This is a genomic window from Acidobacteriota bacterium (genome assembly GCA_016715115.1).
In the GTDB taxonomy this organism is placed as follows: Bacteria; Acidobacteriota; Blastocatellia; order Pyrinomonadales; family Pyrinomonadaceae; genus JAFDVJ01.
Genome location: JADKBM010000004.1, coordinates 1,153,432 through 1,211,102 on the forward strand (window position 1 = coordinate 1,153,432; position 57,671 = coordinate 1,211,102).

At 55.1% G+C, this 57,671-nt stretch carries 49 protein-coding genes, 1 tRNA gene and 1 pseudogene (2 of these 51 only partly in view); 16 read left to right on the forward strand and 35 right to left on the reverse strand.

Features of this window, described 5'->3' with window-relative positions; genetic code table 11:
- The 3 genes from asnB to IPN69_07325 all read right to left on the reverse strand — a co-directional run.
- Nucleotides 1-1,565, reverse strand: the 5' portion of a protein-coding gene (gene asnB, locus IPN69_07315) for an asparagine synthase (glutamine-hydrolyzing) (protein ID MBK8810529.1). It extends 334 nt beyond the left edge of the window; 1,565 of the gene's 1,899 nt are visible here — the first part of the coding sequence; its start codon is at nt 1,563-1,565; its stop codon lies beyond the left edge, outside the window.
- 6 nt (nt 1,566-1,571) lie between these two features.
- Nucleotides 1,572-2,411, reverse strand: a complete 840-nt coding sequence (locus IPN69_07320) for a hypothetical protein (GenBank protein MBK8810530.1) — start codon at nt 2,409-2,411, stop codon at nt 1,572-1,574.
- A 94-nt stretch (nt 2,412-2,505) separates the two neighbouring features.
- The gene (locus IPN69_07325) at nt 2,506-3,528 is read right to left on the reverse strand and encodes a glycosyltransferase (GenBank protein ID MBK8810531.1); all 1,023 of its coding nucleotides are present in this window, start codon (nt 3,526-3,528) and stop codon (nt 2,506-2,508) included.
- 170 nt (nt 3,529-3,698) lie between these two features.
- Here IPN69_07325 and IPN69_07330 point away from each other — a divergent pair, with 170 nt between their 5' ends.
- Complete coding sequence (locus IPN69_07330; GenBank protein ID MBK8810532.1) at nt 3,699-4,736, forward strand: N(4)-(beta-N-acetylglucosaminyl)-L-asparaginase; 1,038 nt, start codon at nt 3,699-3,701, stop codon at nt 4,734-4,736.
- A 2-nt stretch (nt 4,737-4,738) separates the two neighbouring features.
- Here the strand turns inward: IPN69_07330 and IPN69_07335 are convergent, their stop codons facing one another.
- The 5 genes from IPN69_07335 to IPN69_07355 all read right to left on the reverse strand — a co-directional run bounded on the left by IPN69_07335 (nt 4,739) and on the right by IPN69_07355 (nt 8,397).
- The gene (locus tag IPN69_07335; GenBank protein ID MBK8810533.1) at nt 4,739-5,065 is read right to left on the reverse strand and encodes an HIT domain-containing protein; all 327 of its coding nucleotides are present in this window, start codon (nt 5,063-5,065) and stop codon (nt 4,739-4,741) included.
- A 346-nt stretch (nt 5,066-5,411) separates the two neighbouring features.
- Entirely contained in the window at nt 5,412-6,173 is a 762-nt protein-coding gene (locus IPN69_07340) for a class I SAM-dependent methyltransferase (protein ID MBK8810534.1), read from the reverse strand.
- Nucleotides 6,174-6,198: 25 nt separating this feature from the next.
- A complete protein-coding gene (locus tag IPN69_07345) occupies nt 6,199-6,840 on the reverse strand; it encodes a hypothetical protein (protein MBK8810535.1) in 642 nt (213 codons plus the stop codon).
- Entirely contained in the window at nt 6,837-7,865 is a 1,029-nt protein-coding gene (locus tag IPN69_07350; protein MBK8810536.1) for a methyltransferase domain-containing protein, read from the reverse strand. The genes IPN69_07345 and IPN69_07350 overlap by 4 nt, the downstream gene beginning before the upstream one ends.
- 76 nt (nt 7,866-7,941) lie before the next feature.
- A complete protein-coding gene (locus tag IPN69_07355) occupies nt 7,942-8,397 on the reverse strand; it encodes a hypothetical protein (protein ID MBK8810537.1) in 456 nt (151 codons plus the stop codon).
- Between the two features lie 148 nt (nt 8,398-8,545).
- On the opposite strand from IPN69_07355, the gene IPN69_07360 reads away from it, so the two are divergent.
- Nucleotides 8,546-9,391, forward strand: coding sequence for a thymidylate synthase (locus IPN69_07360; protein MBK8810538.1), 846 nt, complete (start codon nt 8,546-8,548; stop codon nt 9,389-9,391).
- A 109-nt stretch (nt 9,392-9,500) separates the two neighbouring features.
- A pseudogene (locus IPN69_07365) lies at nt 9,501-11,024 on the forward strand (IS1182 family transposase).
- Nucleotides 11,025-11,157: 133 nt separating this feature from the next.
- On the opposite strand, the gene IPN69_07370 reads toward IPN69_07365, so the two are convergent.
- Complete coding sequence (locus IPN69_07370) at nt 11,158-12,420, reverse strand: OmpA family protein (GenBank protein ID MBK8810539.1); 1,263 nt, start codon at nt 12,418-12,420, stop codon at nt 11,158-11,160.
- A 490-nt stretch (nt 12,421-12,910) separates the two neighbouring features.
- On the opposite strand from IPN69_07370, the gene IPN69_07375 reads away from it, so the two are divergent.
- Complete coding sequence (locus IPN69_07375; GenBank protein MBK8810540.1) at nt 12,911-13,066, forward strand: hypothetical protein; 156 nt, start codon at nt 12,911-12,913, stop codon at nt 13,064-13,066.
- Nucleotides 13,067-13,082: 16 nt separating this feature from the next.
- On the opposite strand, the gene IPN69_07380 is transcribed toward IPN69_07375, so the two are convergent.
- Both IPN69_07380 and IPN69_07385 read right to left on the reverse strand, forming a co-directional pair.
- Nucleotides 13,083-13,979: a VWA domain-containing protein gene (locus tag IPN69_07380; protein MBK8810541.1), complete on the reverse strand. Its 897-nt coding sequence runs from the start codon at nt 13,977-13,979 to the stop codon at nt 13,083-13,085.
- A 3-nt stretch (nt 13,980-13,982) separates the two neighbouring features.
- Nucleotides 13,983-14,294, reverse strand: a complete 312-nt coding sequence (locus IPN69_07385; protein MBK8810542.1) for a zinc ribbon domain-containing protein — start codon at nt 14,292-14,294, stop codon at nt 13,983-13,985.
- A 123-nt stretch (nt 14,295-14,417) separates the two neighbouring features.
- Between IPN69_07385 and IPN69_07390 the strand changes: the two genes are divergently transcribed.
- Entirely contained in the window at nt 14,418-14,960 is a 543-nt protein-coding gene (locus IPN69_07390) for a lipocalin family protein (GenBank protein MBK8810543.1), read from the forward strand.
- Here IPN69_07390 and IPN69_07395 read toward each other — a convergent pair.
- Both IPN69_07395 and trxB read right to left on the reverse strand, forming a co-directional pair.
- Entirely contained in the window at nt 14,941-15,393 is a 453-nt protein-coding gene (locus IPN69_07395) for a hypothetical protein (GenBank protein MBK8810544.1), read from the reverse strand. The genes IPN69_07390 and IPN69_07395 overlap by 20 nt on opposite strands.
- 32 nt (nt 15,394-15,425) lie before the next feature.
- Nucleotides 15,426-16,403, reverse strand: coding sequence for a thioredoxin-disulfide reductase (gene trxB, locus IPN69_07400; protein ID MBK8810545.1), 978 nt, complete (start codon nt 16,401-16,403; stop codon nt 15,426-15,428).
- Between the two features lie 428 nt (nt 16,404-16,831).
- On the opposite strand from trxB, the gene IPN69_07405 reads away from it, so the two are divergent.
- From IPN69_07405 to IPN69_07420, 4 genes are all read left to right on the forward strand, one after another.
- Complete coding sequence (locus IPN69_07405) at nt 16,832-17,194, forward strand: PilZ domain-containing protein (GenBank protein MBK8810546.1); 363 nt, start codon at nt 16,832-16,834, stop codon at nt 17,192-17,194.
- 89 nt (nt 17,195-17,283) lie between these two features.
- Complete coding sequence (locus tag IPN69_07410) at nt 17,284-18,063, forward strand: enoyl-CoA hydratase/isomerase family protein (protein ID MBK8810547.1); 780 nt, start codon at nt 17,284-17,286, stop codon at nt 18,061-18,063.
- 335 nt (nt 18,064-18,398) lie between these two features.
- A tRNA-Ala gene (locus tag IPN69_07415) sits at nt 18,399-18,474 on the forward strand.
- 495 nt (nt 18,475-18,969) lie between these two features.
- Nucleotides 18,970-19,281 (forward strand): hypothetical protein, encoded by a 312-nt coding sequence (locus tag IPN69_07420; GenBank protein MBK8810548.1) that lies wholly within the window; start codon nt 18,970-18,972, stop codon nt 19,279-19,281.
- 459 nt (nt 19,282-19,740) lie between these two features.
- On the opposite strand, the gene arsM is transcribed toward IPN69_07420, so the two are convergent.
- Nucleotides 19,741-20,616, reverse strand: coding sequence for an arsenite methyltransferase (gene arsM / locus IPN69_07425; GenBank protein MBK8810549.1), 876 nt, complete (start codon nt 20,614-20,616; stop codon nt 19,741-19,743).
- A 425-nt stretch (nt 20,617-21,041) separates the two neighbouring features.
- Nucleotides 21,042-21,473, reverse strand: coding sequence for a tRNA (N6-threonylcarbamoyladenosine(37)-N6)-methyltransferase TrmO (gene tsaA, locus IPN69_07430; GenBank protein ID MBK8810550.1), 432 nt, complete (start codon nt 21,471-21,473; stop codon nt 21,042-21,044).
- Between the two features lie 350 nt (nt 21,474-21,823).
- Here tsaA and IPN69_07435 point away from each other — a divergent pair, with 350 nt between their 5' ends.
- Together IPN69_07435 and IPN69_07440 are read left to right on the forward strand one after the other, a co-directional pair.
- Nucleotides 21,824-22,366, forward strand: coding sequence for a VCBS repeat-containing protein (locus tag IPN69_07435; GenBank protein ID MBK8810551.1), 543 nt, complete (start codon nt 21,824-21,826; stop codon nt 22,364-22,366).
- A gap of 484 nt (nt 22,367-22,850) precedes the next feature.
- Nucleotides 22,851-24,839, forward strand: coding sequence for a DUF2075 domain-containing protein (locus tag IPN69_07440; protein MBK8810552.1), 1,989 nt, complete (start codon nt 22,851-22,853; stop codon nt 24,837-24,839).
- 141 nt (nt 24,840-24,980) lie between these two features.
- On the opposite strand, the gene IPN69_07445 is transcribed toward IPN69_07440, so the two are convergent.
- Nucleotides 24,981-25,643, reverse strand: a complete 663-nt coding sequence (locus tag IPN69_07445; GenBank protein MBK8810553.1) for an HNH endonuclease — start codon at nt 25,641-25,643, stop codon at nt 24,981-24,983.
- Between the two features lie 350 nt (nt 25,644-25,993).
- Here IPN69_07445 and IPN69_07450 point away from each other — a divergent pair, with 350 nt between their 5' ends.
- From IPN69_07450 to IPN69_07460, 3 genes are all read left to right on the forward strand, one after another.
- On the forward strand, nt 25,994-26,509 hold the full coding sequence (locus IPN69_07450; GenBank protein MBK8810554.1) for a transposase: 516 nt from the start codon (nt 25,994-25,996) through the stop codon (nt 26,507-26,509).
- Between the two features lie 781 nt (nt 26,510-27,290).
- Nucleotides 27,291-28,100 carry a DUF4344 domain-containing metallopeptidase gene (locus IPN69_07455; protein ID MBK8810555.1) on the forward strand — a complete coding sequence of 270 codons (810 nt, stop codon included), beginning with the start codon at nt 27,291-27,293 and terminating at the stop codon, nt 28,098-28,100.
- 202 nt (nt 28,101-28,302) lie between these two features.
- A complete protein-coding gene (locus tag IPN69_07460) occupies nt 28,303-29,682 on the forward strand; it encodes a hypothetical protein (GenBank protein MBK8810556.1) in 1,380 nt (459 codons plus the stop codon).
- Between the two features lie 446 nt (nt 29,683-30,128).
- Here IPN69_07460 and IPN69_07465 read toward each other — a convergent pair whose 3' ends face one another.
- Nucleotides 30,129-31,100, reverse strand: a complete 972-nt coding sequence (locus IPN69_07465) for an aldo/keto reductase (protein ID MBK8810557.1) — start codon at nt 31,098-31,100, stop codon at nt 30,129-30,131.
- Between the two features lie 280 nt (nt 31,101-31,380).
- Between IPN69_07465 and IPN69_07470 the strand changes: the two genes are divergently transcribed.
- On the forward strand, nt 31,381-32,196 hold the full coding sequence (locus tag IPN69_07470) for a creatininase family protein (protein ID MBK8810558.1): 816 nt from the start codon (nt 31,381-31,383) through the stop codon (nt 32,194-32,196).
- 374 nt (nt 32,197-32,570) lie between these two features.
- Here IPN69_07470 and IPN69_07475 read toward each other — a convergent pair whose 3' ends face one another.
- The 5 genes from IPN69_07475 to IPN69_07495 all read right to left on the reverse strand — a co-directional run bounded on the left by IPN69_07475 (nt 32,571) and on the right by IPN69_07495 (nt 38,624).
- Entirely contained in the window at nt 32,571-33,218 is a 648-nt protein-coding gene (locus IPN69_07475) for a hypothetical protein (protein ID MBK8810559.1), read from the reverse strand.
- Between the two features lie 8 nt (nt 33,219-33,226).
- A complete protein-coding gene (locus IPN69_07480) occupies nt 33,227-33,511 on the reverse strand; it encodes a hypothetical protein (protein ID MBK8810560.1) in 285 nt (94 codons plus the stop codon).
- Between the two features lie 423 nt (nt 33,512-33,934).
- Nucleotides 33,935-37,276, reverse strand: a complete 3,342-nt coding sequence (locus tag IPN69_07485) for a UvrD-helicase domain-containing protein (protein MBK8810561.1) — start codon at nt 37,274-37,276, stop codon at nt 33,935-33,937.
- 14 nt (nt 37,277-37,290) lie between these two features.
- Nucleotides 37,291-37,887, reverse strand: coding sequence for a hypothetical protein (locus IPN69_07490; protein MBK8810562.1), 597 nt, complete (start codon nt 37,885-37,887; stop codon nt 37,291-37,293).
- Nucleotides 37,884-38,624: a sigma-70 family RNA polymerase sigma factor gene (locus IPN69_07495; protein MBK8810563.1), complete on the reverse strand. Its 741-nt coding sequence runs from the start codon at nt 38,622-38,624 to the stop codon at nt 37,884-37,886. The genes IPN69_07490 and IPN69_07495 overlap by 4 nt, the downstream gene beginning before the upstream one ends.
- A 210-nt stretch (nt 38,625-38,834) precedes the next feature.
- Here IPN69_07495 and IPN69_07500 point away from each other — a divergent pair, with 210 nt between their 5' ends.
- Nucleotides 38,835-39,269 (forward strand): DUF3293 domain-containing protein, encoded by a 435-nt coding sequence (locus IPN69_07500; GenBank protein MBK8810564.1) that lies wholly within the window; start codon nt 38,835-38,837, stop codon nt 39,267-39,269.
- Between the two features lie 70 nt (nt 39,270-39,339).
- On the opposite strand, the gene IPN69_07505 is transcribed toward IPN69_07500, so the two are convergent.
- From IPN69_07505 to IPN69_07565, 13 genes are all read right to left on the reverse strand, one after another.
- On the reverse strand, nt 39,340-39,690 hold the full coding sequence (locus tag IPN69_07505) for a YtxH domain-containing protein (protein ID MBK8810565.1): 351 nt from the start codon (nt 39,688-39,690) through the stop codon (nt 39,340-39,342).
- A gap of 335 nt (nt 39,691-40,025) precedes the next feature.
- Nucleotides 40,026-40,130 (reverse strand): hypothetical protein, encoded by a 105-nt coding sequence (locus IPN69_07510; protein ID MBK8810566.1) that lies wholly within the window; start codon nt 40,128-40,130, stop codon nt 40,026-40,028.
- Nucleotides 40,131-40,317: 187 nt separating this feature from the next.
- Nucleotides 40,318-40,530: a hypothetical protein gene (locus IPN69_07515; protein MBK8810567.1), complete on the reverse strand. Its 213-nt coding sequence runs from the start codon at nt 40,528-40,530 to the stop codon at nt 40,318-40,320.
- 14 nt (nt 40,531-40,544) lie between these two features.
- Nucleotides 40,545-40,814, reverse strand: a complete 270-nt coding sequence (locus IPN69_07520; GenBank protein ID MBK8810568.1) for a hypothetical protein — start codon at nt 40,812-40,814, stop codon at nt 40,545-40,547.
- Nucleotides 40,815-41,042: 228 nt separating this feature from the next.
- Nucleotides 41,043-41,231: a hypothetical protein gene (locus IPN69_07525; protein ID MBK8810569.1), complete on the reverse strand. Its 189-nt coding sequence runs from the start codon at nt 41,229-41,231 to the stop codon at nt 41,043-41,045.
- Nucleotides 41,232-41,455: 224 nt separating this feature from the next.
- Nucleotides 41,456-50,272: a hypothetical protein gene (locus IPN69_07530; protein MBK8810570.1), complete on the reverse strand. Its 8,817-nt coding sequence runs from the start codon at nt 50,270-50,272 to the stop codon at nt 41,456-41,458.
- A 37-nt stretch (nt 50,273-50,309) separates the two neighbouring features.
- Nucleotides 50,310-51,794: a DUF4070 domain-containing protein gene (locus IPN69_07535; protein ID MBK8810571.1), complete on the reverse strand. Its 1,485-nt coding sequence runs from the start codon at nt 51,792-51,794 to the stop codon at nt 50,310-50,312.
- 173 nt (nt 51,795-51,967) lie between these two features.
- The gene (locus tag IPN69_07540; protein MBK8810572.1) at nt 51,968-52,120 is read right to left on the reverse strand and encodes a lmo0937 family membrane protein; all 153 of its coding nucleotides are present in this window, start codon (nt 52,118-52,120) and stop codon (nt 51,968-51,970) included.
- A 178-nt stretch (nt 52,121-52,298) separates the two neighbouring features.
- Nucleotides 52,299-52,703: a cupin domain-containing protein gene (locus tag IPN69_07545; GenBank protein ID MBK8810573.1), complete on the reverse strand. Its 405-nt coding sequence runs from the start codon at nt 52,701-52,703 to the stop codon at nt 52,299-52,301.
- Between the two features lie 205 nt (nt 52,704-52,908).
- Entirely contained in the window at nt 52,909-53,451 is a 543-nt protein-coding gene (locus tag IPN69_07550) for a hypothetical protein (GenBank protein ID MBK8810574.1), read from the reverse strand.
- A 180-nt stretch (nt 53,452-53,631) separates the two neighbouring features.
- Complete coding sequence (locus tag IPN69_07555; protein ID MBK8810575.1) at nt 53,632-55,161, reverse strand: hypothetical protein; 1,530 nt, start codon at nt 55,159-55,161, stop codon at nt 53,632-53,634.
- Between the two features lie 928 nt (nt 55,162-56,089).
- Nucleotides 56,090-56,848, reverse strand: a complete 759-nt coding sequence (locus IPN69_07560; GenBank protein MBK8810576.1) for a Crp/Fnr family transcriptional regulator — start codon at nt 56,846-56,848, stop codon at nt 56,090-56,092.
- Between the two features lie 110 nt (nt 56,849-56,958).
- A protein-coding gene (locus IPN69_07565; GenBank protein ID MBK8810577.1) for a Crp/Fnr family transcriptional regulator crosses the window boundary here: on the reverse strand, nt 56,959-57,671 show its 3' portion. It continues 22 nt past the right edge of the window; 713 of the gene's 735 nt are visible here — the last part of the coding sequence; the start codon falls outside the window, past its right edge; it ends in the stop codon at nt 56,959-56,961.

Consider the following 57,671-nt stretch of genomic DNA (forward strand, 5'->3'; position numbering starts at 1 on the left):
AACTGCGCGACCCGCGGATCGAGAAACGGCGCGCGAACTTCGAGCGAAACGGCCATCGATGCACGATCGACCTTCGTCAGAATGTCTTCCGCCATATAGTAATTGATGTCGAGAAACTGCATTTTCTCGATTTCGTTAGTTGCGTCGCAAATCTCGAGCAGTTCCTTCGCGCCTTTGTAGATATCGCTTTCGGTGCTCGCGAGGATCTCTTTGCTCAATACCCGGCGCTGTTCGCTGATCGAAAAGGATCCAAAATACGAATGATGCCGCGCCACCAGATCGAATTTCGATGCTGCAACGAAGCGTTTTGCCTTGTAATCGAACGATATGTTTTTGTTTGAAACCGGCAGTCTGTTGACCAAAGGCTCGATCAAACCACTCCTCAAGATCGGCGGGACACGACCGTAAATGTTCGCCACCTTATGCGCGAAATACATCGGATAACCCGCGAATATCTCGTCGCCGCCGTCGCCGCCGAGCGCGACCGTAACGTGTTTGCGAACGAATCGCGACAGCAAAAACGTCGGGATAAGCGATCCGTCCGACATCGGCTCATCGAGCCAGGAACCGATCTCGCTGATCAGATCGGCAGCCTTTTCAACGCTGAGTTTGTCTTCGTAATGCTCGGTATCGAGATGTTTTGCCACTTGCCGCGCGAACTTCGATTCGTCAAACGAATCCTCATCGAAACCGATTGAGAATGTTTTGACCTTTTCAGTCGAAAAACGGGTCGCAAAAGCCGCAACGGTCGAAGAATCAACGCCGCCGCTGAGCAAGATTCCGAGCGGAACGTCGGAGACAAGCCGCATTCGAACGGCATCGGCCAGAAGGTCGCGCAACTCTGCCGTCTTCGACTCAAAAGTCGCTGATTTGGGATCGTCTTTCTTCCAGGTGAGATTCCAGTATCGCCGCGTTTTTATCTCGCCGTTTTCGACGGTCAGGAAATGCGCGGCCGGGAGCTTGTAAATACTCTTGTAGATCGAGGCCGGTGCGGGAACGTAGTCGAACGAGAGAAACTGCCGCAGTGCATCCGTATTCAGTTCGGTTTTCACCGATGGGTTCGCGAGCAGGACCTTGAGTTCCGAACCAAAGATCAGCTTGTCGTCAAAAACGCCGTAGTACAAAGGCTTCTCACCGAATCGGTCACGGGCGATGAGAAGTTTCTCGCGCCGTTTGTCCCATAGCGCGAAGGCGAACATTCCGTTGATCTCGTCGAGCATAGCCTCGCCGTATTCTTCGTAAAGATGCGGCAGGATCTCGGTGTCGGTATGAGTCTCGAATTCGTGCCCTCGTTTTTCGAGATCGGCGCGGACCTCACGGAAGTTGTAGAGTTCGCCGTTCATCACAACGACGACCGATCTGTCTTCGTTGTAAACCGGCTGCTCGCCGGTGTGAAGGTCAATGATCGAAAGCCTGCGCATCCCGAGCGCGACATCCTTTTCGAGCCACAATCCTTCCGAATCCGGCCCGCGATGCTTCATCCGCTCGCACATCGCGTGAAGGACCGCCCGATCCTGCGGTGCAACCCGGCTCTTCAAGTTTATCCAGCCCGTAATTCCGCACATTGAACTCTAATCCAACCCGATCTCGTATTTCCCTCGGCTTTTCGAATAGAAATGATCGAGAAATTCAATTCCCGCTTCAGGAGTCAAAGAATGCAAGACTTCCATTCCTTCGTTCAAGCGAAACTTTTCCTTCCGGTCAGCTCGTTCCAGGTAACCTTCCCGGTATGCTTGCTCGATTCCGATGCCGATGTCTCCCGCCAGTTCCGCGGGAGCAAGAAAAACATTATTGTATTCGAGTTCGAGAATAAGATAATTATGTCTCGTGAGAACACTCTCCAAACTTGCCAGACTGTAGCCGTAGAAATGATGCAATACTTTGAAATCGGGATCAAAATTGACGCTGAACCGGATCGGCGGCGGTATCTTTTCGTTGATCTCGGTGACGACCAACCGCGGTCGGAATTTCGCCAACAGTGCATCCAGGACCGCGAGGTCATAGCTGTCAATATCGAGGCTCAAAATACCGAAGTTCGGTTCTATCGAATAGCCTTCCAGCAATGAAACGACATTCATCGGCGTGACCATACAGCGACAAGCGGAAACATTCGGATAGAACTTGTAGATGTTGGCCAACTTAGCGGCCAGACGGCAGTCGTATTCGATCCCAACGCCGTTCCAACCCTTGGCAAACAAAGCGAAAGTGTTCGACATACGGGTTCCGTTGCCGGCGCCGATATCAACGATTGTTTTGCTTTGTTCTGCAATTGACAGCCGGTCGATGTACTTCTCAATGATCTCCTGTTCGCCGAAATTGGAAAAATGCCCCTTCTTCCTACCGAGTTTCCAACGGTGAAACCAAAACTCAAGGTCGAGGTATTTTTGTTTTGCCGATTTTTCGATGCTCAACGCCACAGTTCTATTCTCCAACCCCGCGAAATCATCCTGTCGAGTTGACGGTCAGATTCCTGAAAAGCCGCGCAGATTCACTCACCCTTTCGATTCAATCATTCTCAAATCCGACTTTTTCGCGCACCGCGTAGATCGCCTTGTCCTGCGATTCGTGATAAGTCCGGACGAGCATTTCGGCCAATAGCCCCATCAGGATGAACTGGACCGAGATCGCGAACATCACGATCGACAAGATCGGCAACGGCGTTTCGACGAAGTCGGCGTGAAACTGCGGAAAACCCAAATGCTGCGAGAACTTCAGAAAAACGGCGTAAACACCCGAGATGATCGAGATGAACAACGCGATGAAGCCGAATGTGCCGAAGACATAAATCGGTTTGGTGTGATACTCGGCCATAAACTTGATCGTCATCAGGTCAAAGATCACCTTGACGGTCCTCGAAATTCCGTATTTCGACTTGCCCATCGTCCGCGCGTGGTGATCGACCGGGATCTCCGTCACGCGCGCACCGGCCCAGCTTGCATAGATCGGGATAAAGCGGTGCATTTCGCCATAGAGTTTGACGTCTTGCAGAACGTCGCGCCGATAGGCCTTGAGCGAGCAGCCGTAATCGTGGAGCTGCACTCCGCCGATCCACGAAATGACTCGGTTCGCGATCTGTGACGGCAATTTTCGCGAGATGAGCTTGTCCTGGCGATTCTTGCGCCAACCCGAGACGACGTCGTAGCCTTCGTCGAGCTTCTCAAGCAGGCGGGCGATATCTTTCGGATCGTTTTGCAGGTCGGCGTCCATCGGGATCAGTATATCGCCCCGCGAAGCGTCGATACCGGCGCTCATCGCCGCGGTCTGTCCGTAGTTCCGGCGAAGTGAAATGACGCGCACACTGCTGTCTTCAGCCGCGATCTCGCGCAGGATCTTCAAACTCGAATCGGTCGAACCGTCGTCAACGTAAATGACTTCCGCCGACTTCCCAAGTTCGGCGAGCGCGCCCCGGATCTTGGCGTGCATCGGGCGAAGATTGTCTTCTTCGTCGAGCACCGGCAAAAACAACGACAGTTCCGGCGTCGCTTTCGGTTCGTTCCGTTCGTCGGACTTTGCTTGCTTCGTCTTCATCCGTTTTGCAAATGTAATAATTTACTTCTTTCGAACCCAAAAATACAGCGGGCGCGCCAATGTCGACGATTTCCGGTGCTTTGGATCTTCGCCTGGACAGACAGACGGACTTTGGGCGAATCCGTTGTGATTGTTGACGTTGTTTCTGATAAAGTGTCACTCACTTTCTTATGATCGACCGACGAAAATTCATACAAACATCGATTCTTTCGCTGCTCGCCGCCGAAACGGCTTTCAGTCAGGACCAGAATTTTGAACTCAGATCTTCGCTCAAAGCGAAACTGCCGGTCGTGGTTTCGACCTGGGACAGCGGAATTCGCGCTAACGCCGCCGCGTGGAGGGTCTTGGGCAAGAAAGGGAGAGCGCTCGACGCGGTCGAGCAGGCGGCTCGCTCGGCTGAAGACGAGATCAGTTGCTGCGTCGGCCTCGGAGCTTTGCCCGATCGGGACGGAATCGTCACGCTCGACGCTTCGATTATGGACGAGTTCTCAAACTGCGGGTCAGTGGCGTATCTTCGGCGCATCAAAAACCCGATCTCGGTGGCTCGCAAACTGATGGAAACGACGCCCCACGTATTCCTTGCGGGCGAGGGCGCGGAGCAATTTGCCGTTGCCAACGGCTTCGAGCGGCACCCGGAAAAACTCTCGCCCGAATCAGAGGAGACCTACAAGAAGTGGCTGCGCGACTCGAAATACAAACCGGTCATCAACATCGAGAATATGAAGCAGTCGGCTCAGTTTGCGCCGTATCGATTCGAAGACGGGACGCCGAATCACGACACGATGGGCACGATCGCGATCGACGCGAACCGCAACCTCTCGGGAGCCTGCACCACCAGCGGAATGGCGTTCAAGATGCACGGCCGCGTCGGCGATTCGCCGATCATCGGGGCCGGCTTGTTCGTCGATAATGAGATCGGCGCGGCCACCAGTTCGGGGGTCGGCGAAGAAGTCATACGAATCTGCGGAACGCACCTCATCATCGAACTGATGCGCAACGGAAAGTCACCTGAAAATGCCTGCAAGGAAGCCGTCGACCGCATCGTCAAACGCGATCCGGAGAAGGCGAAGACGTTTCAGGTCGGCTTCATAGCGCTCAGCAAAAGAGGCGAGATCGGGGCGTATTCGATCCAGCCCAAATTCAGTTTTTCGGTCACGAACGATCAGTTTCCGGACGGAAAGATCTTCGAGGCGAAGAGTAGATTTTGATCCTATCGCAATTGTTCGCCCGAGTTAACGTGAAAGTGCAGGTGTTTTGAATCCTGGTAACTGCCGAGATTCGTGAGAACGCGCGCCGCGCCCCGTTCGGCGACCACTTGGTCGGCGACACGCTTGATGACGTCGAACAACTCCAGAAACAGGGCCGAATCCGATTCTTCGAGCGTCAGAAGCGATGATATATGCCGCTTCGGAATGACAACGATATGAGTCTCCCAGAACGGACGTGTGTGATGATATGCAAGCACGTTCTCCGTTTCGAAGACTTTCCTGACGGCGGTCTTTCCGCTCAAAACCTCATCGCAATAGAAATCTTCCATAACTTCAGACGGGAATAGTTGAGAACTGAAAACTGAGAAGTGAGAGCTGAGAGCTTAGAACTGAGAGCTTAGAACTGAGAGCTGAGAGCTGAGAACTGAGAACTGAGAACTGATAGTTGATAGTTTGCGACAGCTCTCAGTTCTAAGCTCTCACTTCTCAGCTCTCACTTCTCAGCTCTCACTTCTCAGTTCCCAGCTCTCAGCTCTCACTTCTCAACTATCAGTTCTCAGTTCTAAGCTCTCACTTCTCAACTACCAGTTCTCAGTTCTCAGCTCTCACTTCTCACTTCTCACTTCTCAGCTCTCACTTCTCAGCTCTCACTTCTCAGTTCTCAGCTCTCACTTCTCAGCTATTCCGTTTCGAAGCCGTGATGACGATCGAGACGCCGAACGGAAAATCGAAATGACGGAGCCAGAAGCGTTCGGCGCCGAAGAGTTTCCCGAAGACGCCGTTCAGAGCCGAGATCGTAATGTTGTTTTCGGATTCGGGTTTCAATCCGGTCAGTTTCATCAATGTGCGGCCGGCGAGGATCGGCGCGAAAAATGTCCAGTTCGCATACGTTGCGCGTTCGATCTTGAATCCGGCCTTTTCGAGACGTTCGACGATCTGTTTCTTCGTGTACCGTATGCGGTGATTTGAAATGTCGTCCTGCACGCCCCAGAGCCACATAAACGCCGGAACGAAGATCAGCGTTTCGCCGCCCTTTTTCAGGACACGGTGCATCTCGCGGAGTCCGGCGACATCGTCGTCGAGATGTTCGACGACGTCGAGCGCCGTTACGACATCGAACGATTCGTCTTCGAACGGCAACTTCTCGGCGAGTCCTTTGTGAACCATCAATCCCTTTGCACGGCAGAATTCAAGCGCGTCGTCCGATACGTCAACGCCTTCGGCCGTCCCGAACTGCGCGAGCATTTCAAGATTCGCGCCCGTTCCACAACCGACGTCGAGGAATTTGGGACTTGAGACTTGGGATTTGGAAATGAGTTTGCGGAGAAATTCTTCGAGGATTGCGCGCCGGCCGACGAACCACCAATGGGAATCCTCGACGCGATCCATGATTGCGTACGTATGTTTCTCCATTTCCTGCGGTAACGCCGTACTCATATTCCTCGCTGATTTTCGTGAACGTTCATCTTTGCTTCAATCCGCACATTTCGCTGGCAAGACTCCCTTGGTTGCCGCCGGCTTCAAGTCCGTAGCTGTTGCGGAGCCGATTCGTGATTCCTTGATGGCTGACGGCGAAACCGTTCTCGCCTTTTTCGATCAATCCGAGATCGAGTCCTTCTTCAATATACGCGTCTTTTGATATCTGAAGCATAAACTCGGCCGAGGTCAGGTGCGCGGCGAGTTCCAATTCATAAAGCGTCGGATTGAAGACCATCAGCGGATTGATGTCGGTCTTTGAGAAACTCTCGATCACCTTGCCGAAATCGTAAGCGTGCTGCGCTTCGTGAACCAGTGTTCCTTCGGTACCGCGCGCACCGGCGCCGTCGATGGTTTCGGCGGCAAAAGTGATAAAGACCTCGCCGAGCGACTCGACCAGGCTCAAACGCTCCGACTCGATCCGATCGTTCGCGCGCGAAGGATCGGTGACGCCGGTAATTCCGGATGCACGCACCTCGCTCAACGGGCCGACGCAGATCAGCATCTCGGAATCGAGAATCGCGTTCATTACCCGCTTCTGTTGCAGAGTTCCTTTTTCGACGATGACGTCAAATGCCGCGTCGATGATCTTCCGATACTTTCTGGCAACGCCCTTCTGAAACTTCATTTCGCCGTCTCCCGTTCAGTTTTGTCCCGATCGCCGATTCGCCCGAATCCGCACCACGAGTTCTGGTTATGCCAGATGATCTCTACATCCGTCGCCTCGACCTCGGTCCACCATTTCTCGAAGTCTTCCTTTGAAATGTAAAACGCCGTCGGCGCGACAAGATGGTCGAAAACTATGTTGTGCTGTTCGCGCCAGCCAAAGGTCGAAAGATGATTCAGGTAATCGTTGTAGAAGAGCTTTTTCGCGAGCGAACCGGCGACCGCGTTTGCGGGTTTGTAAACAAGCTTCGAAGCGAGAAAAACTCCGAGAGTCGGAAGTTTCGAGATCTGATAGAGCATCGGCTGCCGGATCTTCGACGTAAACCCTTCGCGGATCGGGTTAACGTAGTTGATGATCCATTCGTTGTTCTCTTCGCCGTAGATCCAGGCCGAAACCGACCCGCCCGGTCGAACCTTGGAAGCAAGCGATACAAAGGCTCCTTTCGGGTCGGGCGTGTGGTGCAAAACGCCTACCGAAAACGCGTAATCGAATTTCCTTTTGAATGGAAGTCTGAAAATGTCGGCCTGAACGATGTGCACGTTCGGCAGGTGCCGTGTCGCCTGAAAAGCGGTTTCCACCGCCGCCGAAAGATCGATGCCGACAATTTCGGCTGCGCCCCATTCTGCCGCCAGCGACGTGTGGCGTCCCTTCCCGCAACCGCCTTCGAGGACGATTTTGCCTTTGAAAAACTCCGGTGTGACGGGTTGCAGCCAACCGAGAAACTGGTCGGAATACTTCGCGTCTTCCTGCGTGAAATGCGTCCACTGCCAGCCGAAATTCTCGGCCGTGTCCGCCTTGTCCTGCTCGATCTTGTCGAGATCGGCGAAACGCGGGATGCCGCGCGTCACGTTGTATTCACGCGAACACTTGCGACACGACAGGATCGCCTCGATGATTTCGTTTTCTTCATACTTGCTCGCGTAGGCCAGCAAGATGTCGCCGCCGCAGCTCGGGCAAGCGAGCAGATCCAAAAGCTTCTCTTTCATCCTTCAAAACGCGAGAAACGCGAATAAAAGACGTTACACGATTGGCGCTTTTTTCTCAACGCGGGTTTCGGACGGATCAATTTAATTTATGTTCGAGTTCGCGCAGTTCGCGGGTCGGAAACGGCTGGCGCCAGTTGAATTCGAATTCGTCGGTGTCGCGATCTTCGAAAAGCTGCTGAAATGTCTCGCAAAAAGCGCGGCAGATTTCGCGGACGTTGCCGCGATGATTGAAAACGCGGATTTTCTCGTCCGAGGCGCGGTCGCCCGTCGCGTATTCGTAGATCTCGAAGGTGAGTTCATCACCGGATCTCACGAAACGAAAGTCGAATTCTTCCGGATCGCGGTTCCACTTCAGAAGTTTCTCGCCGTTGGCGCCGTCCAGGAATCCGGCCAGAAGTGCCATCAGTTCCGAAAGCGCCGAGGTATGCGGCATATTCGCGGTGGTCGTGTGAAACTCGCCTTCCGAACCGGCAAAACCGATCGACATCCAACCGCACTGCGGACTATTGAAACTGACTTCGAACTTGCTCATTGATGAGATTTTGCCACGGATCGCACGAATTATACGAACGCCGGATCGCGGGTTCACGCTTCAGGCTTCGGATTCGGGTCCGAACGACGTGATTGTGACAGAATCAGGATTGCAAATCGAAAATCGCAAATCTAAAATCTAAAACCAAATGAAACAGTATCAGGAACTTCTCAGGCATATTCTCGAAAACGGATCGCGGCATCACGATCGCACGGGTGTCGGCACGATCTCCGTGTTCGGGTATCAAACGCGTTACGACCTGCGCAAAGGGTTTCCGATCGTCACGACCAAGCGCGTCCCGTTCCGTTGGGTGGCCGAGGAACTGTTTTGGTTTCTCACCGGCGACACGAACGAAAAGAATCTGCACGCCCGCGGAGTCGATATCTGGGCGGAATGGGCTGACCTGGAACACACGTCCCGATTCGGACGCGAGGAAGGCGATCTCGGCCCGATCTACGGTTATCTGTGGCGAAGTTTCGGCGGCGATTACCCGGAAATGAATGGATTTGATCAGATTGCCGACCTGATCGAACAGATTGAAGCGAATCCGAATTCTCGCCGGTTGATCGTTTCCGGCTGGAATCCGCCGACGGCGAACAACGTCGATCTACCGCCTTGCCATACGCTCTTTCACTTTAAGGTGGAAAACGAAGAAACCCTGCATTGCCAGCTTTACCAACGCAGCGCGGATGCATTTCTCGGCGTTCCGTTCAACATTTCCAGCTACGCTCTGCTGACCGAAATGATCGCTCACGTCTGCGGACTCGTTCCCGGTGATTTCATTCACACGTTCGGCGATCTGCATATCTATCTGAATCATCTGGAACAGGTCGAAGAGCTGTTGTCGCGCGAACCGCTGGAATTGCCGCGGCTCGAATTTGTCGATGCGGAAAACTTGAAGGGATTGCAGGGATTGCTTGATTTCAAATACGAAAACCTGAAACTGGCGGGCTACAAATCGCACGGCAAAATCGCCGCGCCGGTCGCTGTTTAGGGAATGGAGTTGAGGCTGTCTGAAAAGTCCCCTCGGGTTCGGCGATTTTCGGTCTCGGGAGTGTTGTTTGAATTTCGTCGAGTTGCATACGTGGGTTATAATACTAAGTATGATACACGAGAAAAGGAAGAAGGTGGTCTTCAAGCATTACGATCAGAACCAACCGATGTTGTTGCCGCCGAGCCTGGATGATCTGGTGCCCGCGAACCATCCGGTGCGCGTTGTGAACGAAGTGATCGAGCGGATCGACATCGGCGTGCTTGAGCTTGGGTACAAAGGCGGCGGAGCGTCGAGCTACCATCCGCGGCTGCTTTTGAAGGTGCTGGTTTACGCGTATCTTCGGAATATCTATTCGTCCCGGAAGATCGAGCAGGCGTTGCAGGAAAACGTGCATTTCATGTGGCTCGCCGGCAACGCGAGGCCGGACCACAACACGCTGGCGGACTTTCGGTCGAAGCGGCTGAAAGATCATCTTGAGAAGATCTTTTCGCAGGTCGTGCTGCTGCTTGTCGAAGAGGGGGCGGTATCGTTGCGGGAAGTGATACTGGACGGGACGAAGATCGAGGCGAACGCGAACCGGTACACGTTCGTCTGGGCAAAGACGGTGGAGCGGAACAAGCAGCGGATAAGGGAACAGTTGCGTGACGTGTGGAAGTACGTCGAGCGGGCGAGCGCGGAGGAAGAGCAGGCGCCGAACGAGCCGGATTTTGAGGCGGTGGACCCGGAAGCGGTGACGCGCGCGGTGAGAGCGATCGACGAGGAGTTGCTGAAAGCCGAGCCCGATGCGAAGACAAGGCAGCGGGTGCGGAAATTGAGGCGGAGTTGCCGGGCCGGGCGGCGAAGGTCGAGGCGCAGGAGCGGATGCTGGACGGGCGACGAAGCAGTTCGAAGACCGATCATGACGCGACGTTCATGAGGATGAAGGAAGACCATCTGGGGAACGGGCAGTTGAGACCGGCGTACAATGTCCAGCTGGCGACCGAGGGGCATTTTCTGACCGGGTACACGCTGACACAATCGGCGGGGGACACGACCGCGCTGCCGGAGCATGTCGGCAAGATGATCGAAACGTACGGAACGGAACCCGAAAGCGTGACGGCGGATGCGGGTTACGGCAGTGAAGAGAACTACGCCTATCTGGAGAAACGGGCGATCAAGGCATTTGTGAAGTTTCCGGGGTTCGATTCCGGGAAGCCCAAGGGGAAGTTCGCGGCAGACAACTTCCAATACGACGCAGAGACCGATACTTACCGGTGTCCGGCGGGGCACGTGATGGAGTTCTCGGAGGATCGCGTGAAGACGACGCAGAACGGCCGGAAGCAAAACGTCAAAATCTACCGGACCGAGGCCTGCGGCGGATGTCCGATGCGGGCCGAATGTTCAAGGGCGAGGGGGGACGGTCGATCGAGCGCAACGAAGAAGTTCTGAGGCACCGGCGCAAGGCGCGCGAGATGCTCGAAAGCGAGAAAGGCGTCGAACGGAGGAAACAACGGTACGAGGTCGAGGCGGTGATCGGAAACATAAAGGAAAACAAGAAATTCAGAAGGTTCTTACTGAGGGGTTGGCAAAAGTACAGATTGAGATCGGATTGATCGCGATCGCACACAACCTGCAAAGGCTGGCAACCGTCTGAAAAGGCGGAAATGCGCTCGGCGACCGGCCAACTGATGACGGCCGAAGCGGACTCTCCCAAAACAGACAACAGAAAAACGGCAATCCCGGAGACTTTCTGAGTGACTTTCCAGACAGCCTCCGGAACTCCAAGCTCACTTCTTCAAGACCGAATACTCGATTCGCCGATTCTGGAACTTCTCGTCGGGATTTCGGTTTTGATTGCCCGGTTTCGGACGGGATTCGCCGTAGCCTTTTTCGGTCAGCATATTCGGATTGACGCCGTATTTTCCGACGAGCGCGTCGCGAACCGATTTTGCGCGGTTCTCCGAAAGCTTCTGGTTCTTGTCATCGGTACCGTCGCTGTCGGTATGGCCGCCGACTTCGATCTGCGTCGTTTCGGGCAGTTTCTTCAGATACTTCGACGCTTTCTCAAGGAAGATCATATCCTTGTCCGGAACGTTGAACTTGTTGACCGCGAAATTGATTATGTAAAGATTCAGCGCGGCGGCGATGTCTTCTGCTGAATACGGTTCCTTGAGATTGTCGAGCGCCTGATTCGCGCAGCGCTGGGCTTTTTCAAACTCGCCGTTCTTGATGTTTTTGCATTCGTCCGGCGGAGTCGTCTTATCGCCGCCCGTGGCCGCCGGCGTGCAGCGCGCGGGAATTCTGATCGTTTCGCCGTCGGAACCTTTTACTTCGCGAGATTCGCAGACAAAACCGGGCGCTTTGATATCGATCTTCTTGATCTCGTCCGACTTCAGTCCGCGGGCGATCAAACTTCCGTCGCCTTCGGTAACCGACCACTCGATCCCGTCGACAATGACCTTGCTGCCCGGCTGCGGATTCAAAACGACGAGATCGAAACCCGACGGTCGCAGAAATATGAAGTACGCCGCGGCGATGCCGACCAGAGCAACGAAGAACATCCCCAGAAGCGCGAGCGAAGCCCAAAACCAGCCCGGAATGCCACCTTTTTCCTTTGCTTCTTCTTTTTCCTTGTCGGCGCGTTGGGTCGGCGTCGGCGGCAAATTCTGATACTTCTGGCGTTCGGCCTCGGGAAGCTGAATGAACGGCGATGTTGCGCCGTAATTCGTCCGGTCGCCCGCCGCTTCGTTTCGCCCGCCGCCAAAATCATCCTGAGGCAGACGGATATTCTGTTCTGTCACGCCCCAATCCGGCGTCTTGGGACTGTTTGACGGGAGATGCGTTTTGTTAAAGTCGGGTTCGTTCTTGATCGGCGGAATGTTCGAGACCGTCTTTCCCCAATCGTCAGCCTGCGGCTGCGGCTTGAAACGGGCGTTGTAGTTGGTCTTTTCCCAATCCGAAGAACCGCCGGAGTCGGGCCGCGGAATGTTCGGCGTTGTTTTGTCAAAATCATCCGGCGGCATACCCGGAACCTTTTTCGAATCGCTCACGGCTTCGTCTCCTCGTTTCAGTTGCTTTCGCGAAAATATCTTATCACAAAACCAGACAGCAAAAAGCCTTGGGCGGGACGAGTTGAAACAGTGATTTGAGTGCGGGTTTGAAGCGGCCGCCGCCGGGAGATTTCGGAATTCGGATTTGGGAATCGGGATTTGAAATTTGAAATATCTGAAATCTCCGGAATCTGGGCGCCTGTCGGAAAAAACCGTTTGAGAACTGAATCTGCTTCTTCAAGCGTGCGGAGCACGCGAACTTGCGATAGCACCACGTGGAGCGGAGCGGAACGTGGTGGCCCGTCGCACCGACTTCCAAAGCGTGTGCAACACGCGTAACTCTCATTGTTGCAACAGGTCCGCGTGTTGCACACGCTCGCTTGAGTCGATCGCGGCTGACACCACGTTTCGCTCCGCTTCACGTGGTGCTATCGTAAGTGCGTGTGCTCCGCACACTGGAATCGATTTTTCCGACAGGCTCCTGGAATCTATGAAATCGCTGGAATATCTGGAATCTATGAAATCCGGAATCTCCGGAATCTCCCGAATCCGGAATCTCTGGAATCTGGAATCTCTGGAATCTGGAATCTCTGGAATCTGGAATCTTGAATCTGGAATCTGGAATCTGGAATCCGGAATCTCTTGAATCTCGACCTTCGACTTTACTTGATCGTCGGCGGCTGGGCGGCCTTGGTGCGGATCTTGATTCCGTCCTGGCCGAGAAGAAAAAGACGGCGCGCGTCGTAGGTCGACGTATTGGTCGGCAAATATGAAAGGTTGTAACGGTTGTTGCGGAGTTCGTCGCAGATGGTTTTTGCGGCCTGCTGAGCTTCCTCGAGCGGGAAGACGAGCCCGCCTGTTCCTTCTACCAACTGCCTGACGACCTCGCGGGCTTTCGGCTGATTGCGGCGGTATGCGCTGTTCGTCCGGTCCGGGATCTGCAAAAAATAGACCGTCACATTCTGGCCCTGAAGTTCGTTCAAGGTCTTGTCGAATTTACTCTTGCTTCCGCGGTCGAGTCCGTCGCCGATGACGACGACCGCGACCTTTCGCGTTCCCGGCATCAGCGGCGCGAGAACCTCGCTGCTGGCCGCCATCAACGCGTCGAAGAGATATGGATTGCCCTGTTTGCGAAACGTCGCGAGCGAGGCTTCCAATTTTTTCGCGTCGTCGGTCCATTCCTGAATGATCTCGGGCTTTTCGTCGTAGGCAATGACGAACAGCTGATCGCCTTCGAAGATCTCGTATGCAAATTCCATCGTCGCCTGTTTCAGGACATCGATCTCGGTCGGCAGGGTTTGCGAATTGTCGATCAGAAGGACGATCTTGGACGGCGAAGGATCGAATGCGAAGTTCTTGATCTTTTGCTCGACGCTATTCTCGTAAAGCGAAAGATTCTCGACCTTGATCGGTTCTTTCGAACCATCGGCGCGAGCGGCCGTTACCGTCAGAATGGTTCCGTCAAGGTCTCCGGCCGCGCGGGAATTGTTGCGCGATTGTCCGAACGCGAAAAGTGCGGTCGAGCATATCACGAGCATTGCGGTCGAAAATCGAAGCATTCGTCAGTCCTTGGCAGCGGTAGTTTCCTTCGTCGAAGTCGTTGTCGTTTCCTTTGATGCGGTTTCGGTCGTTGCGGTTGATTCGGACGACGAACTTTTTTCCGTTCCCTTCGAAGAATCGGCCGAAGCGCCTGACTTCTGCGAATAATCAGTCACGTACCAGCCTTCGCCCTTGAACTGGAATCCGGAAAGCGACCATTGTTTCTCCAGTTTTCCACCGCATTTCTCGCAAACGGCCAGCGGCGCGTCCGAAACCTTCTGCATTCTTTCGAGATGAGCGCCGCAATCGGCGCATTTATATTCGTAAATAGGCATAGTTATTGTAATGGATCGTTCCAAAACAAAAAATTATAGGTATTCGCGGGCAGGAAAAGCAAATTTTGGCAAACATTCGGCGCATTTGATAATCAAAGTGCCGCAAGATCAAGGAGGTCTTAAATGAAATTTTCACAAGTCGCAATTATGTTGTTGGTTTTGATATCCGCATCGGTCGGCGCTTCGGCGCAGACGGAACTGAAAACCGTTCCGTCCGTCGATCTCAAGCGTTACAGCGGAAAATGGTTCGAGATCGCGCGTTATCCGAACCGATTTCAGAAACAGTGCATCGGGAACGTCTCGGCGACCTACACGCAGAAGAGCAACGGCCGCATCGAGGTTTTGAACGAATGTCTGTTGAAGAACGGCAAGACCAATCGGGCGAAAGGAGACGCGAAGATCGTCGACGGAAGCAGCAACTCAAAGCTAAAGGTCAGATTCGCGCCGGCGTTCCTGTCGTTCATCCCGGCGGTTTGGGGCGATTACTGGATCATCGAGCTCGATCCGGACTACAAATTCGTAGTCATCGGCGAACCGAAGCGCGAATATTTCTGGATCCTCAGCCGCGAATCGAAAATGGACGATGCGACCTACCAAGGTATTCTGGGCCGCGCCAAAACGATGGGATTCGATCCGGCGAAGGTCGTCAAAACGGAACAGAAGTGATTTCGGATTTGCGAAGTTCGATTTGCGATTTGCGATTGGGGATTTGCGATTCCAAGTATTCCAAAGATTCCAGATTCCAAGAATTCCAAAGATTCCAGATTCCAGATTCCAGATTCCAGATTCCAAGAATTCCAAGAATTCCAAGAATTCCAAGAATTCCAAGAATTCCAAAGATTCCAAGAATTCCAAAGATTCCAAAGATTCCAAATTCCAGAATCTCCAGATCTCTGGAGTTCTTGGAATTTGGAATTCTTGGAATATGGAATCTGGAATACGTAGAATCTGGAATCTGGAATTGGAATCTGGAATTCCTGGAATCTGGAATTCCTGGAATCTGGAATTCCTGGAATCTGGAATTCCTGGAATCTGGAATTCCTGGAATCTGGAATTCTTGGAATTTGGAATTCTCGGAATCCCCAATCCCCAATCGCAAATCGCAAATCGCAAATCCCCAAATCCCCGCCCTCATTCGTTTTCGGCCAGAAAGCGTTCCGCGTCGATCGCTGCCATACAGCCGGTTCCGGCGGCGGTGATCGCCTGACGATAGTATGAATCCTGTGCGTCGCCACAGGCAAAAACTCCCGGGACGTTGGTCTTCATCGTGCGCCCGTCGGTCTTGAGATAGCCGACTTCGTCCATATCGAGGACGTCTTTGAAAAGCTCCGTGTTCGGCTTGTGCCCGATGGCGATGAAAACTCCCTCGCACGGGAAAACCGACTCTTCATTCGTCTCCTTGTTGAAGATCTTGATCCCGCTCACGCCGGCTTCCTTCGTGCCCTGGATCTCGCGAATTTCGGTGTTCCACAAAACGTCGATCTTCTCGTGCGCAAGGACGCGTTCCTGCATAATGCGCGAGGCGCGAAACTCGTCGCGGCGGTGAATGATCGTCACGCGCGAGCCAAATTTTGTCAGAAACAGAGCCTCTTCCATCGCCGTGTCTCCGCCGCCGACAACGACCAACGGCTTGCCGCGGAAAAAGAAACCGTCGCACGTCGCGCACGCCGAAACGCCGTTTCCGCCCAAGCCTTCCGGAACGGGGTCCTCGCCGGGAACGCCGAGCCATTTAGCAGACGCGCCCGTCGAAACGATCAGCGTATCCGCCTTGATGATCGTCGTAACTTCAGTACTGTCAGCGCTTTCCTTTCCAAAAAGAGTAAACGGACGCGACGAAAAATCGATCCGGTCGATCCACGTATTGATGATCTCCGTCCCGAACCGTTCGGCCTGTGCCCTGAACTGATTCATCAGGTCGGGTCCCATAATTCCATCGGCAAATCCGGGATAATTCTCGACGTCGGTCGTGATCGTCAACTGGCCGCCCGGTTGCGGACCGTCGATCACGAGCGGGTCGAGCTGCGCCCTTGAAGCATAAATGGCGGCCGTCAGGCCGGCCGGCCCGGAACCGAGGATCACTACCTTGCGATGAAATTCCTTTGCTGACATAAACGAAAAACTCCCTCAATTTCAAAACGAATTTTTACAAACCGCAATTTTATAACTTTCGCCTTGGTTTAGTCGATTTTTGAATTAGGATTTTGGAGTTCGGATCGGCACCGATCAACCGCCGCGGCGTCGCCAAGATCCAGGATCGGAAACCGAAGTTCGATTCCCGGGAGGGCGCACTTTAATCCCGGATGCACATTTGAAGGGAACTTCCTGCAAAACACGCGAAATACTCGAAAAAACAAGACGAAAATGCCCTGTTTCAAGTTTTTGGCGTGTTTCGGGGGAAACAGAATTCCTCAGCGCGCGATCCGGGTTTATTTCAGCCGAATCGTTTAAATCGTTTGTAACTTTCCAAGTTTTTCGTGATAAACTATTTGAGTTTTATCGCATTTAAGTCTTGTTTTCCTTTTATTATGGCTACTCCAATGTCGCCTCAGTTTGAAGAAAAACGCTTTGCATTGAGAATGGCGCTGCGCCTGCCGGTCGTTGTTTCCGGCCGCGCGGATGATGGCGCGGCGTGGAGCGAACCGACTGAAACGGACGATATTTCGACCACCGGAACTCTGTTTCATCTGAATCAGGACGTGAATGCGGGCGAGAATCTTTACCTGCGGTCGCATCGTCCGGACGGGGTTCCGGTCGAGGTCAAGGCGCGCGTCGTGCGCGTCGCGCCGGGTGCGCACGGAACCTCGCGGGTCGGAGTCGAGATCGTCGATTCAAAAGAGAACTGGCTGAGACTCTTCGTCGCCTGGGTCGCGGACGACCGCAACGAAGAGGAAGGCAATTAGTAAATTGTTATTCGTAAATCGTTAATTGTTGGTTGAACTTCGAGATTCGAAAATCAATTAACAGTTAGCGATTTACCATTTCCGAATATATGAATTACGAAACAATCACCGTCGAAAAACAAGGCAAGGTCGCTGTTTTAACGATCAACCGCCCGGACAAGCTGAACGCGCTCAATCAATCGGTCCACGCCGAGGGCGTGGCCGCGCTCGAAGATCTGCGCCGGGACGATTCGGTCCGCGTCGTGGTCATTACCGGCAAGGGCGAAAAGGCGTTCATCGCCGGCGCGGACATTTCCGAATTCGCCGGCCAAACGCCGGTTTCGCAGCGCAACCTTTTCAACGAAAAGACTTTTTTCAATTCCATCGACGCCTTTCCGAAGCCGGTCATCGCGATGATCAACGGTTTCTGCCTCGGCGGCGGCAACGAACTTGCGCTCGCGTGCGACATACGCATCGCGAGTGAGAACGCGCGCTTCGGCCAACCTGAGATCAACCTTGGGATAATGTGCGGCGGTGGCGGGACACAGCGCCTGACGCGCCTTCTGGGAGAAGGCCGCGCGATGGAGTTGATCCTGACCGGCGATATGATCGACGCTGAAACGGCCTTGAGATTCGGCCTCGTAACGCAGGTTCATCCGTTGGCGGAACTTGAGGAAAAGACGATGGCGTTCGCCGCGAAGCTGGCCGAAAAAGCGCCCGTCGCGTTGCAGCTTTCAAAGGAAGCGGTTAAATTCGCGTCCAGATCGAACCTCGACGAAGGCCTGCGCCGCGAAGTCGATCTGTTCGCGATCTGTTTTTCGACCGAAGACAAACAAGAAGGCGTCAGCGCGTTTTTGGAAAAGCGCAAAGCTGATTTTAAGGGGAAGTAGGCGGTAGACGGTAGACGGTAGACAGTAGACGGTAGACAGTAGACGGTAGACAGTAGACGGTAGACAGTAGACGGTAGACTGCTGACATTGAGCTGCATCGAACAGTAGTGTCCAGAATTTTGAACGTCACCGCCTACTGCCTACCGTATACCCGTTTACCGTCTACCACTACCCGTCTACCCGTCTACCGTCCGTCTACCGATCTACCGTCTACCGTCTACCCTCCGTCTACCGGCTTTCTTCCCTTGACCCTCGGCGCGGATTTCGCTAAATTCAAAGTTCGCCGATTGGTGAGAGCAATCCGCAATCACCAATCGCAAATCCCAATTAGTCTTGGGGACATAGCTCAGCTGGGAGAGCGCATGAATGGCATTCATGAGGTCAGGGGTTCGATCCCCCTTGTCTCCACCAATTAACTCAAAAGGCACCGACCGTGGTGCCTTTTTGATTTTGGAATTCTGATTTGTGATTTCGGATTTGTCAGATTTTGAACTTGGAATCCCCTGGAATCCCTTGGAATCCCTTGGAATCCCCGTCTACTGTCTACCGCCTACCGTCTACTGTCTCCCCATCCGGATTCCCGCCAAGAATCGATTCACTTTCGAACTTCGCGATCATAACTGATCAAAGCTTGACCCGTCCTCGCCCCCCATTTTCTCTTCACAAACGGAAAAGATCGCCTCAGAAGATTAGCTGTTCATTGGCCTGGGTGTTCCTAAGAAAGTTCGCAACAGGTGATATAATTGACTGCAGAAAATGGAGAAAAATGATTCTTTTCGCAGCGGTCGTTTGACGTTGACAGTCCATTAGAAAGTTGTTGTACGACCCTCGTGTCCGCCGTTCGCGATGTGGACTTGCCTGCGGGTAGTACGCTCTTGAACTGAAGTAAGAAAAACAGGAGGAACTATGAAATCACTTTTTTTGATCGCGCTTCTGATAACCGTATTTGCAATCGGCGGAACAATCGCGGCGTACGGGCAATCTGAGATGGCCAAGTGCTACGTCAAGGACCCGACCGGAACGCCTTTGAATCTGCGTTCATCGCCCAACGGGAGGGTAATTGCAAAACTGAGAAACGGCACCGTGCTCTACACCCCGATCGGGGATAATGACGGCGCTTCCACGAACTATGACGGCTACATACAGGTTTACCGTCGCCAGAAGGGCAAATATTATGTATGGGGATTTGTGTTTCATGATTACACTACCTGTCCGTAGCAACGTTGCAGCTGCGAACCGGTGATTCGCGATGATACTGTCTCTCACGGCTGATCAGATGTCGCTTGTCGAGGCGTGAAACTGCTCGCTCAATCGCCAGTCATTTCGATATCTATGGCTTTCGGGGTCGGTGTTCTAAAACGCAGGCGGGAGAAAGTGGTAAGACCGACCAATCTGCACGCCTCCGGCGCCCGGATAGGCGGAAAAGCTCCGCTTTTCCGAAAGCGACCCGATTGATTGACTGGCGGCTGCGCCGCAGAATTGTGGAGTAGGCGGCGCAACCGACGACATTATTGTTTGCGGCTCAGGCTGCGGCAGTTGACGGTAGACGGTCTACCGCCTACCGCCTACCGCCTACCGTCTACCGTCTACCGTCTACGGTCTACCGCCTACCGTCTACCGCCTACCGTCTACCGCCTACCGTCTACCGCCTACCGTCTACCGCCCACCGTCTACCGTCTACCGCCTAATCGCAAACACCTTGACACTCGCCGCATATTCGTTGACGTTATAGCGCTTCAGCAGTTCGGCGAACTCCGAGTGTAGATCGCCCGAGGGGGCGCAGCACGAGGGTTCGATGTTCGGGAGCAACTTCGAGCCGCCGATCTGCGTCATCGCCGGGGCGCAGCAGCCCGATTGGTTCTCGACCTTCGCGTACGCGTTCAGGTCCGCGCCGGAATCGATCACTTCGACCGCCGAAAAGCCCGCGTCCTTTAATCCTGTGCGGTAATCCTCGATCGGGATCGCGCCGGCGATGCAGCCGACATAGGCCATCACGTCCGCGCCGAGTTCCGGCGGCAGATCCTTTTTCAGCGCGATGTCCGAGACCGCCAGCCGTCCGCCCGGTTTGAGCACGCGCGCGATCTCGCGGAAAACGGCCGGTTTGTCCGGCGCGAGATTGATGACGCAGTTGCTGATGACGCAATCGACCGAATTGTCCGGCAACGGCAGTTTGTCGATCGTCGCCAGATGAAACTCGACGTTCGCGTAGCCGGCCTTTTCGGCGTTGCGCTTGGCGAGCGCGATCATCTCGGGCGTCATATCGATCCCGATCGCGCGGCCCGCGGAGCCGACCTTCTCGGCCGCGAGGAAAACATCCAGCCCGCCGCCCGATCCGAGATCGACGACCGTTTCGCCCGGCTGAAGCGAAGCCATCGCCGTCGGGTTCCCGCACGACAATCCCATATTCGCCTCCGCCGGGATCGACGCCAATTCGTCCGACGAATACCCGAACGCCTCCGCCACCGCCCGCACGCCTTCATTCTTCGAAGAAAGCTCGCTGACCGCCACCGAAGCATATTTCTCGCGCACCGCCGTCACTAATTTTTCAGACATAACATCACCGCCAATTTCTAGGATTTCGATACAATTCCTGGAATCGTAATGCAATTCCAGAATTCCAATACAATTCCAGATTAGTCCTCTTTCTCATATTCGTCAAGGCGTATATGAGAACAGTGAGCGGTGAACAGTGAGCGGTGAACAGTAAGCGGTGAGCGGTGAGAAGTAACGGTGAGCAGTAAGCGGTGAGCCGTAAACAGTCAATCGGCAGAAACGCGCACGAGGTAAGCGTGCCCACCAATGCAGAAGCGCGCACGGTTTCGGCGTCAACCAGGAAGCGGACGCACGAGGCCGGGGAAATGTTGGATGAAGCTCGCCGCAGATCGAATCGCCAGTTGAAAGGCGCCTCCCGACCAACCCGAGTGGAACGCAAGCGTCGCCAATCCCAAATCCCAATTCCCAATTCCCAATTCCCGATGCTACGCTTTTTCCATCCATCCCCGGCGCAGGTCCGTTTCCGGCACCGACGTCAGAAAGGGTTTGATGTCGAGAATCGGCGTTCCGTCGAGCATATCGACCCCGCGCACGTGAACACGGCGTCCTTCGCGCCCGATCACTTCGACTACTGTCAGACCGATCGGGTTCGGGCGTCGCGGTGAACGCGTCGAAAAGACTCCGTGCGGCTCCGAAGCGGTCGGCGGCTGCGACAGAAGATCATAGCCCTCGCTGCGGTCGAACACCCAGATCACGAAAAGGTGCGAAAACCCCTCGATGTCCCGCAGCCCCTCTTCAAACTCGGCCGCGACCTCCAGAATCCCTTCCGCGACGTGCTTCGCCCCGGCTCCTTTCGGAATCTGCGAAGTCTCCCCGAAAGGGCTCCGAACAACACCTATCACCTGCATTTCAAACATAAGAACCTCCTCAAACAAAGCCGGTCACCGACCGGATCACTCATCAAATCAGACGCGCGTAAAAGCGAATCCACTGACGGATAACTATACAACGGAAGGACGGGATTTTCCCGAAGAAGCGCCGGACCGAGACTGGAGCGCAAGCATGACTGGAGCGCAAGCATGACTGGAGCGCAAGCGTCCCCGCTTGCAATGAGCGCGAAGCGCGAAAAAGCCGTAAGCATTCAAAGCGTCCGCGGGAACGCTTGCGCTCCAGTCGAAACCCTGCGTTACGTTATCCGCCAAAACTTCACACCTTAATGACAGCCCGACCTTCGCGGCTCGAAAACGAAAACACAGAGGAAAAAATAATGAGAAAAAACTTGATCAGCAGCATTTTTATGAGCAGTATCGCACTGCTTTTCTTGGCAGGTTCAGCTTCGGCGGATTTTGTCAGCCGCGACTTTGACGGCGACGGCCGGTCGGACTATGCGGTCTTTCGTCCGTCAAGCGGCACGTTCTATTACATCAGCAGCGCAACCGGGGCGTTCGTGGCGGTTCAGTGGGGACAAGCCTGCGACCGCGTCATTGACGGCGATTTCGACGGTGACGGCCGCGCCGACATTGCGATTTGGCGGCCCTCGACCGGAACCTGGTGGGTCAGGCCAAGCCAAACGCCCACAATTCCTTTGGTGCGGACTTGGGGAAATGTCTCTTTTGGGGATATTCCGGCTCCGGGTGATCGCGACGGCGACGGAAAAACGGACATGATAGTCTATCGTCCCGGCGCGCCCGGAAATTGGTGGGTGCTCAAGAGCAACAGCAACTGGACGACCTCGGACCCGGTCTTCGCATTCGGAACCACCGACGACATCCCGCTGTCGGCCGCCTACAAAGACTGCAGTTGTCCGTAAATGCAACTAAGCCGCCTGGAGCGCAAGCATCCCTGCTTGCCACGGCGCCCCGCGCCGTCAAGCCGATGCGCTCCGGCGCGGCGAATTCAAAAGGCCTTTTTCGCGCCGCGACTGCAGCGCAAGCATCCCCAATGCAGAAACGCGCACGAAGTAAGCGTGCATCGCCGCGACTGGAGCGCAAGCGTCCCCGCTTGCCATGAGCGCCAAGCGCGAAAAAGCCGTCAGCATTCAAGGCGCCGTATCCCATCGGCCCTACGGCGCCAAGCGCCGTTGCAAGCGGGGACGCTTGCGCTCCAGTCGCGAAGCGCGAAAAGGCGTTGGCGTTCGAGGGGCCGGGCTGTGTTGCAACCGGGGGACGCTTGCATTGCAACCACTATCATCCGCAGCCGGATTTGGGTGGAGATTTTCCTTGCATTCCGTAAACAATACTAACTACAATTCACCGGGTCAGAAAAAGACATTGACAGGAATTGCATTTGCTCGAATGCGTTACTATTACTCAAATAGCCTCATTGGATTCTTTGCGGACTCTCCGGAGCATATTCTTGGGACAATTCAGGGCAACACGCCTTTCGATATTCGTCCGACCGAAACCGATGCCTGGACAGCACAGATCGAGATCTTGAAGAATTCGATAAGCGTTCAAGAAGGCGAGGAAGGCGAGATTTTTTTCGAATACGCGATTCCGCGTATGGGTCGAAGGGTTGACGTCGTGATCGTTACACGCCGGATTATTCTGGTTATCGAATTCAAGGTTGGCAAGCGAGAGTTCCAAACTCAAGACATTGATCAGGTCTGGGACTATGCACTCGACTTAAAGAACTTTCACGAAACGAGCCACTTGCCAATGCTCGCGCCAATTCTAGTAGCAACGGAAGCGCCCGACCAGAAAGAGCAAGACGCCTTCACCGTCGACCTTGACCAACTTATCAAACCAATTACGACGAACGCTAACCAACTTGGGGCCTTATTGGGCAACCTATTCAGTTTTGCCGTTGAAAACAATGTCGACACCGAAAATTGGGCGGATGGATCCTACTCGCCGACCCCGACGATTATCGAGGCCGCTGTGGCTCTATATAACCAACATTCGGTCTCTGAAATTACAAGTAAGGCTGCGTCTGCAAGAAACTTACGCGAAACGAACAGAAAAATTTCAGAAGTTATTCGTAACGCTAGGCTCAATAGTGAAAAGGCGATTTGTTTCGTGACGGGCGTTCCTGGCGCTGGCAAAACACTTGTTGGCCTTGATATCGCAACGAATCATTTGGACGAAGTGAAGGGAACAAAAAGCGTGTTTCTATCTGGCAACGGCCCACTTGTCGCTATTCTCCGTGAAGCGCTCGCTCGCGATTCGGTTAGACGAAAGAAAGAAATCGGAGAACGAAAACGCCTTGGGGATGCTAGACGCGAAGCGGCCGCTTTCATTCAGCCAGTTCATCACTATAGAGATACCTACTTGAAGGATACGAGCGCACCCTTCGACAACATTGCGATCTTTGACGAGGCGCAGCGCGCTTGGGACCTCGAACAAACGAGGAGCTTCTTAAAACGGAAACGTGGGCTTGCAAATTTTGATAAATCCGAACCGGAGTTTCTAATATCCTGCCTTGAACGCCATCAGGATTGGGCGGTAATAATTTGCCTTGTCGGCGGGGGTCAAGAGATTCACCGGGGTGAAGCGGGAATTAGTGAATGGATTGACGCACTCAATCGTTCATTTCCGCATTGGAAGATATACATCTCCGATCGACTTAACGACTCCGAGTACTCCGCTGGCCACGCACTCGATCGAATTGAAAGGAAGGAGAACCTTAATGTCTCCGAAAGCCTCCACCTTTCCGTTTCAATGCGATCATATCGAGCTGAGAATGTTTCGAAACTTGTGAAGAATTTACTAGATATTGAGCCTGTTGACGCACGTGAGGAACTCGAAAAACTAAATAAACGGTTTCCGGTCGTTCTGACACGTAACGTCGAGGACGCCAAGCGCTGGCTCCGCGAAAAAGCCCGCGGATCAGAACGTTTCGGAATGGTAGTCTCATCAAATGCGTACCGGCTTAAGCCGCACGCAATCGATGTTCGTGTCCAAACCGACCCTGTCAAATGGTTCCTTGAAGGCAAAGAGGATGTCCGTTCATCTTATTTCCTTGAAGATGTCGCAACCGAATTCCAGGTCCAAGGCTTAGAATTAGATTGGGCATGCGTCACTTGGGATGCGGATTTCCGATACACGAACGTTGGGTGGGATGGTTATTCGTTTGTTGGGACCAAATGGCAACGTGTGCTGAAAGAGGAGCGCAAACAGTACTTGATAAATGCCTACCGAGTTCTGCTTACGCGGGCGCGTCAGGGAATGGTAGTCGTTGTTCCACGCGGAGATAAGAATGATGACACGCGTTTACCAGCTTTCTATGATTCTACTTATCAATACCTAAGCCGTATTGGGTTCTCGAGGCTTGAATCCGCCTAGATCGAGATTGAATTACCTTTTTGACGAAGCGGAGGATTCGTGCCAAAGCGAACTGTTTCGATGTTAAGCCCTTTGATACGCATCGAAAATCTTGCGACGGAGGATTCTGAGTTGATCGTATCGTGCTTTCTAGGTTGGCTCTCAAGCAGCCCTGAATCGCTCATATCGGACCTCAAGCAATGCCCGATTTGGCTTTTCACTACTGCGGAACGGTGTGATGATTCGCGTTCGGTGCATTTCTTTTAACCCATGCTGAAGCATCGGCCCGTCGATTTCTTCCAAGATATCGTCGCGGATTTCCGCAACAAGATCCGGTGTGATTCCCAAGATGTTGGCGTCAAATGCCGCGTGATGCAATTTGCAGAGCGCGAGACCGTTGCTTACGATTGGTTCGCCTTGATCCTCCGTGTCCGGAATAATGTGGGCCGCGTCCAATAAATTTGAGTGTCGAAGTCTACACAATGCGCATGAAGATTTGTACGCTCGAAGCACTCGATCACGGAATACTCTCTGGTGGAGCCTTATCCGCACTTCAGCCGTCTTGTATCGCCGTCGAAAAATATCATGGGGGTTGTCGGCGGACCGGATGTCTTCTAATTGTAATTGACTTCTTTCATCAAACGTCACACCAAATGTTAGTTCTTGGGGCGTGTCGACGACGACAAAAACCGGCCATTGCGCAACGTACGCACCGGGAATCGTACCGTGGAAATAAATCAAAGGAAGACCACGCCGACAAGTTTCCCGAAGGCCAACGTTATCTCGATGATTTACGTCGTTACCGCGATATCGATACTTCAAGATTCCTTCGGTAATGAGATTATTGATCGTATGGACGGCGGTTTTGTCGCCTCGCCGCGAAAATCGATCGGCCGCTGCCGGCGACTCAGGGGCCTCCGGCTCCGTCGGGTGCTCACGGTTCCGACGGGTGCGGCGCTGGGGCTGAGGCTCGATCTGCCGGTCGCTACCGCTCCCGGTTCTGACGGGTGCGGTGCCGGATCAGGCAGGTGGTGTCGAATCTGCCGGGCTCGCGACCTGGTCGGAACCGGGAGCGGTAGCGACCGGCAAATTGGGACGCGTGGATACTTTGCTGATACCGTATGATGCGTTATCATCTCCTGAAACTTGATTCCTGACCACCAAACTCACTCTCTATGTGGAACGATACAGATATACCTCTCGCGGTGTTTTTCACCGTCCGTTGCTACGGGACATGGTTGCATGGTGATGATCGCGGATCTGTTGACCGAGATCATAACGGCTACGGAACTCCACGGCTCACCCCGAACAAACCCTGGAATGACTCAAAGCGCGATCAGATGAAACATGATCCGGTTCGCTTGAACGCACCGAGGCGTCGCTCCGTGCGCCGGGCGATCACCGAAACCGCGGAAAAACGGCGCTGGAAAATACTCGCGCAAAATGTCCGCACAAATCACTTTCATTGCGTGATCGACATCGGCGCAACAAAGGCCAAGCGTGCTTTGGGCGCGTTGAAGGCGAACGCCACACGCCAAATGCGTGAGGACGGTTGCTGGCGACACGAGCACAGTCCGTGGGCGGAAAAGGGCAGCTGCCGAAATCTCTGGAATGATCGAAGCATCTTCGAGGCCTGCGACTATGTCTTGAACGGTCAGGGAGATGAACTGCCTGATTTTGATTGGTGGTGATGCACCGCTCCCGGTGCGGCGGGCTGACGGGATGAAGGTTGGGTGAGAATGCATTTGCCGGTCGCTTCCGCTCCCGGTTCTGACCGCACGGCGCGTGACTGCGGGTTCGATGAGAATGCATTTGCCGGTCGCTACCGCTCCCGGTTCTGACTCGCACCGCTCCCGGTTCTGACTCGCACGGCTCACGGTTCTGACGGGCGCGGCGCGTGACTGCGGGTTCGATGAGAATGCATTTACCGGTCGCTACCGCTCCCGGTTCTGACCGCACCGCTCCCGGTTCTGACTCGCACCGCTCACGGTCCTGACGGGCGCGGCGCGTGACTGCGGGTTCGATGAGAATGCATTTGCCGGTCGCTACCGCTCCCGGTTCTGACCGCACCGCTCACGGTTCTGACTCGCACCGCACGGCGCGTGCGCGGCGCGTGACTGCGGGTTCGATGAGAATGCATTTACCGGTCGCTACCGCTCCCGGTTCTGACTCGCACCGCTCACGGTTCTGACTCGCACGGCTCACGGTCCTGACGGGCGCGGCGCGTGACTGCGGGTTCGATGAGAATGCATTTACCGGTCGCTACCGCTCCCGGTTCTGACCGCACGGCGCGTGACTGCCGAGCCATTCCGCACATCCGGGCGGCAGAGCCGCGGATTTGGTCAAATTCGGGGTGCGATCCGAATTAGCCTGAAAGTCGCGGACAGCACGAACTTTCGCGGATGACCCTTTCCGGCGGTAATTCTCGTGTTAAGATATGGCGCACAATAACTGCCCAAGGAGATTCTTCGGATGAGAGGTTTTGTTATGAAGTTCGTTGCCGTGATGTTGTTCAGTTTGCTCGCCGCGGGTGCATCGTTTGCGCAAATGCCGGTGAAAGCGCCGGTCGCATCCTCGATCGATAAGGGTGATTTCAAGGTCGGCTTTTCGCCAAAGACAAAGGCGCAAGATCCGAAAAAAGCGATGCCCGCCGAGATCGCGGAGGTCCTCAAAGAGATCGCGACGGCAATGAACGAGATAATCGCGTTGCCGTACGACGTTTTCCTAAACTTCGACACCTGCGGAGAGCCGAATGCATTTTACAATCCGGGGACGAAAGAGATCACGATGTGCTATGAGTTCATCTCTTACTTTGAGGAAACATACAAGAAGGGAATCAAGGACAAGGCCGAGGTCGACCGCCGCGTCGACGACGCCGTCGCGTTCTTCTTTTTCCACGAGCTTGGACATTGTTTGATCGACGCCTGGCAGCTGCCGGCGACGGGGCGTGAAGAAGACGCCGTCGACCAACTGGCGACACTTGTAATGCTCGACGGAACCCCGGAGGGCGTCGATATGGTCATCAGCGCCGCGATCTTTTTCGACCTCGTTTCGGCATCGACATCGCCCGAAGATATCGCTTTTTGGGACGAGCATTCGGTCGATCAACAGAGGATGTACGATACGCTCTGTCTGACCTACGGCAGCGATCCGGTGAAGAACAAGGGAATCGTGGCCAGCGGATATTTGCCGAAACAACGCGCCGAACGCTGTTCCCAGGAATTCAAACGCATCGACGGCGCTTGGAACAAGCTGCTGACACCGTATCTTAAGGTACAGTAAGCGATAGCGGTCGCCGGGAATCTTCTGGAACTTCGGAAAGCAACTGAGACCCGGCACCGGCCAAGGTGCGGGTCTTTGTCGCTTGCGGCTCAGTTCGGCTGCGTCAGCTCTCAACTATTATGACAATTTCACGCGTTCTTTTTATCGCGACAACAAGATTATTCAATTCGTCGAAAACTTAAATTAAAGGGAGAACTGCAAAATGGACGCTTCGTTGTTGAATGTCGAGGAAAATCAGCCCCGCTTGAAGGTTTCGGCCGCGGCACGTTTGATTGCGGCGTTTTCTTACACGATTCCCCTGATCGGCGGGGCTTTGAGTTCGTTTATCCTGTCAAGGAATCTTCGAGATATGAGCCTAAACGAAGCCGCCGGAATCGGTGTGGTGATGGCATCGATGGAGGAAGCCCGAGGCCCGGCAATCATCTCTCTTTATCTGGCGGCAATATGCGGAATCGTGGTGATCGTCGTTCTGGTTGTTCGAATGTTCGGTCAAACCAAAACCGCCCCGCCGCCATTTTGGTTTTTCGGCATTGGCGGCATTCTTTGTTTAGTTCCTGCCGGTCTTTTTTGGAAGGCCGATTTGCTGGTCCTCGAAGCGCTTAGTTTGGGCCGCCCCTTCGCAGCGGACGGTGCCGGTGTCGGAGCAGATATCAACGGGTTGGTGACTTTCAGCATTATTGCAGCGCCGATCGTGTTCATTTTCTTGTTGGTAACATCTTTCTGGCCGTCGTCGTCCCGAGCAACCGGGAATTGGAGTTCCCTGATTACCGCCGTTGCTATTGAAATTCTGCTGATCGCAACCGCCATCGCGGTACCTTATTTCATCAATGAACCAAAACGAAGGAACCAAAGAGTCAATTTGCCTGTCAATGCCAAGAAAACAGTAAGTGATGTCGGAATTGAGAGGGCATCTTCAATGGTTTTGATTCTTACTTCCGACAATAAATTGTATCTCGAACAGAAACAGAGCTTACCCGGCAAAGCCGAAAGAACGGAAAATCTCATTACCAAGGAAGAGTTGCCTGAAAAGCTGAGAAAATTCTTCGAAACGAAGAGTCCCGATGAGCGAATCGTTTATCTCAAGGCGGATATCAACGCCTCGTACGCGAATGTTCAGCAAGTTTTTGAGGTCATCAGTAAAGCTGAGATCGAAATGGTCGGATTAGTAGTATTCGGCGTCAAAAGCGAAAGTGATCCATATCAGATTTCCCCCTCGATGTTTGAGGTGAAGTTGCCGGCGCCACCCGACATCTCCAACGTGATGCCAAGGCCTAACTCTTTGAAATTGGTCGCAATGTTGGATGACGAAGGAAAACTGAAACTAAACAACGACGAAATGGGAACAATCTCGGATCCCAAAAAGTTGATAAGCAGATTGGCTTCGATTTTTGACGATCGCGAAAACAATGGAATTTTTCGTGAGGGAACAAATGAAGTTGCGAAATCTGTTTCCCTCAGGGCTTCCAAATCCGCCAAGTACGGTGATTTTATGAAGTTGGTCGAGGCCGTTAAGGTCGCCGCCGCACAACCGATCGAAGTTGAAATGGATGACGGAAGTTCGCAACTACGTGAAGCGAAGTGACTATTTGCCGTCCTTGCGGCTTGCCGCCCGGATGTGGAGGCTGTCTGAAAAGTCCATATTCCTGAAAGTCGCAACCGGGACAACAAAGTAGTGTGCGGCAAGGCGAAAAAAACGAGCGCCGCCCTTTGTTCAACAACGCGACATCATGATCCTGCAAGGGCCGAACAATAAACGACTTACCTTCGACCCCTTCAGGGTCGGAGTCCCATCTGACTAAAATCCTGGGGTTACGCTTCGCTCACCCCAGGCTATTATCTGATTCGCTTTCAGCGAATTTATCGGCTTTTTAGACAGCCTCGGACGGGCTACTGTCCAAGCGGCTGCGCCGCCAATTGGCGATTTGCGGCAAAGCCGCGTTGATTTAGGATCGCAATGGCTCAATGTCGTCCGAAAATTCGATCCGACCGGCGCGTTCAAAATCTGAGATCACAAATACAAATTCCCGCTCACGCCGACCACGGAGTCGGTTTTCTAACCCAACGGTGAGCTTTCAGCGTTTCGAGCAGATCCGGAGAAAGCGGGCCTTTGTCGCTTGCGCCGCAATTGGCTTCGACGTTCTTGATCTGGCGCATTCCCGGGATGATCGTCGAGACGGCCGGCTGACTCAAAATGTGTCGCAGCGCCATTTCCGGCATCGTCATATCTGCCGGGATCAGTGGCCGCAGGGCTTCTGCGCGATCGACGCTCGCGTTCAGGTTTTCAGGATTGAAATAGTTGCTCCGCCAGTCGCTTTCAGGGAATTTCGTGTCCTTCGTCAGCGTTCCGGTCAACGTGCCTTCATCGAACGGGACGCGCGCGATGACGGCGACGTCGTGCTCGATGCAGGCCGGAAAGAGTTCGTCCTCGGGGTTCTGATCGAAAATGTTGTAGATCACCTGAACGGAGTCGATGCGGCCGCTCCTGACGGCGCGGATGCCGTTCCACGGTTCCCAGCGGTTGATCGAGATTCCGCAGCCGCCGATCAGGTCTTGGCGTTTCAGCGAATCGAGCGCGTTCGCCCAGCGGTCGTCGTCCGTCCAATCGTCGTTCCAGGTGTGAAGCTGAAGCAGATCGAACCGCTCGAGCCCCGAGTTTTCGAGACTCTTATGCAAGTATTCCTCGATGTGATCCGGCGGATACGATTCGTCGAGCGTGTATTCCGTTTCAGCCGGCCAGCGCATATTCTTCGGCGGGACCTTCGTCGCGGTATAGAGTTTCTTGTCGGGAAAATCTCTCACCAAACGACCGAGCAAATTCTCGCTCCGCCCTGCACCGTACGCGTTCGCGGTGTCGAAGAAGTTGCAGCCAAGCTCGACGGCGCGGCTCAGCGCCGCAAGCGACGCGTCATCGTCCGACCCCGTCCAGCCGCCCATTCCCCACATCCCGTAGCCGATCTCCGAAACCTGCCAGCCGGTTCGTCCGAATTTCCTGTATTGCATTGATAGATTTTCAGCAAAGACGCACGAATTTGCAACGAATGGAAACGCATCTCGGGATTAACCGGGCTTGGCGCCGGCATTCGCGACAATATAAAGGCGCGTTTTGACGCGAACGCGGCAACGGAGGGTTTAAGCCGGGCGTTGCGGCCGTGGAGTTGGAACCCGATCAACTCGCTTTTTTGGAGTTGGCGGATTATGCGGACGCCACTCTTCGGTCCTTTGCGAATGCTCGCGATTCGAACTATAGTCACCGTAAATTCAAATCAAAAGGAGTTTCCTGATGAAATCACTTATCGCCGCATTGCTCGTTCTTCTCGCGTCTTTTGCAGCTGTTGTCGCGCAGGACAAAGACGTCGTCACGACGCGCGAGATGGACCGCATTAACTGGATGGAATTCAAGGAAGCCGTTCCGACGAAGATCGACACCGTTCTGCTCGCGACCGGGACGCTCGAACCGCACGGCGTGATCAATAACGGCGCTGACAATACGGCTCCGACGGCGATGGCCAAAACGATCGCGCGGCGCGTCAACGCGATGATCGCGCCAACGCTGCCGTATGGAATCACGGGTTCGATGGAGGCTTATCCGGGTGCGTTTCAGATCACCGAAGCCGCCTACCGGCCGTTCGTCAAACAGATCCTCGAAGGGCTCGCAAAGAACGGATTCAAGAACATCATCATTCTTAACGGCCACGGCGGCGGGCAAACGGCCGTGCTGCAGTCGGTCGCGGCCGAGGTCGCAACCGAGAAGAAGGTCCGCACTTTGGTGATCAACTGGTGGTCGTTCGCGGCGGATGAAACGAAAGAGGTCTTCGGCGAGGACGGCGGGCACGCCGGTTGGAACGAAACCGCGTTCATCCAGGCGATCGATCCGACGCTCGTCGACAAAGATCGTTACAAACCCGAACTCGCGACGCCGTATCCGGCGCCCGGAACCTGGTCGGCGGTGCCGTTCCCGTCGTCGATCGGGCTCTATCAGAAAGGACAGGGCTACCCGCAGTTCGACCAGAAGAAAGCCGACGAATACTACAAAAAAGTGACCGACAAGGTCGCGAATCTGATCAACGAGATCGTCAGGAAATGGAACCGGATTTGATTTGCGATTTGCGATTTTGGATTTGCGATTTTGAATCAAATGTTGTCATAAACGCCGTCTCTGCTCCATCCGGCCGATCTGTGTTCATCTGTGGCAGAAACACGATTTGCTTCCCGAGTTGGGATTCAGGCGTCGTGCGGCTGCGGTTGCCCGCCCGCTCACGCAGGCGGTACTGACTCGCTGATCCCGAGTTGCGATTCAGGCGTCGTGCGGCCGCGGTTGCCCGCCCGCTCACGCAGGCGGTACTGACTCGCTGATCGATGATTGGATTGCAACCGACGGCATTCGGTCGCACTAAAAGTAGGAAAATCGGTCCGCGACGTTGAAGCCGCGGACCGATCCCGGGGGGAAGACGGGGTGAGAGTGAGGGAAACTCAGGCAGAAGCGGGAAGCGCTTCCGGGAACGTGAAATTCATCTTGCGAAACACGTTGCGGGTCGTTTTGACATCCCGCATACAGTATTCGTAGATCTCGCGATGACGTCCGGCCTGCCAGTTCTCAAAGATGTTCGAACCACCGACATCGCCGTCTTTCGGTGAAGGCAGACCAAGCGCGAAGGCAAGTTTCCCGAGACTCGTCCAACCGCGGCTCGCCCAGCAGTCCCAGACGCGCATCGTGTCGTAGATCGGCCGATTGCGATAGCGCGCGAGGTTGAAATTGACTGTCGGCCGCACTCCGTTGACGATCGACCGTTTGACGATGAACGGGAGATCGAACTCGAAGATGTTGTGGCCGACCAGAAGATCTCTCGAAACATCGAAATCCGCGAGCATCTGCCAGAATCCGGAAAGCGTCGAACGCTCGTCGGCGGCGAGAATGCCCTCTTCTTCGTTCCAACCGAAACACCCGTAACCGAGCGGACGACCGTCGGAAAACTCTGTCACATAGCCGATGCATAAAAGTCGTCCGAAATTGCCGTCGAGCGAAGTCTTGCTCCTCTCTTCCTCGTTCGACCAAAACGGCGATTCGGCATCCGCGGCCGGAATCGTTTCGCAGTCGAAGGTAGTTATTCGTTGTGTCATTGCATTCCTCAGATAGCTTGCACAGGCATATGCAGCCCGGCGTTGGTGTTCTTCAATTCGACGACGACGAAATCCGTCAGAACGATGTCGCGGCGGACAACGACGTGGTCGGGAAGCGTTCTCACGAGCATTCCGAGGGCCGATGCTTTGACGTCATATGCGATACGCCGACTGCGTCCGCGGACAGTTTTTGCGATACGGTTCGCCTGCCGCGCCTTGGCCATCAAGCGCTCCGAATGGCATTTTTCAAAACCTTTGATTACTTCACTGAATGTTTTTCTTGTTTGTTTCACTGCGGTTTCCTCCTCTCGTGAAGAAGAAATGGACGGCAAACGTGAGAACCGGAAAGTGGCGGCTCGTTTTTTTGAAACCGCAGATGGTACCGACCTGTCTTGGTGGAATTTGCGTGAAGAACCGGCTTGCCATTCGCCAATCGGGCATCTTCCCTCGCGGAGACCGGAAATAGCGCAACGTCAGGGTGGTCGGCGCCAAGACAGGTCAGTACCATCTGCGGTAGCGGATGGTTGGCCGCGGCTGTCTGCGGCCGCAGCGGTCCGCGCGGCTTCAAGTTCGTATGCCGATCGTCAACCATCCGCTACCGCAGATGGTACTGACCTGTCGTTTCGGACTTTTCGTGAAGAACCGACTTGCCCTTCGCCGATTAGGAATCTTCCCGAGCGGAGAACGGACACAATATCAGGGTGGTCGGGTGAGGCCTACTCCCCTGCCGGACAGATGAAATAGTGCGGGCAATTGGGACAATTCTCGTCTTTCGATGTTACAGGGAACTCGCGGTTGTTGATACCGGCGATGGCGTCGGCGTAGCGGTTGAGCGCGTTTTCGCGAAACTTCGCGGTGATTGGCACATCAACCGACTCATCGCTCATCAGGTATGTTTTGCGAACGACGACGAACCTGCCCGGATTTGCCTTTTCAACCGCTTCAAGCAGCAGAGCGTCGACATCCTCTTCGATTCTTGAAGGTTTCTTTCCGGTTTTCATCCGATCGACGAAGACCTTTCCGTCCTCTTCCGTGATGCCGTCTGCGCTTACGTTGACCGCGCATCCGGCGATGTTCACGGTAAAGCTCACCTCGGCGCCTTCCCCCGCTCCGACGCGAGGGGGGCGTGCGAGGATCTCAGCCGCGATTTCGAGAAAGAACGGCGAATAGGCGTGATCACCGATCCCGGATTCAAGCCATTTGCGTTCAAATCGCTCGAAAGCCGCGTCCTCCGGGGCGCCTGAATCATCGCAAACCTCTTTTAACACCTCACGAAGGAGATTATGGAACGATCTGTAAACCGAGTCCTCGTCCCGCGATTTCAAACGCCGATCGTTCGTATAGTAGAACTCGCGCGGGCAGCGATTGTAGCGGTCCAACTCGGCGGCGTAGAAGGAGCTGCGGCGGAGGCTGTCTGCGGTCGACATCGGCCGTTCATCGGAGTTCCGCGCGTCGACGATCCGCGCCGCCGGCAGAAACCCTTCAAGCGCCGTCAAGTGTCTTGACTCGTTGCTCGAGGTTTTTCCGTATGACCTCGATCTCGAGAGATGAAGCCCGTCGCGCGCACGCGACATCGCGACGAAGAACAGACATTCTTCTTCTTCATCGTGAAAGTCGCCACCGTTCGGGATCATTCCGTCGGGTACTGAACAACGCGCGCCGCGCCGGCTCGAAGGGAACCTTCCGGCTCCGAGATACGGCAGGAATACGGTATTGAATTCGAGCCCTTTCGCCGCGTGAACCGTCAGCATCCGTACCGCGTTCAGACCGGCGGCCGCTTCCGGAATCTGCGCCAGGTCCTTGTCCTCCTTGAACCAGGCGAGACGCCGAACGTAGCGCAGAAACGCGCGGATGCCTTCGGGACCGTGTTCCTCGAATCGGCCTTCCATCCCGCGTGCGAAATTCGCGAACTGAAAGATCGCCAGCCGCGCCGTCATCCTGGCAACGTCGTCGGACTCAAGAAACCGTTCGAGAAAACGCGATTCGGCGAAAAGGTATGCGGCAAGAAAACTCCACGCCGTTTCAGTGCCGCCCAGCTTTTCGAGCTGCGCCCTCAAAAGGTGCCAGCCGCCGATTCCGCGCCGCGAGATCTCAGAATCGTAAGCCTCGTCGGTCAAGACTTCCGCAAAGCCGTTGGCGCGCGTTCGCGATTCTTCAAGAATTCGCCGAACGTCCGCTTCCGGTATCGCGTATTCCGGCAAAAGGGCGACGCGGACGAGCGAGTGGCCGCTTTTGGAAATTGAAAGATCCAGCAGCGAAAGCAGATCGCGTACTTCTTCGCGTTCGAAAACATCCCCGAGGTAGAACACCGGGATGCCGCGTTCCGAGAGTTTGTCCGACAAGGCAACGAGCTGTTTATGCGTCCGGCAAATCACGGCGTGGTCGCTGAATTCCGAGTCGCCAGCCTCATTGTCCCGGATCGTCGCGGCGATTGCGTCGGCCTCTTCCTCGATGGTCGGCGAAACGGTCAGAGTTACCGCCGGCGCGGAAGTCCCACGGTTTGCACTCCAGTCGTGAAAGACGCCGGCACCGGCCTTCATTTGACCGGCAAAACGCGAGAAGAGGGAGACTATATCCGGCACGGACCGATAGTTCGTTTCAAGAGCCAGCGTCCGTGAGTTCGGGAAATCGGCGGCGAACTGCCCGATATTAAGTGGTGACGCTCCGCGCCAGCGGTAGATCGACTGGCGGATGTCGCCGACCGCCCAGAGCCCGCGGCCATCTCCGGAGATCTCCTTGAGCAAAATCCCCGAGGCGCGGTTGATATCCTGAAATTCGTCGACGAGTATCGCGTCGTAACTCCCGGCGACCGCGGCCCGGACGGATTGATCCCGTTCGAGCAGCGTCACCGCCCGAAAGATCAGGTCGCCGAAATCAAGCAGCTTTTCACGCTCAAGGTAGTTCTGGTAATAGCTGTAAACCCTGGCCGCTTCGACGACCTTTTCGGCCTTCACGATCGCTTTTTCGTCGCCGCCTTCGCGAGTCCGTTCGAGCATTTCATCGGCCAGCTTCGCAAACATCTCCGGCGGGCAGAGTTCGTCCTTGGCGCGCGAAATGACGCCAAGTATGTCCGGGAGATTACGCGTCGGTTCGTGCAGCGAGCGGAAATGTTCGAGACCCAAAGAAGCGAGGTTCTTCTCAAGATAGAGGAGGGCTTCGATCTTGTCGATGATCTTCGAATGCGGTTCGAGGCCGGCGCGCTGCCAGTATTTTCTGAGCAGGTTCAGCCCGAAGGCGTGGAACGTCATCATATCGATCGAGGTTGCCTCAAGCGGGTGACGTTCGGCGACACGGTCACGCATTTCCTCCGCCGCCTTGTTCGAGAATGTGAGCGCGAGAATTCGTCCGGGGCTGACGCCGCGGCCGATCAGAAAAGATATGCGACCGGCGAGAGTCTGGGTTTTGCCCGTTCCCGGGCCGGCGCTGACGAGCAGCGGACACGCCGTCGATTCTGCCGCCGACTTTTGACTGTCGTCAGGCTTCCGTTCTGACCGTGGTTGCGTTTCAAGCTGCCCCGGCGGTATGAGGAGCGCCCGCATAAGCTGGCCGGCAACGGTCTCGATCGGGACTCTCAGTTTTTCGGCGATCGCCCGCGCATCGGTCGTGTCAAACGCGCGGCGAAGCGATTCGCAGGTAAGCAGAAACTCGATCGCGAACAAATTCGCCTCGCGCTCCAATCGCTCGCCCGCGCCGTAGCCGACCGCCTTCTCAGCCCCGGAATCGCAGTCTTCGCTTGCTTTGGTTTCGTCGATCTCCGTTGCCGAGCAGCTGATCCGGTGGCCGTGCAGCCGTGCGTGCCCGATCTCGTGCGCGACGCAGTACGATCGATACCATCCCTTCAGATCGTTATTGATGAAGATCACGTCGTCTTCGAGTACGGCTTGCGCGCCGCGCAGATTTGCCGATTCGGGATGTTCGGGGATCAGGCAGAGTCCGAGATGCTCGACCGCCGCGGCGCAGATCGCTTCCGGCGCGGCCAGCTCGTCAGGCATTATGCCGGCGGCGATCTCGTGTCTCAGCTGCGAGGCATTTTCACGGATCTTTTCCCAATGCGTCATTTTATTCCTAGGCTTTAATCGAGGCTGAGGAGCTCTTTCTTTTGTTCCGGCGTTAAGATCTGATCTTCCCGAACCGCGTCCGAAAAGCTCCTGGCCGTTGCCTCTTCCGGCATAAGCGCCGCCTTGTAACTGGCCCGCGGGACCGGTTCTGGCCCGCGAGCGAGGAATGCGGCGACGGATTCTTCACCGGTTCCGAGAATCCTCGAGATGCGGCCGATGATCGCTTTAGGAATCGTCGCGAATTCGAGACGCCGCTTCTCAAGGTACATCAACAAAGACGTGCTGAGTCCGAGCGCGGCGGCGAATTTCGGCTTATTGAGTCCCTTCGCCTCAGCCAGCCGGGTCAGGCTGTCAATGGAATTTCTCGCCGGCGCACCCCGCAACCGCCGGGCGGCAAGTTCGCGGAGCCGTAGCTCTTCATCGGCCGAAAGGTCCTCCTCGGGAAGATGGCGAACGATCGCCCGCGCGGCGGCGAAATCGGCCAACTCGGCCGCAAAATCGGGATAATTCGCGATCCACTCCCGCAAGATTCGATTGTCATTGCCTGCCGGGGTCGCGGCCGCATAGCCTTCGAGGACATCGGTGAGCGAAATGTCTTGTCTCTTCATCATCGTGTTTCCCCCCGATAATCGCTGAGGATCTTCTCCGGTTTCATAAGCCAGTTCCGGATCGTCCTCGAACTGACACCGAAATATCCGCTGATCGTCGCGACCGACGGGCTATTGCTTTCGATCTGCCAGCCGTCAAGATAATAGAGGACCGCGGCGTGCAGGATTTGCGGCGGCAGTTTCCCGATCGCTTCCCGGAGGCTAAGCTTACGGTCGATCGCCAGTTCGCCTGAGCGGAAAAGGTTTTCAAAAGCGGTCTCATTTTCTTCGTCTTCAGGCGGTGCAACAAACAGCTTATCCCTCTCGATGTGTCTGAGGAACACGCGCTTTTCGGTCTCGGCGGCCATTACCACGAAGTCGCCGAAATTTACCTCGGCGTAATCGGCGGAATCGCCGCCGAACAACTTTCCGAGCATCGCCGTCGCGATCTTTTGAGCGAAGTCCTCAAAATCCGACGGATTTGTCTGAAAAAGGTATTTGAATCTGCCGAGAAGTCTGTGCATTCTCAGATCCAGCTCGAGGTAAAGGTCATTGGTCAAATCATCGTCGCCGGCGGAGTGAGCCTCGCGGATGAAGTAGACGAGCGTCTCGTCAAAAATGTAGCCTTCACAATCCCTGTCCCGAATATCGAGCGCCCGGAGGACAACGGCGCGGTCAAGCGGCAGCAAATCGTTTAACTGCCGTTCTACCTCGGCGCGCCGGTGATAGACCTCGCCGGTGTCCTGTTTTCGTTTTGTCAACGGCCGCAGCCTGCTCGGATCGTTCTCACCAGGGGTCACTCAAACTCTCCTCAAGAATGAAATGGGATGAAAGTCTCGGAATCGGAAACGATTATAGGATTTTCCCCGATTCGAGACAAACTCGATTCAACAGCGGAGCAAGCACGATTTCGGAAGCCACCGAAGAAAAACTGGAATCTAACGCATTGTTTCTGTAAAGTGAAAAGCCTTATGGCGGCAAACAGAAATTTCGAAGAAATCTACAAAGCCGCCGAGTACGTCGTTGAAGACGGCAAGCGGCGCTTTGTCATCCGCGTCGGCGAAACGAGCGGTGAACTTGACGCGCTGCTCGGGGAATACCAATGCGAAACCTGGGCTTTTATCTCTGCGCATAATCCGCGCTCGGAAGAACTCACACCCGAAGAGAACGAGGCGCGTCATATTGATTTCATTTCATATCTCAACGACCACGAGTATCGGAACTTTGCCGGTTACGGGCAATCTCCGGATGGTCTGTGGACACCCGAAACGAGTGCTCTTGTCGTCAACATCGCGAGGACCGAAGCGATCGGGATCGGAACCTTGTTCGACCAAAGCGCGATTCTCATCGGGCGCAAGGGATTTTCGCCCGAACTCGTCTGGTGCGATCAGGGCCTTTCCGAGTGAACGCACAAAACGACGCGGCCGGCGATCATTCCAGAATCGCCGGCCGCGTAGATCTCGGGTTGGTTCCGAGTCAATGCGCGATCTTCGCCGAAATTTCGTCCATCTTGTCGAGTACAGCGTGCTCGACATTGATCGGCATCGCGGCCAATGCCGCGGCACCGACATTGATCTTATCCTTGACGGCAACGTACGCGTCGCCGGCTTTCAACTTGGCGTCTTCATAAGCGGTTTGAGCCGTTTCGCTCAGATCCGCCGCGAATTCGCCGGTTTTATCGATCCCGGTCCGCGCCGCGTTGGCGATGTCTGCGCGAAACGCTTCGCCCGCCTTGGGCGCAAACAGCAGAGCAAGAATCGCCCCTATCCCGCCGCCGATCAGCAAGTAAGACAGGTTTCTTCCAAAATTTGATTTTTCTTCATTCATAATTTTTTCCTCGTTCTGATTCAATTCTAGGACTTCGCATCCGGAACGTCTGTATGGCACCGCACACAGAGACCTCGGGCGACTTTCAACTTTCATCTATCAACTTTCAACTTGTCAATGCCTGAATAGTGTTGACCGTTTTTTGAGTTTGCTAGAAAACATTTGTTTGCTTTTTCGTCAAAATATCGGATACCTTCGTTTCGGAGATCGAAACGGAAGTGAGCAATGCTGGAGAGCAACTCACCAGGGATAGACCTCCGGGTGACGAAGTAGTTTGTCGCGGAGCCGGGCATTTATTGTCCGGCTATTCTTCAATTACTTTTGACCCTCCATGCCTAAGAAAACTCGTTCCTCTGCCTTTCGAATGCATCGGGGCTTAAGGAGTTCAATGCCGTATGCGGCTTGTAATTGTTGTACATATTGACCGCCTTTTCAGTCATCTGCCTTAGCTGGGATAAATTCTCCGGCCCGTAGAATCTGACGTAACTGTTTTAATAGTTCCGTTTACGCGTTCGGCATTCGGATTCTCATAGACACTCGTGCCCATGCTGTTTTTCATATTACAGGCTTGGGTCAGTTTCACGAATTCCTTGCAGTAATACTGGCCGCCGCCGTCCGAATGAAATATCAGACCAGGTGCGGGCCGGCGACCCGATCGCCTCCGTATTGCCGGCAGCGTGGGTGTTCGGTCATCAGGTTGTCCGAGACCGCATAGCCCACGATCCGTCTTGAGAAGAGGTCCATAATGAAGGTCAGGTAATAGAACCTTTCGCCTATTCTGTGTGGTTTGTCGCTGACCCAAACCTGGTTTACACCCGTCAACTCGAATCCGGCAATCAAATTGTCAAATCGCGTCACCGGCGAATCCGTCGTGCGGTGATATGCCCTTTCCGCTCGATCTTGAACCCGTGCGAAAAGCAAAACTGCTCGAACCGGTCTCTGCCAAACTGCATCGGCCTTATCATCCCGTACATGACGCGCGACGACATTTGCGGATGATCGCGCCGTATCTCGGCGATCACCGGCAGAAGCTGCTCCTGCTCTTCCAACATCCTGAGATGACGTTCCGTATGCTGGTGAAACGCCTGCTTGCTGATACCCATTGCCCGATACAGCTGATTCATTTTGTGCCCGTGCCTTCCCGGTTCGACCAGAACCACCGGAGGGCTTTGAAGTACATTTTTTTAATATCAATGCCGTACTCTTCCTCCGCCAGATCGATCATCTTGTCAAAGAAATCGATCTGTATCTGCTCGCCCGACAGCCTGCTCCAGCTCTTTCACCTTTTCCTTCAACGCCTTGATCTTTCTCGTGTCGCTCAGACTCTCCAGCACAAGCCGCTCCTGTTTTTCTCATACGTGAATACTGACGCATCCATGCATATATTGCAGACCGGGAAACCTGATATTCCGGCTCACCTCACTGACCGACGTGACGCAACGCTCGATCTCACCCACTTTCTTTCGCCTGAACTCTTCACTGAAAGTCCTGTTGCGTCGTTCCTTGACCGTCAGCTTTTCATATTCACTTAAATTTGCCATAGTTGTTCGCTCCTTGAGTTGAAATTAAACTCAAAAAACGGTCAACCTATTTCAGGCAAGGACAACTATTCCGAAAACCGATCAACTGAACCGTTGCGAGTGTCGAGTTCGGTTTATCAGGAATAGTTTGGATCGGGGTTCAGGCGACTTTCAACTTTCAAATATTCCGAAAACCGATCAAATCCGACCGTCGCTTCGTGTGGAATTGATCGGGATATCGCCAACTATTCCGAAATTCCATCAACGCTGCCGAGGACGATCTCGACCGCGTGGTCAGCGCCGTCTTCGATCAGCCGGATCTCGTTCAACGGCAGTGATTTCCCATCGAACGAGATTTCGCGAACGCCGCGGCAGATGCCGGTCGGATTCTTGACCCGGATCCGGAAAAGCGTTTTGCCGCGGCGGTAGTCGATCTCAAACTCGCGCCAGTTGCGCGGAATGCACGGGTCGATCGTCAACACGTCGCCGTTCAAATGAAAACCGAGCATTGATTCGAGCGCCGCGCGGTACATCCATCCGGCCGATCCCGTGTACCAGGTCCAACCGCCGCGTCCGACGTGCGACCTTTCGCCGTAAACATCGCCGGCGGCGACGTACGGTTCGACTTTGTATTTGTGAAGCCCGGCGCGGGTCGAAGCGTGGTTTATAGGATTCAGCAGCGTGAAAAGCTCACCGGCCTTGTCGCCGTCGCCGAGTTTCGCAAACGCCATCAGCGTCCAGATCGCGGCGTGCGTGTATTGACCGCCGTTTTCGCGGACGCCCGGAATATAGCCTTTGATGTAACCCGGTTCGAGCGCGCTTTTGTCGAACGGCGGCGTGAACAAAAGGACGATACCGTCGCCGCGGCGGATCAGATATTCGTCCACCGATGCCATCGCGCGCGACGCCAGCTGCGGATTTGCCGCATCCGAGAGGACGCTCCACGACTGCGCGATCGAATCGATCTTGCATTCCTCGTTCGCGGCCGACCCGAGCGGCGTTCCGTCGTCAAAATACGCCCGCCGAAACCAGCTTCCGTCCCACGCATTCTCCTCCAGCGCCAACTTCAGTTTCTCGATATGTTCGCGATATTTCTGTTCTCGCTTCTTCGGTCCGCGGCCGTTGCAGAATGGCGCGAAGTCGGCGAGCGTGTTGATCAAAAACCAGCCGAGCCAGACGCTTTCGCCCTTTCCGAGGTTTCCGACCCTGCTCATTCCGTCGTTCCAATCGCCGGAGCCCATTAACGGCAAGCCGTGCTCGCCGACCGCCAGACTGCGGTCGATGGCGCGCGCGCAGTGTTCGAAAATGTCGCCGGTTTCGCTGGAAATCTCTGGCTGAGAGTAGGAATCATCCGCGCCGGCGACGAGCGGCGGAGCCTTAATGAAAGGCACGACCTCATCGAGGATCGTTCGGTCGCCGGTTGTTTTGACATAGAAACTCGTGACGAACGGCAACCACAGAAGATCATCGGAAAATCGAGTCCGCACGCCGCGGCCCGTCGGCGGATGCCACCAATGCTGGACGTCACCTTCGGGAAATTGATGCGCGGCGGCGAGGAGAATCTGTTCACGCGCGATTCGCGGCTTCGTGTACACGAGCGACATCACGTCCTGCAGCTGGTCGCGAAAACCGACGGCGCCGCCCGATTGATAGAACGCGCTTCTGGCCCAGATCCGGCACGTCAGCGTCTGATACAGAAGCCAGCGGTTGACCAGCGTGTCGAGCGCCCTGTCCGGCGTTCTGACCTCGATCGCGCCGAGCGTTTCGTCCCAGAACCGAAGAACGTCGTCGAGTGATTCCTCGACGTTCGACGGCTGCCTGAATCGGGCGATCATCGCTTCAGCCGCGGTTCGCGATTCCGCATCGCCGATAAGAAAAATGATTTCCCGTGTTTCGCCGGGATCAAGATCGATGACGGTTTGCAGTGCGGCGCACGGATCGAGTCCGGCGCCGCTGCGGTCCGATAGTTTTTCGCGCCGAAGCGCCGATGGGTTTTTCACGCTTCCGTTTCGGCCCAGGAATTCCTTGCGGTCGCACGTCAGGGAGGAGATGGCGCTGTCCGAGGCAACGAATGCAACGCGACCCGCAAACTCGTTGTTGAAAGGGTTGCGGGCGAATATCGCGGACGCTTCGACATCCGCTTCGGTGACGACGAACGGCACGGACTTGCCGCGGCTGAAGCCGAGAACGAGTTCGCAATAACTCGTTACAGACAATTTCCGCGGGTAATCGGTCTGATTCTTCAAACGGAGCCGGGTGATCTTGACCGATGCGTCGTGCGGCGCGAAAAGGTGCAAATGTTGCTCGATGCCGTGGCTAATGTGTTCGAAGACGGTGTAACCCTGACCGTGCCTGATGGTGTAGGATTCCGCCTCGCGAATCGGCAGAGGCGTCGGTGTCCAGACCGCGCCTGTCTCTTCGTCGCGCAGATAGATGACCTCGCCCGGCGGATCGCTGACGACGTCGTTCGACCAAGGCGTCAAACGGTTCTCGCGGCTATTCACGGACCACGTGAAGCCCGCGCCGGATTCGGAGACCTGAAAGCCGAACGCCTTCTCGTTGGCGATGACGTTGATCCACGGCGCCGGTGTCCACTGGCCCTCGCCGAGTATTGTCACGTATTCGCGGCCGGACTGATCGAAACCGCCGAGCCCGTTGAAAAAACTCAGTTTCGGAAGATCCGGGGAAATCGAAGAATATGGCGTTTCAGACGATTGGGGAACAAAATCCTTCGGCAACGCACCGTCGATGTTCCGTCGCAGTACTTCATCGGAAAAGTCGCCGCGCTCCGCCACGATCACGGCGCGCGCGACCGTCTGCAAAAGCACCCTGTCGGCCTCCGGAATCTGGTCGCTGCGTTTGATGAAGATCCCGCCCGTTTGGTCGAGCAGATGCGCCTCACCGCTGGTGCGGACGAGCCGCAGCAATTCGTCGTGGAGAAATTGGAGGTAGCCGGGAGGATTCTCGTTTAGAACGACAAGGTCAAACTTCAGGCCCTTCAAACGCAGATACTCGTGGGCGTTAAGAAGTTCCCGAATCTGCGGCAGTCCCTCTGCCCGGTTGACCCGGACGAGCACGATCGGCAAGTCGCCGCCGATGCCGTGAACCCAGAGGTCGGACTGCGGCTTCGAATTGAGCGCGAGCATCTTCTCGGGCGAACGCAGCGAGTTGTCGGAGTATAGAATATGCGCCGCGAGTCTCTGGTAGAGATACGCGCTCTCGGGCTCGATGTTAAGATGCCGCATCTCGACCTGCGAATGCGTCCACGCCATCGCCGCTTCGCGTTCGAAGATGTTCAGATCGTGATACTTGTCGGCGAGGCGCAAAGCTTCTTCGTAGGAATTCGCGACAGATGTCGAAAACGATATCCGAACGGTCTCGTGCGGCTTGATGCGCAAGCATCGCCGGAGCGAGAAGATCGGATCAAGCACGGCCCCGACCGTGTTCGAGAGCGGACGGTCTTCGACGATCGCGAGCGGTTCGCGCGTATCGTGTCCGCGCCCCAGAAACCGGGCGCGGTCCGTTTCGTACTGCACCGCTCCGATCGTTTCGCCATCGGTCCCGACCGTGTGTATCGCCCAGACCGGCGCGTCATTTTCACCTCGCGGCCGACGCTTTGCGATGAGCGAATTCTCGGCGAGGTTGAACTCGGTTTCGATGAACAGATTGCTGAACGCGGGATGCGCCGCATCCGCTTCCGGGGGAGCGAGAACGATCTCGGAATAGCTTGTGACCTCGATCTCGCGCACCCTCGGCGAGTTGTTGGTGATCGAGACGCGCCGGATCTCGGCCTTGTCCTCGGGCGCGACGATGATCTCGGTCCGCGTCGCGATGTTGCCGTCGCGGCGTTTTATGACCGCCTTGTCTTCAGAAAATGCGACCTCGTAAAAGCGCGGCATTTTCGCCAGCGGCTGATAGGCGGCCGACCAGATCCGGCCGTTCTCGATATCGCGGAGATAGATGAAACTGCCCCAGCAATCGCGTGTCGTGTCCTCGCGCCAACGCGTTACCGCGAGCCCATCGGACATCGAGTAACCCGCACCGGAATTCGTGACCATTACAGAATAGGTGCCGTTTGAGAGAATTTGCGTCCGCGGGGTCGGCAGATGCGGCGTATCGAAAAGGCGCGTCACGCGGCCCGAGAGTTGTTGGACGATCGGCGTTGAAAGAACTTCTTCGGCGCGCGGATGCGATGCCGGGACACCGTGCGGAATGCGTTCCTGAAGCAGAAGTTCGGTCGCGCGGACGAGCGGTTCGGCGTGAAAACGCCGCTGCATCACGTCCGAATGAACGAGATTGTTGAGCGCGACGAGCATCATTCCCTGGTGATGCGCCATAAAGGCTCGGATGAAAACGTGCTTTTGATCCGGCGGCAGCCGCTCAGGGGTATAGTCGATCGCTTCGTAGAAACCGAAACGCGCCAACGCGCCCTCGTCGACCAGTCGCCGGAAGTTATCCATTGCCGCGGTCGGGAAGACCTGCGCGGCGAGCGCCGTCGAATACGGCGAGATGACAAGATCTTCGCTCAATCCTCGTTTCAGCCCGAGTCCCGGAACACCGAATGCCTGATACTGATAATTCAGTTGCAGATCACGGGCGTTGTAGGCTGATTCGGAGATTCCCCACGGCACATCGTTTTTCTTCGCGTATTCGATCTGACGCCGGACAATCGCGCGGTAAGTTTGATTCAAGAATGTGTCTTCGTAATCGCGCATCACCAGGAGCGGCATCAGATACTCGAACATCGTCGCCGTCCACGAGATCAGGGCACGGCTCGAACCGACGGGAGTCAAGGCGCGGCCGAGCCTGAACCAATGCTCCTGCGGGATCTCGCCCTTGGCGATCGCGACGAATCCCGTCAGGCGCGCCTCCGAGGCGAGCAGATCGTAAAAGGAATTGTCGAGCTTTTCGTTGTCGGCGTTGTAGCCGATGGCGAAAACCTTGCGTTCCGGGTCGATCAGGAAACCGAATTCCATCTCGTCGACGAAATCCGCGGACTGCCAAGCGAAATGATTGAAATTCGACACGGTGATGATCGCCACGGTCGCCGCTTGCCGGACCATCGCCGAGAGAATCTGGAGCGCGTTGACTGCGGCCGTCGTGTCGCGTTCGATCATTTCCGAACTCTTGATCTTTTCGGTGATGTTCAGAAGCCGCAGCAGCAATCCGTCGTACAGGTCGGCGAGTTCGGCGAGCGACGGAAAGAACTTGAGGAGGTCCATTATCTCGCGCCATTCCTGCTGAATCTCGGGAAAGTCGCGGCTGATGATTTCCGAAAGGTGCGAGAAATCGCTTTCCTGCCAGGGAATGAAGGTCTTGATGTCGCGCCGGAAGGTGTGCGTCTGGTGCGCCAGATCCGACGACCAGAACCGCAATTCGTCAAAATGAGCATCGCCGTGCTCCTGCGACAGCGCGCCGGTCATATCGCGGATGACCTCGGTTCGGGCGATCAAAGCGTCGAGCAACGTCAGCCACGCGTCGGGCGTTTCGTCTGGCTGGTTCGCCAGAAGGCGTCGGCAAGCATCGATCTCCTGGTTCAGGTGTTTGACGGTGACGGCCTCCGTTCGATGGCGCGCGAAACTCAGCTGCCTAGCCTCGTGACTCATCATTTCGAGAGAATCGGCGAGTCCTTCCATCACTCGTGTGTCGAAGAGTTTGCGGTTCGGGATCTCGATCATCGCCTGCTTCGCCGCCAGAAGATGCCCGGCGAGGTTGCCGCTGTCGACGGTTGAAACATAACGCGGCGCCAACGGCGCGAGGGTCTGCGTGTCGTACCAGTTAAGAAAGTGACCCCTGTATCGTTCGAGTTTCTCGAGCGATTTGAAGGTCAGTCCCAACCGTTCCGAAAGTTCGAGCGTTCCGACGTAGCCGAAATCGTGGGCCGAGACGGTCGCAAGCAAGAGCAGTCCGATGTTCGTCGGCGACGTCCGGTGCGCGACCTTCGGCAACGGATCTTCCTGAAAATTGTCGGGCGGCAGCCAGTTATCCTCGTCACCGACGAAGGTCTCGAAGAATCGCCACGTCCGGCGCGCGATCATTCGTGCCATCTTTGTTTCGAGGGCGGCGAGCCGATCATCGGCGACCCGCGGCGGCAGACTGACGCGGTGCGCGATCACCGGCGCGAATAGCCAGGCAAGCAGAAATGGCAAGGCAACGGGCAAGGCTTCCGGGCGGAACCAAATGACGAGAAAAGCTCCGATGCCCGTCAGTACGACCGTCGCCCGCATTGACCGAAAAGCGTCACCGAGACTGCCTGGACCCTCGCTCGCGCTTGAGGCGGCGGTCGTCCATTCGAGCAGATCTTTGCGAGATATCAGTTTTCGATAAACGGTTCGGACGATGGCATCGGCCTTCGAAAATGCCTGGCTCGCGAGAAACGCGAACGCGAGCAAGGCCTTCTCGCTATTCGATCGGAAATCGTCCCAGACGCCCCCGAAATGATTTCCCCACGACACCCCGCGCGGAGGCACGAGCAGATTCATCTGCAACTGCGCGTAGATCGGAAAGCAGACCTCGATCAGAACGAAAAGCGTGAAAACCAACGGCGAGCCTGGAATGAACGTCCAGACGGCCAATAGCCACAGAAAGATCGTCGTCGCCGTCAGGCTTCGACGCAAATTGTCGAAAATTTTCCATCTTGAGATCAGCGGCAGATCGTTGCCGATCCATTTCCCATCTTTCTTGATCCACGGTAAGACCCAGGCCGCGATCTGCCAGTCGCCGCGAACCCAACGATGCGAGCGTTGCGAAAAACTCGCGAATCGGGCCGGAAAATCGTCGATGAATTCAATGTCCGTGACAAGGCCGCAGCGCGCGTATAGTCCCTCGAAAAGGTCGTGGCTCAAAACCGTGTTCTCGGCCACGCGGTCCTTCATCGAGCGGGAGAACGCATCGACGTCGTATAGTCCCTTGCCGGTAAAACTCCCCTCGCCGAACAGGTCCTGATAGATGTCGGACGACGCGGTGGTATACGGATCGACGCCTTTGTCGCCCGATAAGGTTCGCGCAAAATATGATTGTGATGCGCTTTTGAGCGAAATGCCGATGCGCGGCTGCAAAATGCCGTAGCCCCGCGTCACGCGGCCGAGTTTTTCGTCGAAGAACGGCCGGTTGAGCGGGTGCTCGGCAATTCCGATGAGTTTTCGGGCCGAATCGCGCGGCAGCTGCGTGTCGGAATCGAGTGTGATGACATATTTGATCTTCCCAAGGAACTCGGGATCGGCCGTCGCAACCACGAAACTCGTTGTTTCGCCGCCGCGCAGAAGGGCATTGAACTCTTCCAGTTTCCCTCGCTTGCGTTCCCAGCCCATCCATTTCCCCTCGCTTTCGTTCCATTGCCGGCAACGAACGAACAGATGGAATCTTTCGGGATTCCGTTCGTTGAGTTCGTCGATGCGCTGCCGCGCCAGCGCGAGGATCAAGGCATCATCCGGCAGTTCTTCAACCGTGGCGTCGGCGAAATCGCCGAGCAGTGCGAAAAAGATGTTCTCGTCGCGGTTCGCCAGACAGTAGATCTCGAGTTTCTCCAGTAGTTCGACGACAACCGATTCATTGTTCAGGATTGTCGGAATGACGACCATCGTTTTGGCATTCTCGGGAATCGACGAGACGGTTTCCATCTGTGGAAGCACGCGCGGCGCGATCAGAAGCGTGTAGTCCCAGTTCGAGATGCTCAACGCCAGGTCACTTGCGGGGATCAGCGAAAGCAGTGCGAAAACCAACAGCAACGGCAGACTCGCGCCCGAACTCACCGCCGCCGAAACGAGCAAACCAACGATCAGTACGGTCAGAACGGCCGTCAGACCGAGATAGGCCGCCGTCGGATGCTTGAGGATCAGACGATGCACGGATTCAAGAAATGGGGCGTGGTAATCGAACTGCCTTTCGGTTTCGGCGAGCCCTTTATCGATCAGGTAGTAGCCGATATGCGAGGATCGCAAATCGGGCGAGCCGGTCTCCCTGTTTTTTCGCGCGAGTTGGACGACGCCCTCGGCGACGACCAGCTCATCCCGCTTCGTGCGTTTGGCGATGCGTTCGACAATTTCGCGGTAACGGTTTCGCGTCACGAAGTTCATTGCGGCGTAGACCCTCGCCGGATCGTTTTTCAATATCGCCTCGGTCAAACTCGCAGTTTCAAAAAACGAGTTCCAGTCGATCGTCGAAAGCAGTCGCATGCTCGTGATGATGTTTCCGACCGTGACCTGCGCCGAGGCCTGGCTTTGGTACTCTGATTGGACCATCTGTTCGATGCTCGTGCCGCGCTCCTGGAGGTGGTTTTCGAGCCAAACGTAGACCGGCGCGATCGTCTGGTCACGGTCGCGAAGCTGGCGCGTGAGTTGTTCGATGAACGCGCTCCCGATCTCTTTGCGGCGGCCGAAACGCCGGATCAGAACCGGCAGCACATCGCGCGAACGACCGGCGGTCAATTCGATCAGTTCGTCGGCGATCGATTCGGCTTCGTCGCGTTCTTCCCGCGAAACGACGATTCGCGCCGCCAACCGGCGAAGATTCTCGACAAGCGCAAAGCGAAGTGCGATGGCGAACGCCCAAAGTTCGCCGATGGTCAGCGGCGTGACCGTTTGATATGCGTTGAGAAAGCGTTGGAGGGTTTCAACGTCGAGACGGCTGTCCGTATGGGCGATGATCATCACGGCGACCGCATAGATGCGGGGATAACCCGCAAATGCGCCGTTCTTCAGTTTGGGAAGTTCACGATAGAACCCGGACGGCAGGTCTTCCTGGATCTCGCGGAGTTGTTCTTCGACGACGTGGAAGTTATCGACCAGCCATTCGGCCGCCGGAGAGATACCGGTTTCGTCCCTGATCCTTTTTACCAGCGATTGATACGTCGCCACGAGCACGCGTCCGTTGTCTTTCAAACGCGGAAGGAGTTTTTGAAATTTTCGGGGTTGATCGACTTCAAGATGTCCGCCGGCAAAAGCCACGGCAAACTGTTCCAGACGTTCGACGCTATAGAGTTCGCAGCGGATCGGCGTATTGCTCGCGTTTTGAGTGAATGCGTCCTGAAAGGCGCCCGAATTTGCAAAGAATGATTCTTCCATTACTTCTCATCTTGTCGGCGCCCGTCCCGATCCGGAATTAGTCGCAGTATCGATCGGTGATCTTTCGAAAATGGTAGCCCATTGCCGCGAGCGCAATTCCGTGCGCGAACTCCTTCGGATAGGAATGCAGCAGGCTGAACAGATATCTCCAAAATTGAACGCGTTCGCTATCTTTCACACCGAGCGTGACAACGATCTTGACGAAGGCTTTTACATCGTTGACGAAATCGGCCTTCCGCGGTTCGACCGTGTTTCGATTGAATCGCTCGAGGCAATCGAGCGCTCGCCGGTAATACTCCCGCGGGCTGTAGATGTTCCGCAGAATGTTCTTGTAGCCCTCGATCAATCGCTCGCGATTCATCTTCGGAACGAAATTCAGCGAACAATCGGTGTTGTTTCCGGTGCTTTCGTGCAGCAGCCTGTTTTCTTTCTCGAGCCGTCGCCAAAGCTGCGTGTCCGGCAACGCCGCCAAAAGGCCGACCATTGCCAAGGGAATCGCACTTTCGCGGATGAATTCGATCTGGCGGTCGAAAATGTTCTCCGGATCGCTGTCGAAACCGACGATGAATCCGGCCATTATCTCCATTCCGTAGCGCTGGATCTTGCGCACCGATTCAAGCAGGTCGCGACGCGTGTTTTGGCCCTTGTTCGCTTCCTTCAAGCTTTCGGCGGCCGGAGTTTCAATTCCCAGGAAGACGCGTCGAAATCCGGCATCCTGCATCAATTGAAGCAGTTCGTCATCCTCGGCCAGATTCAAACTCGCTTCGGTGATAAAAGAAAAGGGAAAGTCGTGATTTCGGGACCAGTCGATCAGTTCGGGCAAAAACCTCTTTACGTTGCGCTTATTGCCGATGAAGTTGTCATCGACGATAAAGACCAGCCCGCGCCAACCGATATTCCAAAGAGCGTCCAGTTCACTCAGCATCTGCTCGTTCGACTTGGTTCGCGGGACGCGTCCGTAAATCTCGATAATGTCGCAAAACTCGCACTGAAAAGGGCATCCGCGCGAATACTGGAGATTCATCGCGCTGTAATTGTCGGGGTCAATGAGTCCGAAATCGGGGACCGGCGTGGTGTGCAGCGAAGGTCGTTCGGCCGCTTTGTAGATCCGCTTCGGAGTCTTCCTTTCCAGATCTTCAACAAATTCGGGCAGGGTCGTTTCGGTTTCGCCGATAAAGACAAAATCGACCTCCGGATAAAGGTCCGGACTGGTCGAAACATAAGGACCGCCCAGCGCGATCCGCTTGCCCGCTTTCTTGCATCGTTTGATGACTTCATCAAGCGATTCCTTTTGAACGATCATCGCGCTGATGAAAACGATATCCGCCCATTCGATATCCACGGCCTTCAGCGGTTCGACGTTCAGATCCGTCAAACGCCGTTCCCAGGTCTCCGGCAACATCGCCGAAACCGTCAGAAGGCCAAGCGGCGGAAACGCCGATCTCCTGCCTTCAAAAGCCAGAGCGTGGGTAAAACTCCAGTAAGTTTCGGGAAAAACCGGATAAACAAATAGAATCTTCATCGTCAGAACAAGCGATTGCAGTTAAGGCGTTGCTGAGATTTCCAATATCGCCAACGCCATTGCAGGCCCAACGGATTCGAAGTCCGTTGTCGGCCGACCGTGACATCGAAGCGAAGCCGAACGTAGTACATCGAAAAAAAGAGCACTTTCATAGTTCGGCCTCACACCTCGACTTAACCTGCCAATCTGCGTCCCTGAATCAGACGAATCACGAGGACCGCAACCGCGATCAGCAACAAAATGTGAATCGCTCCGCCCATCGAATTCGACGTGACCATTCCGAGCGCCCACAAGACCAACAATATGACTAAAATCGTCCAAAGCATTGTTTTGACCTCCAATTGATTACTACAACTTCATTATACTGCTCGAAACGGGCTTCGTATGTATGCTATCGCACACAACGGCGTTGATTTGCGGGACGGAATCCGTATCCGAAGGATGATGCCCGCGGGATCAAAGCTTTCGACTTGGAGCGACTCGAACCTGAACCAATCACGGATTTTAGCCGCCCTCGGTTGTGGTTCCGTCGAACTCTTCCTCATTTGCCTCCGCGTCCGCTTTTGTCGCACGGACAATTCCGTCCTTGTGGTGCGGCGGCGAGTAGATCGTATAGAGTTTGAGGTCATCGATATTGGACGCGTTGATCACGTTATGGCGGGCGCCGCTCGGAACGATAATGGCATCGCCGTCGTGAAGCTGATACTCATTCCCGTCGATCAGGCACGTTCCGTGACCGCTTTCAACACGAAAGAACTGATCGTTTCCGGAGTGTGTCTCCATTCCGATCTCTTCTCCCGGACGTAGCGACATCAGCACCAACTGGTGATGCGCGGCCGTGTACAAAACCCTGCGAAAATCCGTATTTTCTATCGCTTCGCTTTCGATAGCTGACTTAAATCCTTTCATAATTCCTCCACCAGTCGAAAAAGACTGTCTAAAGACAAATGACCCGCCGGACGTGAGTCAATCGCCGGTTTTCAAGTGTGCGGAGCACACATTCGTACGATAGCACCACGTGAACGGAGCGGAACGTGGTGCTAACGCAAGTTCGCGTGCTCTGCACGCTTGAAGAAGCAGATTCAGTTCTCAAACCGCTTTTTCCAACAGGCTCCTAGCTGACCTCGTTGTGCTTGACGGTGTGCCATTCGTTTTCGAAAAAAACAACGTCGTCGCGGCTTCGCGGCATAAGTCCGACGATGATCTTTCCGTCCTTCAATCCGGCTTCGTACGCGATCGCCCGGTCTTCGGGAATTCCCCAGCCGACGAGCGCTCCAACGAGACCGCCGGTCAAACCGCCGGCTCCGGCTCCGGCAAGTGCCGCAACTATCGGGCCGGCGACAACCAATCCGAAACCCGGCAGCAAAACCGTGGTCCCGATCGCCGCAATGGCGCCGACGATCGCCCCCATCGTGCCGCCGATCGCCGAACCGGCTCCGGCACCTTCGAGCGCCTTGCTGCCGAACTCACTCGGATCGTCATCTGAAAAATACTTTTTGCGGGTAAAATCCGACATCATCAGATTCACCTCATCGTTTGTGTAGCCGCGGCTGATCGCCGAATGATACGCCCGTTCGGCCGTTTCCTTGTCGTTGAACAATCCCGTAAGAACGTCCAACTTCTCCGGTTGCGTCGCTGCTGTAGTGCTGTTACTCATCTTAGTTTACTCCTTTCATTGCGTTGTCAATCAAAAATCCGATGAACTATCCGAAATTCTTCAGTTTGCCGCATCCGCCCGCGTCGGTGAATTTCTTTCGTCGGAAGTTCGTCATTTTTCGGACGACAATCTGTTCCCGACATTCCCTGCGATAGGCGGCAAACTGAAGATCCAAACACGTTACCTGTTCCCGGTCATATTGGCCGGTGCCGTAGCCGTGATCGTGAACTCAGAACCGCTCGGCAGATCGAGATTGTCACGTCCCTGCAGGATCACCGTTCCGGCTCCCGCACCGGCGCCGACTCCCGCACCGATCGCCGCACCCTTGCCGCCGCCGGCGATCGCGCCGATGATGGCACCGATGACCGCGCCGATACCGGCCCGCGTCACGGTTTTGGTCGTCTGACTGCCGTCGCGCACGACGCCCTCATTGTTGACCTGAACCGAATCGCCGCCGGGCTGCCTGACCTCTTCAATGATTCCCGCAAACGTGTACGTCACACCGTTGCGGAGACGAATCGTTTCAAAGTTCAGCGTCAGCGAAGCGCGCCCGGACACTCTTCCGGATTTTTCACCGATCACGCGGCCGCCAATCGTCGCGCCGTAGTACTGCGACGGTGAAGTGACCGTCATCGTGAACCGATCGGCATCTTTGGCGGTTTTTGTCGACAATTCGTTGTCGAGCGTCGCCGTCATCCGCGTGTTGTTATCGACGATAAAACTGTTGACGTTGGTGTCCGCTGTATACTGATCATATTGGGAATCCCAACGCGCGTTGTTGTCGGTTTTGTCGTAAACACTCGCGATCGTCACCGTCTCGTTTCGGTTTTCGAGGTAAACGCGTCGGCTGACTCGAAGCTGGCCGTTATTCATCGGTGTAAAGCTTACATAGTAATCATTCACCCGATCGCCTTCGTAGGAGATTGCCAGTTCGGTATTCGTCGCCGTCGCGCGGACGTTCACGGTTCGACCGTTATCGGATGTTTCCGATTGCGCGATCCCGTCGGCCTTGAACGAAACCTGAGCCATAATGGACGATGCCATTGTTACCTGCTGACCCCGCTTTTCGATCGTCAGCGATTCGGGCGAAGACAAGCGTCGTTCGAGATTGTTCTGAACCCGTTCACGCTGATTATCGTTATAGTTGATGTTCGCGATCGCCCGTTCGATCGTGTTCGCGACGTTGTCGCTCTGATTCGTATTGAGCCGGTACGTCCCAGTCAACCTTGAATCGAATGAACCGACCTGGTTGCGCGTATTGTTCCAATTCCAACTCACGCGATAGTAGTTGGCGAGCGTGGTCAGATCGGATCGGATCAGTTTCCACTGATTTTGCGCCGTCCGCGTGATCTGATTGTTGCCCATAAAGCGGTCGATGTTGGCCGCGCGGTTCAAGACCTCTTGAACGTCGTCGGTTGTCGATCGATTTCCCGAGAAATTCCTTTTCAACGAGTCGGTCGCGTTCTCGAAATCGTTGATGTATGTGTCGATACGGTCTTCGCGTCGGGTGTTGTTGATGTTGCTGTTGTCCAAGGCATTGGCGATCGTTCGACGGAAGGTGTCCGTTCGTGTTTCGATCCGGTTCAAAAGTGTTTGAACCTGACGATCTCGGACCCGGTACGGTCGCGTTTGTGCAAATGTGACTGTGGTTAGCGATACGACCAGCGCGATCAGCACCAGGAAGTAGATTCGCTTAAATTTCGTGTTCATAATTTTGTTCCTCTTCATCGGTAACGAAGAAAATCGTGTTTCAACTCCTTCTATACCTGTACTATCAGAATAGTTCATCGGAACGGGGCGGTCTGTGCGGTAGCACACCGTGATCTTTTGCGGGGCTCTCGCGGGTCATCGAATATCCGCATACGTCCTAAACGTTGGCTCGTAAAACCAGATAGGCGGGAAACTGCGGACTGCAAGTGAAAAAATCGTCAGAACCCTCGGCGTTCGGGGTTGCGGAACCCGGAAATCCGTGGCGCGTGGTTGGTCCTCTGAAATCGCCTTGAGATCTCAAATCTCAGATTTCAGAGTTTTCGCCACTGTTCTTGAATCTTGATTCGGGAGGTTTGAAAAACGCGCGAAGTTTTGCCCCGACGAACCCGGCAGGCGACGCTGATCCGTTTGCGGTCCTTGCGGCTTGCCGCCCGGACGTGCGGACAGGCTCGGCCTTTCCGCACATCGTTCCCGCAATCCTGCGGCTTTGCCGCAAATCGCCAATTGGCGGCGCAGCCGCGTGGACATTAGCCGGTCCCGGAAAGGCACAGCCTTTCCGCAAATCCGGGCGGCGAAGCCGCATTGAGTGCACATCTGGGTGGCAAGACCGCATTGAGCGGCGTGAAATCGGGGAATGTGTGGGGATTTGCGATTGCCGATCTTTTGCGAGCGTTGGGGACTCTGCGCGGGATCTCACGCAAAGTCCGCGGAGTTCGCAAAGGATCGATAGCCGCTTGTTGACCGTTCTTTTTTCAAGATGTTTGATGGGAAGCATCTATTTGATCTCATCCCATCTGTGTTTAGGCAAAAAGGCAATGGTTTTTCAAATCTCCCGATTCTTGAATCAAAAACGTTTAGGACGGGATTGTTCCCAAATCCCGGATTTCAGACTGTGACCTACGCGGAAAGGCCGGTCGCGGAATTTGGTTTATGATGCGAATGAAACAGGAAAGCTCTGCGATTCGTTCTTGATAGCCGCGTAGCACACGCAGGCCGCCGTTTCGAGTCCCGATCGGTCGACGATCGAGATCTTTCCGCGACTGTGAGTAATAAAATTCTTCTTTTGAAGGACGCCGGAAGACTTGTTTACGGCTTCGCGCCGCACGCCGAGCATATTCGACAAGAACTCCTGTGTGATATCAAAATCGTCCGATTCCATTCGGTCGGACGTCATCAGTAACCAGCGCGCGAGCCGCGCTTCGATCTGATGAAATCGATAGCAGGCCGCCGATTGCGAAACTTGCGAAAGCCGCGATTGCGCGAATCTATGCAGAATCGTAGTCAGTGAGCCGCGATCCCGGCATTCGCCAAGAAAATCCGCGGCCGTGATGCGCATCGCGAGGCCGCTGCCTTGGACGATCGCCCGATTGTCCGAAGTTGCTACGCCAAGGAATACCGAGAGCCCAACGATTCCTTCGCGTCCGATCAGACCGACCTCGATCGTCGAATGTTCATCGACCGAAGTGAGCAGCGAAATGATTCCGCTCTTCGGAAAGTAAACATACTTGATAACGTCGTTTTGGCGGAAGATCTCTTCGCCGTAATTCAGTGCGAATTCCTCGAGTTTCGGGAACAGCCTTTGATACTCATCAGCCGGCAGTGCGGATAGCAAAAGGTTGTCCGACGGAAGAGCTCGATTTGAGATGTTGTTCATTTTGCCCTCGATTTGTTCCGAAAGTGAATTCATTTCGCCGTACGGCAAACCGTTCCAACTTAGTTCCGTGAAAAGGATAACTGAGAAATCTCGCCGAGTCCGTGCGTTGCCGCACAAAGACGATCCATAAGGCGGATGTTTGATCAGTGATTTTTCGAGATATAGGTTCCGAGCAGACGATCGTATTCTTCCTTGACGACCTGATAGCACTCGCACGCGGCCATTTCGAGTGCGGGGCGATCTATCATCGTGATCGTGCCGCGCACATACTTGATCAAACCCTGCTGCTGCAAATGTCCGGCCGCGATCGAGACGCCCTCGCGGCGGACGCCGAGCATATTGGCGATCAAATCGTGAGTCATAATCAGTTTGTTCGTTTGCAGAAGATCGTGGTTGATCAGGAGCCAACGGCAGAGTTGCTGCTCGACCGAGTGAAGCCGGTTGCAAACCGCAGTCTGCGAGATCTGAGTCATCAGGTACTGGGTGTAGCGCAAGAGTATGTTTTGAAATTGCCCGGCGAGATGAAACTCGAATCGCAAAGCCTTTGCGCGGATTTTGTACGCGTTTCCCGCGCTTTGCACGACCGCGCGGTTGGGCGTCGTGCTTCCGCCCATATAAAGAGCGATCCCGACCAGACCGTCGTTTCCGGCCATCCCGATCTCGGCCGTCGAACCGTTCTCCATTATGAAGAGGAGCGAGATGATAGCGGTCGTGGGGAAATAAACGTGATCGAGTTGCTCGCCGGATTCATAAATGACCTCGCCAAGCGCAAGCGAGACCGGCTTCAACTCCGTTCTTAAGCGGTCGAACTCTTCATCCGGCAGAGCCGCGAGCAAATGGTTCAAACGCGCATCAT

What these genes read in the sequence shown, in the direction of transcription:
- IPN69_07325 (MBK8810531.1), bottom strand. Translation starts at nt 3,528, where the DNA reads ATGAAGACGAAGCAAGCAAAGTCCGACGAACGGAACGAACCGAAAGCG.
- IPN69_07330 (MBK8810532.1), top strand. Translation starts at nt 3,699, where the DNA reads ATGATCGACCGACGAAAATTCATACAAACATCGATTCTTTCGCTGCTC.
- IPN69_07335 (MBK8810533.1), bottom strand. Translation starts at nt 5,065, where the DNA reads ATGGAAGATTTCTATTGCGATGAGGTTTTGAGCGGAAAGACCGCCGTC.
- IPN69_07340 (MBK8810534.1), bottom strand. Translation starts at nt 6,173, where the DNA reads ATGAGTACGGCGTTACCGCAGGAAATGGAGAAACATACGTACGCAATC.
- IPN69_07345 (MBK8810535.1), bottom strand. Translation starts at nt 6,840, where the DNA reads ATGAAGTTTCAGAAGGGCGTTGCCAGAAAGTATCGGAAGATCATCGAC.
- IPN69_07350 (MBK8810536.1), bottom strand. Translation starts at nt 7,865, where the DNA reads ATGAAAGAGAAGCTTTTGGATCTGCTCGCTTGCCCGAGCTGCGGCGGC.
- IPN69_07355 (MBK8810537.1), bottom strand. Translation starts at nt 8,397, where the DNA reads ATGAGCAAGTTCGAAGTCAGTTTCAATAGTCCGCAGTGCGGTTGGATG.
- IPN69_07360 (MBK8810538.1), top strand. Translation starts at nt 8,546, where the DNA reads ATGAAACAGTATCAGGAACTTCTCAGGCATATTCTCGAAAACGGATCG.
- IPN69_07375 (MBK8810540.1), top strand. Translation starts at nt 12,911, where the DNA reads ATGAAATCGCTGGAATATCTGGAATCTATGAAATCCGGAATCTCCGGA.
- IPN69_07380 (MBK8810541.1), bottom strand. Translation starts at nt 13,979, where the DNA reads ATGCTTCGATTTTCGACCGCAATGCTCGTGATATGCTCGACCGCACTT.
- IPN69_07385 (MBK8810542.1), bottom strand. Translation starts at nt 14,294, where the DNA reads ATGCCTATTTACGAATATAAATGCGCCGATTGCGGCGCTCATCTCGAA.
- IPN69_07390 (MBK8810543.1), top strand. Translation starts at nt 14,418, where the DNA reads ATGAAATTTTCACAAGTCGCAATTATGTTGTTGGTTTTGATATCCGCA.
- trxB (MBK8810545.1), bottom strand. Translation starts at nt 16,403, where the DNA reads ATGTCAGCAAAGGAATTTCATCGCAAGGTAGTGATCCTCGGTTCCGGG.
- IPN69_07405 (MBK8810546.1), top strand. Translation starts at nt 16,832, where the DNA reads ATGTCGCCTCAGTTTGAAGAAAAACGCTTTGCATTGAGAATGGCGCTG.
- IPN69_07410 (MBK8810547.1), top strand. Translation starts at nt 17,284, where the DNA reads ATGAATTACGAAACAATCACCGTCGAAAAACAAGGCAAGGTCGCTGTT.
- IPN69_07420 (MBK8810548.1), top strand. Translation starts at nt 18,970, where the DNA reads ATGAAATCACTTTTTTTGATCGCGCTTCTGATAACCGTATTTGCAATC.
- arsM (MBK8810549.1), bottom strand. Translation starts at nt 20,616, where the DNA reads ATGTCTGAAAAATTAGTGACGGCGGTGCGCGAGAAATATGCTTCGGTG.
- tsaA (MBK8810550.1), bottom strand. Translation starts at nt 21,473, where the DNA reads ATGTTTGAAATGCAGGTGATAGGTGTTGTTCGGAGCCCTTTCGGGGAG.
- IPN69_07435 (MBK8810551.1), top strand. Translation starts at nt 21,824, where the DNA reads ATGAGAAAAAACTTGATCAGCAGCATTTTTATGAGCAGTATCGCACTG.
- IPN69_07440 (MBK8810552.1), top strand. Translation starts at nt 22,851, where the DNA reads ATGCGTTACTATTACTCAAATAGCCTCATTGGATTCTTTGCGGACTCT.
- IPN69_07450 (MBK8810554.1), top strand. Translation starts at nt 25,994, where the DNA reads ATGTGGAACGATACAGATATACCTCTCGCGGTGTTTTTCACCGTCCGT.
- IPN69_07455 (MBK8810555.1), top strand. Translation starts at nt 27,291, where the DNA reads ATGAGAGGTTTTGTTATGAAGTTCGTTGCCGTGATGTTGTTCAGTTTG.
- IPN69_07460 (MBK8810556.1), top strand. Translation starts at nt 28,303, where the DNA reads ATGGACGCTTCGTTGTTGAATGTCGAGGAAAATCAGCCCCGCTTGAAG.
- IPN69_07465 (MBK8810557.1), bottom strand. Translation starts at nt 31,100, where the DNA reads ATGCAATACAGGAAATTCGGACGAACCGGCTGGCAGGTTTCGGAGATC.
- IPN69_07470 (MBK8810558.1), top strand. Translation starts at nt 31,381, where the DNA reads ATGAAATCACTTATCGCCGCATTGCTCGTTCTTCTCGCGTCTTTTGCA.
- IPN69_07475 (MBK8810559.1), bottom strand. Translation starts at nt 33,218, where the DNA reads ATGACACAACGAATAACTACCTTCGACTGCGAAACGATTCCGGCCGCG.
- IPN69_07485 (MBK8810561.1), bottom strand. Translation starts at nt 37,276, where the DNA reads ATGACGCATTGGGAAAAGATCCGTGAAAATGCCTCGCAGCTGAGACAC.
- IPN69_07490 (MBK8810562.1), bottom strand. Translation starts at nt 37,887, where the DNA reads ATGATGAAGAGACAAGACATTTCGCTCACCGATGTCCTCGAAGGCTAT.
- IPN69_07500 (MBK8810564.1), top strand. Translation starts at nt 38,835, where the DNA reads ATGGCGGCAAACAGAAATTTCGAAGAAATCTACAAAGCCGCCGAGTAC.
- IPN69_07505 (MBK8810565.1), bottom strand. Translation starts at nt 39,690, where the DNA reads ATGAATGAAGAAAAATCAAATTTTGGAAGAAACCTGTCTTACTTGCTG.
- IPN69_07510 (MBK8810566.1), bottom strand. Translation starts at nt 40,130, where the DNA reads ATGACTGAAAAGGCGGTCAATATGTACAACAATTACAAGCCGCATACG.
- IPN69_07520 (MBK8810568.1), bottom strand. Translation starts at nt 40,814, where the DNA reads ATGAATCAGCTGTATCGGGCAATGGGTATCAGCAAGCAGGCGTTTCAC.
- IPN69_07525 (MBK8810569.1), bottom strand. Translation starts at nt 41,231, where the DNA reads ATGGCAAATTTAAGTGAATATGAAAAGCTGACGGTCAAGGAACGACGC.
- IPN69_07530 (MBK8810570.1), bottom strand. Translation starts at nt 50,272, where the DNA reads ATGGAAGAATCATTCTTTGCAAATTCGGGCGCCTTTCAGGACGCATTC.
- IPN69_07535 (MBK8810571.1), bottom strand. Translation starts at nt 51,794, where the DNA reads ATGAAGATTCTATTTGTTTATCCGGTTTTTCCCGAAACTTACTGGAGT.
- IPN69_07540 (MBK8810572.1), bottom strand. Translation starts at nt 52,120, where the DNA reads ATGCTTTGGACGATTTTAGTCATATTGTTGGTCTTGTGGGCGCTCGGA.
- IPN69_07545 (MBK8810573.1), bottom strand. Translation starts at nt 52,703, where the DNA reads ATGAAAGGATTTAAGTCAGCTATCGAAAGCGAAGCGATAGAAAATACG.
- IPN69_07550 (MBK8810574.1), bottom strand. Translation starts at nt 53,451, where the DNA reads ATGAGTAACAGCACTACAGCAGCGACGCAACCGGAGAAGTTGGACGTT.
- IPN69_07555 (MBK8810575.1), bottom strand. Translation starts at nt 55,161, where the DNA reads ATGAACACGAAATTTAAGCGAATCTACTTCCTGGTGCTGATCGCGCTG.
- IPN69_07560 (MBK8810576.1), bottom strand. Translation starts at nt 56,848, where the DNA reads ATGAATTCACTTTCGGAACAAATCGAGGGCAAAATGAACAACATCTCA.